Annotated in this window: 60 protein-coding genes, 2 pseudogenes and 1 riboswitch (1 of these 63 only partly in view); of the genes and pseudogenes, 35 read left to right on the top strand and 27 right to left on the bottom strand. The window is 75.9% G+C overall.

Features of this window, described 5'->3' with window-relative positions:
* On the top strand, window positions 1-131 hold the 3' portion of the coding sequence (locus tag LY71_RS23415) for a hypothetical protein (protein WP_170121296.1). It extends 19 nt beyond the left edge of the window; the window shows 131 of its 150 coding nt (coding positions 20-150); the start codon falls outside the window, past its left edge; it ends in the stop codon at window positions 129-131.
* A gap of 241 nt (window positions 132-372) precedes the next feature.
* Here LY71_RS23415 and LY71_RS09955 read toward each other — a convergent pair whose 3' ends face one another.
* Entirely contained in the window at window positions 373-1,266 is an 894-nt protein-coding gene (locus LY71_RS09955; protein WP_106276882.1) for an alpha/beta fold hydrolase, read from the bottom strand.
* Between the two features lie 739 nt (window positions 1,267-2,005).
* Between LY71_RS09955 and LY71_RS23715 the strand changes: the two are divergent.
* From LY71_RS23715 to LY71_RS24070, 3 genes and pseudogenes are all read left to right on the top strand, one after another.
* A pseudogene (locus LY71_RS23715) lies at window positions 2,006-2,189 on the top strand (IS5/IS1182 family transposase); the annotation flags it as partial.
* A gap of 368 nt (window positions 2,190-2,557) precedes the next feature.
* Window positions 2,558-2,743 (top strand): hypothetical protein, encoded by a 186-nt coding sequence (locus tag LY71_RS09940; protein WP_146146095.1) that lies wholly within the window; start codon window positions 2,558-2,560, stop codon window positions 2,741-2,743.
* Window positions 2,740-3,123, top strand: coding sequence for a type II toxin-antitoxin system VapC family toxin (locus tag LY71_RS24070; protein ID WP_106276876.1), 384 nt, complete (start codon window positions 2,740-2,742; stop codon window positions 3,121-3,123). The genes LY71_RS09940 and LY71_RS24070 overlap by 4 nt, the downstream gene beginning before the upstream one ends.
* Here the strand turns inward: LY71_RS24070 and LY71_RS24065 are convergent.
* Together LY71_RS24065 and LY71_RS09925 are read right to left on the bottom strand one after the other, a co-directional pair.
* The gene (locus LY71_RS24065) at window positions 3,113-3,475 is read right to left on the bottom strand and encodes an arsenate reductase/protein-tyrosine-phosphatase family protein (protein ID WP_245887805.1); all 363 of its coding nucleotides are present in this window, start codon (window positions 3,473-3,475) and stop codon (window positions 3,113-3,115) included. The genes LY71_RS24070 and LY71_RS24065 overlap by 11 nt on opposite strands.
* A gap of 534 nt (window positions 3,476-4,009) precedes the next feature.
* A complete protein-coding gene (locus tag LY71_RS09925; protein ID WP_106276874.1) occupies window positions 4,010-4,672 on the bottom strand; it encodes a DNA alkylation repair protein in 663 nt (220 codons plus the stop codon).
* A 123-nt stretch (window positions 4,673-4,795) separates the two neighbouring features.
* On the opposite strand from LY71_RS09925, the gene LY71_RS09920 reads away from it, so the two are divergent.
* Window positions 4,796-5,245, top strand: coding sequence for a PGPGW domain-containing protein (locus LY71_RS09920; protein ID WP_106277177.1), 450 nt, complete (start codon window positions 4,796-4,798; stop codon window positions 5,243-5,245).
* 13 nt (window positions 5,246-5,258) lie between these two features.
* Here the strand turns inward: LY71_RS09920 and map are convergent, their stop codons facing one another.
* Together map and LY71_RS24435 are read right to left on the bottom strand one after the other, a co-directional pair.
* Window positions 5,259-6,029 carry a type I methionyl aminopeptidase gene (gene map, locus LY71_RS09915; protein WP_106276872.1) on the bottom strand — a complete coding sequence of 257 codons (771 nt, stop codon included), beginning with the start codon at window positions 6,027-6,029 and terminating at the stop codon, window positions 5,259-5,261.
* A gap of 7 nt (window positions 6,030-6,036) precedes the next feature.
* On the bottom strand, window positions 6,037-6,555 hold the full coding sequence (locus LY71_RS24435; RefSeq protein WP_211297241.1) for a MarR family winged helix-turn-helix transcriptional regulator: 519 nt from the start codon (window positions 6,553-6,555) through the stop codon (window positions 6,037-6,039).
* A gap of 88 nt (window positions 6,556-6,643) precedes the next feature.
* Between LY71_RS24435 and LY71_RS09905 the strand changes: the two genes are divergently transcribed.
* From LY71_RS09905 to LY71_RS09890, 4 genes are all read left to right on the top strand, one after another.
* Complete coding sequence (locus LY71_RS09905) at window positions 6,644-7,546, top strand: EamA family transporter (protein WP_245887804.1); 903 nt, start codon at window positions 6,644-6,646, stop codon at window positions 7,544-7,546.
* 160 nt (window positions 7,547-7,706) lie between these two features.
* Window positions 7,707-8,027: a GNAT family N-acetyltransferase gene (locus tag LY71_RS09900; protein WP_106276865.1), complete on the top strand. Its 321-nt coding sequence runs from the start codon at window positions 7,707-7,709 to the stop codon at window positions 8,025-8,027.
* Between the two features lie 75 nt (window positions 8,028-8,102).
* Window positions 8,103-9,476, top strand: coding sequence for a cryptochrome/photolyase family protein (locus LY71_RS09895; protein ID WP_106277175.1), 1,374 nt, complete (start codon window positions 8,103-8,105; stop codon window positions 9,474-9,476).
* Window positions 9,469-10,278: an Fpg/Nei family DNA glycosylase gene (locus LY71_RS09890; RefSeq protein WP_106276863.1), complete on the top strand. Its 810-nt coding sequence runs from the start codon at window positions 9,469-9,471 to the stop codon at window positions 10,276-10,278. The genes LY71_RS09895 and LY71_RS09890 overlap by 8 nt, the downstream gene beginning before the upstream one ends.
* Window positions 10,279-10,352: 74 nt before the next feature.
* Here LY71_RS09890 and LY71_RS09885 read toward each other — a convergent pair whose 3' ends face one another.
* On the bottom strand, window positions 10,353-10,664 hold the full coding sequence (locus LY71_RS09885; protein ID WP_106276861.1) for a putative quinol monooxygenase: 312 nt from the start codon (window positions 10,662-10,664) through the stop codon (window positions 10,353-10,355).
* 81 nt (window positions 10,665-10,745) lie between these two features.
* On the opposite strand from LY71_RS09885, the gene LY71_RS09880 reads away from it, so the two are divergent.
* On the top strand, window positions 10,746-12,134 hold the full coding sequence (locus LY71_RS09880; protein ID WP_106276859.1) for an FAD-dependent oxidoreductase: 1,389 nt from the start codon (window positions 10,746-10,748) through the stop codon (window positions 12,132-12,134).
* Here the strand turns inward: LY71_RS09880 and LY71_RS09875 are convergent.
* A complete protein-coding gene (locus tag LY71_RS09875) occupies window positions 12,131-13,210 on the bottom strand; it encodes an inositol monophosphatase family protein (protein WP_245887803.1) in 1,080 nt (359 codons plus the stop codon). The two genes, LY71_RS09880 and LY71_RS09875, sit on opposite strands and share 4 nt — an antisense overlap.
* A gap of 60 nt (window positions 13,211-13,270) precedes the next feature.
* Between LY71_RS09875 and LY71_RS09870 the strand changes: the two genes are divergently transcribed.
* The gene (locus tag LY71_RS09870) at window positions 13,271-14,218 is read left to right on the top strand and encodes a glycosyltransferase (protein ID WP_106276857.1); all 948 of its coding nucleotides are present in this window, start codon (window positions 13,271-13,273) and stop codon (window positions 14,216-14,218) included.
* On the opposite strand, the gene ppc is transcribed toward LY71_RS09870, so the two are convergent.
* On the bottom strand, window positions 14,181-16,988 hold the full coding sequence (ppc, locus tag LY71_RS09865) for a phosphoenolpyruvate carboxylase (RefSeq protein ID WP_106276855.1): 2,808 nt from the start codon (window positions 16,986-16,988) through the stop codon (window positions 14,181-14,183). The two genes, LY71_RS09870 and ppc, sit on opposite strands and share 38 nt — an antisense overlap.
* 56 nt (window positions 16,989-17,044) lie before the next feature.
* Here ppc and LY71_RS09860 point away from each other — a divergent pair, with 56 nt between their 5' ends.
* Window positions 17,045-17,947 (top strand): SMP-30/gluconolactonase/LRE family protein, encoded by a 903-nt coding sequence (locus LY71_RS09860; RefSeq protein ID WP_106276852.1) that lies wholly within the window; start codon window positions 17,045-17,047, stop codon window positions 17,945-17,947.
* Here the strand turns inward: LY71_RS09860 and LY71_RS09855 are convergent.
* The 3 genes from LY71_RS09855 to LY71_RS09845 form a co-directional block, all read right to left on the bottom strand.
* Window positions 17,944-18,804, bottom strand: coding sequence for a tetratricopeptide repeat protein (locus LY71_RS09855; protein WP_106277171.1), 861 nt, complete (start codon window positions 18,802-18,804; stop codon window positions 17,944-17,946). The two genes, LY71_RS09860 and LY71_RS09855, sit on opposite strands and share 4 nt — an antisense overlap.
* Window positions 18,805-18,901: 97 nt before the next feature.
* Window positions 18,902-20,113, bottom strand: coding sequence for an ABC transporter permease (locus LY71_RS09850; RefSeq protein WP_106276850.1), 1,212 nt, complete (start codon window positions 20,111-20,113; stop codon window positions 18,902-18,904).
* Complete coding sequence (locus LY71_RS09845; protein WP_106276848.1) at window positions 20,110-21,036, bottom strand: ABC transporter ATP-binding protein; 927 nt, start codon at window positions 21,034-21,036, stop codon at window positions 20,110-20,112. The genes LY71_RS09850 and LY71_RS09845 overlap by 4 nt, the downstream gene beginning before the upstream one ends.
* 169 nt (window positions 21,037-21,205) lie before the next feature.
* Here LY71_RS09845 and LY71_RS09840 point away from each other — a divergent pair, with 169 nt between their 5' ends.
* Window positions 21,206-21,883 (top strand): UdgX family uracil-DNA binding protein, encoded by a 678-nt coding sequence (locus LY71_RS09840; RefSeq protein ID WP_106276846.1) that lies wholly within the window; start codon window positions 21,206-21,208, stop codon window positions 21,881-21,883.
* 10 nt (window positions 21,884-21,893) lie between these two features.
* Window positions 21,894-22,328, top strand: coding sequence for an organic hydroperoxide resistance protein (locus tag LY71_RS09835; protein ID WP_106276844.1), 435 nt, complete (start codon window positions 21,894-21,896; stop codon window positions 22,326-22,328).
* Here the strand turns inward: LY71_RS09835 and LY71_RS09830 are convergent.
* Window positions 22,321-23,649 (bottom strand): MFS transporter, encoded by a 1,329-nt coding sequence (locus tag LY71_RS09830; protein ID WP_211297240.1) that lies wholly within the window; start codon window positions 23,647-23,649, stop codon window positions 22,321-22,323. The genes LY71_RS09835 and LY71_RS09830 overlap by 8 nt on opposite strands.
* A complete protein-coding gene (gene pdxH, locus LY71_RS09825) occupies window positions 23,646-24,293 on the bottom strand; it encodes a pyridoxamine 5'-phosphate oxidase (RefSeq protein ID WP_106276842.1) in 648 nt (215 codons plus the stop codon). The genes LY71_RS09830 and pdxH overlap by 4 nt, the downstream gene beginning before the upstream one ends.
* 160 nt (window positions 24,294-24,453) lie before the next feature.
* Here pdxH and LY71_RS09820 point away from each other — a divergent pair, with 160 nt between their 5' ends.
* The gene (locus LY71_RS09820) at window positions 24,454-25,590 is read left to right on the top strand and encodes a citrate synthase 2 (RefSeq protein ID WP_106276840.1); all 1,137 of its coding nucleotides are present in this window, start codon (window positions 24,454-24,456) and stop codon (window positions 25,588-25,590) included.
* A gap of 143 nt (window positions 25,591-25,733) precedes the next feature.
* The gene (gene serC / locus LY71_RS09815) at window positions 25,734-26,849 is read left to right on the top strand and encodes a phosphoserine transaminase (protein ID WP_106276838.1); all 1,116 of its coding nucleotides are present in this window, start codon (window positions 25,734-25,736) and stop codon (window positions 26,847-26,849) included.
* 18 nt (window positions 26,850-26,867) lie between these two features.
* Here the strand turns inward: serC and LY71_RS09810 are convergent, their stop codons facing one another.
* Window positions 26,868-28,118, bottom strand: a complete 1,251-nt coding sequence (locus LY71_RS09810) for an osmoprotectant NAGGN system M42 family peptidase (RefSeq protein WP_106276836.1) — start codon at window positions 28,116-28,118, stop codon at window positions 26,868-26,870.
* 172 nt (window positions 28,119-28,290) lie between these two features.
* On the opposite strand from LY71_RS09810, the gene sepH reads away from it, so the two are divergent.
* Together sepH and LY71_RS09800 are read left to right on the top strand one after the other, a co-directional pair.
* Window positions 28,291-29,175: a septation protein SepH gene (sepH, locus tag LY71_RS09805; RefSeq protein ID WP_106276834.1), complete on the top strand. Its 885-nt coding sequence runs from the start codon at window positions 28,291-28,293 to the stop codon at window positions 29,173-29,175.
* A 93-nt stretch (window positions 29,176-29,268) separates the two neighbouring features.
* Window positions 29,269-29,742: a YflT domain-containing protein gene (locus LY71_RS09800; RefSeq protein ID WP_106276832.1), complete on the top strand. Its 474-nt coding sequence runs from the start codon at window positions 29,269-29,271 to the stop codon at window positions 29,740-29,742.
* Here LY71_RS09800 and LY71_RS09795 read toward each other — a convergent pair.
* Window positions 29,739-30,548: a TrmH family RNA methyltransferase gene (locus LY71_RS09795; protein ID WP_106276831.1), complete on the bottom strand. Its 810-nt coding sequence runs from the start codon at window positions 30,546-30,548 to the stop codon at window positions 29,739-29,741. The genes LY71_RS09800 and LY71_RS09795 overlap by 4 nt on opposite strands.
* Before the next feature lie 50 nt (window positions 30,549-30,598).
* Between LY71_RS09795 and LY71_RS09790 the strand changes: the two genes are divergently transcribed.
* From LY71_RS09790 to LY71_RS09770, 5 genes are all read left to right on the top strand, one after another.
* Window positions 30,599-31,564 carry an NAD(P)/FAD-dependent oxidoreductase gene (locus LY71_RS09790; protein ID WP_106277166.1) on the top strand — a complete coding sequence of 322 codons (966 nt, stop codon included), beginning with the start codon at window positions 30,599-30,601 and terminating at the stop codon, window positions 31,562-31,564.
* Entirely contained in the window at window positions 31,564-32,595 is a 1,032-nt protein-coding gene (locus tag LY71_RS09785; RefSeq protein ID WP_106276829.1) for an ABC-2 transporter permease, read from the top strand. The genes LY71_RS09790 and LY71_RS09785 overlap by 1 nt, the downstream gene beginning before the upstream one ends.
* 99 nt (window positions 32,596-32,694) lie before the next feature.
* Entirely contained in the window at window positions 32,695-33,420 is a 726-nt protein-coding gene (locus LY71_RS09780; RefSeq protein WP_106276827.1) for an ABC transporter ATP-binding protein, read from the top strand.
* On the top strand, window positions 33,417-34,193 hold the full coding sequence (locus tag LY71_RS09775; RefSeq protein WP_245887802.1) for an ABC transporter permease: 777 nt from the start codon (window positions 33,417-33,419) through the stop codon (window positions 34,191-34,193). The genes LY71_RS09780 and LY71_RS09775 overlap by 4 nt, the downstream gene beginning before the upstream one ends.
* Before the next feature lie 53 nt (window positions 34,194-34,246).
* Window positions 34,247-34,807, top strand: a complete 561-nt coding sequence (locus LY71_RS09770) for a TetR/AcrR family transcriptional regulator (RefSeq protein ID WP_106276825.1) — start codon at window positions 34,247-34,249, stop codon at window positions 34,805-34,807.
* Here LY71_RS09770 and LY71_RS09765 read toward each other — a convergent pair.
* A complete protein-coding gene (locus LY71_RS09765; protein WP_245887801.1) occupies window positions 34,765-35,616 on the bottom strand; it encodes a thioesterase family protein in 852 nt (283 codons plus the stop codon). The genes LY71_RS09770 and LY71_RS09765 overlap by 43 nt on opposite strands.
* Window positions 35,617-35,644: 28 nt before the next feature.
* Between LY71_RS09765 and LY71_RS09760 the strand changes: the two genes are divergently transcribed.
* Both LY71_RS09760 and LY71_RS09755 read left to right on the top strand, forming a co-directional pair.
* Window positions 35,645-36,613: an aldo/keto reductase gene (locus LY71_RS09760; RefSeq protein ID WP_106277159.1), complete on the top strand. Its 969-nt coding sequence runs from the start codon at window positions 35,645-35,647 to the stop codon at window positions 36,611-36,613.
* A 179-nt stretch (window positions 36,614-36,792) separates the two neighbouring features.
* A complete protein-coding gene (locus LY71_RS09755) occupies window positions 36,793-38,487 on the top strand; it encodes a peroxidase family protein (RefSeq protein ID WP_106276823.1) in 1,695 nt (564 codons plus the stop codon).
* Window positions 38,488-38,506: 19 nt separating this feature from the next.
* Here the strand turns inward: LY71_RS09755 and thpR are convergent, their stop codons facing one another.
* The 5 genes from thpR to LY71_RS09730 form a co-directional block, all read right to left on the bottom strand.
* The gene (thpR, locus tag LY71_RS09750; RefSeq protein WP_245887800.1) at window positions 38,507-39,034 is read right to left on the bottom strand and encodes an RNA 2',3'-cyclic phosphodiesterase; all 528 of its coding nucleotides are present in this window, start codon (window positions 39,032-39,034) and stop codon (window positions 38,507-38,509) included.
* Window positions 39,035-39,060: 26 nt separating this feature from the next.
* Window positions 39,061-39,468: a hypothetical protein gene (locus LY71_RS09745; RefSeq protein WP_106276819.1), complete on the bottom strand. Its 408-nt coding sequence runs from the start codon at window positions 39,466-39,468 to the stop codon at window positions 39,061-39,063.
* A 74-nt stretch (window positions 39,469-39,542) separates the two neighbouring features.
* Window positions 39,543-40,817 carry an MFS transporter gene (locus tag LY71_RS09740; RefSeq protein WP_106276817.1) on the bottom strand — a complete coding sequence of 425 codons (1,275 nt, stop codon included), beginning with the start codon at window positions 40,815-40,817 and terminating at the stop codon, window positions 39,543-39,545.
* On the bottom strand, window positions 40,814-41,248 hold the full coding sequence (locus tag LY71_RS09735) for a MarR family winged helix-turn-helix transcriptional regulator (protein WP_106276815.1): 435 nt from the start codon (window positions 41,246-41,248) through the stop codon (window positions 40,814-40,816). Before LY71_RS09735 ends, LY71_RS09740 begins: the two co-directional genes overlap by 4 nt.
* Window positions 41,249-41,280: 32 nt before the next feature.
* Window positions 41,281-42,801 (bottom strand): NCS2 family permease, encoded by a 1,521-nt coding sequence (locus tag LY71_RS09730; RefSeq protein WP_106276813.1) that lies wholly within the window; start codon window positions 42,799-42,801, stop codon window positions 41,281-41,283.
* Window positions 42,802-42,908: 107 nt separating this feature from the next.
* On the opposite strand from LY71_RS09730, the gene LY71_RS09725 reads away from it, so the two are divergent.
* A complete protein-coding gene (locus LY71_RS09725) occupies window positions 42,909-43,130 on the top strand; it encodes a DUF2530 domain-containing protein (protein WP_106276811.1) in 222 nt (73 codons plus the stop codon).
* 24 nt (window positions 43,131-43,154) lie between these two features.
* On the opposite strand, the gene LY71_RS09720 is transcribed toward LY71_RS09725, so the two are convergent.
* The gene (locus LY71_RS09720) at window positions 43,155-43,949 is read right to left on the bottom strand and encodes a DUF3027 domain-containing protein (protein WP_106277156.1); all 795 of its coding nucleotides are present in this window, start codon (window positions 43,947-43,949) and stop codon (window positions 43,155-43,157) included.
* 80 nt (window positions 43,950-44,029) lie between these two features.
* Here LY71_RS09720 and LY71_RS09715 point away from each other — a divergent pair, with 80 nt between their 5' ends.
* Window positions 44,030-45,574 (top strand): MFS transporter, encoded by a 1,545-nt coding sequence (locus tag LY71_RS09715; protein WP_106276809.1) that lies wholly within the window; start codon window positions 44,030-44,032, stop codon window positions 45,572-45,574.
* Window positions 45,571-46,077, top strand: a complete 507-nt coding sequence (locus LY71_RS09710; protein ID WP_106276806.1) for a DUF2771 family protein — start codon at window positions 45,571-45,573, stop codon at window positions 46,075-46,077. Before LY71_RS09715 ends, LY71_RS09710 begins: the two co-directional genes overlap by 4 nt.
* Before the next feature lie 9 nt (window positions 46,078-46,086).
* On the opposite strand, the gene LY71_RS24655 is transcribed toward LY71_RS09710, so the two are convergent.
* The gene (locus LY71_RS24655) at window positions 46,087-46,482 is read right to left on the bottom strand and encodes a cold-shock protein (RefSeq protein WP_106276803.1); all 396 of its coding nucleotides are present in this window, start codon (window positions 46,480-46,482) and stop codon (window positions 46,087-46,089) included.
* 139 nt (window positions 46,483-46,621) lie between these two features.
* On the opposite strand from LY71_RS24655, the pseudogene LY71_RS24045 reads away from it, so the two are divergent.
* The 3 genes and pseudogenes from LY71_RS24045 to LY71_RS09695 all read left to right on the top strand — a co-directional run.
* Window positions 46,622-46,843, top strand: a pseudogene (locus LY71_RS24045) (YidH family protein); the annotation flags it as partial.
* Between the two features lie 85 nt (window positions 46,844-46,928).
* Entirely contained in the window at window positions 46,929-47,108 is a 180-nt protein-coding gene (locus tag LY71_RS23090; protein WP_146146094.1) for a hypothetical protein, read from the top strand.
* On the top strand, window positions 47,105-47,404 hold the full coding sequence (locus LY71_RS09695) for a DUF202 domain-containing protein (protein ID WP_106277153.1): 300 nt from the start codon (window positions 47,105-47,107) through the stop codon (window positions 47,402-47,404). The genes LY71_RS23090 and LY71_RS09695 overlap by 4 nt, the downstream gene beginning before the upstream one ends.
* Here LY71_RS09695 and LY71_RS09690 read toward each other — a convergent pair.
* Complete coding sequence (locus tag LY71_RS09690; RefSeq protein ID WP_106276801.1) at window positions 47,394-47,960, bottom strand: nucleotidyltransferase family protein; 567 nt, start codon at window positions 47,958-47,960, stop codon at window positions 47,394-47,396. The genes LY71_RS09695 and LY71_RS09690 overlap by 11 nt on opposite strands.
* Window positions 47,961-48,032: 72 nt before the next feature.
* Here LY71_RS09690 and LY71_RS09685 point away from each other — a divergent pair, with 72 nt between their 5' ends.
* Window positions 48,033-48,800, top strand: coding sequence for an endonuclease/exonuclease/phosphatase family protein (locus LY71_RS09685; RefSeq protein ID WP_106276799.1), 768 nt, complete (start codon window positions 48,033-48,035; stop codon window positions 48,798-48,800).
* Window positions 48,801-48,851: 51 nt separating this feature from the next.
* Here LY71_RS09685 and LY71_RS09680 read toward each other — a convergent pair whose 3' ends face one another.
* Together LY71_RS09680 and LY71_RS09675 are read right to left on the bottom strand one after the other, a co-directional pair.
* Window positions 48,852-49,079, bottom strand: a complete 228-nt coding sequence (locus tag LY71_RS09680) for a hypothetical protein (protein WP_106276797.1) — start codon at window positions 49,077-49,079, stop codon at window positions 48,852-48,854.
* A gap of 96 nt (window positions 49,080-49,175) precedes the next feature.
* A complete protein-coding gene (locus tag LY71_RS09675; RefSeq protein WP_106276794.1) occupies window positions 49,176-49,706 on the bottom strand; it encodes a hypothetical protein in 531 nt (176 codons plus the stop codon).
* Between the two features lie 69 nt (window positions 49,707-49,775).
* Here LY71_RS09675 and LY71_RS09670 point away from each other — a divergent pair, with 69 nt between their 5' ends.
* The 3 genes from LY71_RS09670 to LY71_RS09660 all read left to right on the top strand — a co-directional run bounded on the left by LY71_RS09670 (window position 49,776) and on the right by LY71_RS09660 (window position 54,271).
* Window positions 49,776-52,028 carry a helicase C-terminal domain-containing protein gene (locus LY71_RS09670; RefSeq protein WP_106276792.1) on the top strand — a complete coding sequence of 751 codons (2,253 nt, stop codon included), beginning with the start codon at window positions 49,776-49,778 and terminating at the stop codon, window positions 52,026-52,028.
* 106 nt (window positions 52,029-52,134) lie between these two features.
* Window positions 52,135-53,820 carry a DNA repair helicase XPB gene (locus LY71_RS09665; protein WP_106276789.1) on the top strand — a complete coding sequence of 562 codons (1,686 nt, stop codon included), beginning with the start codon at window positions 52,135-52,137 and terminating at the stop codon, window positions 53,818-53,820.
* 58 nt (window positions 53,821-53,878) lie between these two features.
* A riboswitch (guanidine-III (ykkC-III) riboswitch) is annotated at window positions 53,879-53,945 on the top strand.
* 11 nt (window positions 53,946-53,956) lie between these two features.
* Complete coding sequence (locus LY71_RS09660) at window positions 53,957-54,271, top strand: DMT family transporter (RefSeq protein WP_106276786.1); 315 nt, start codon at window positions 53,957-53,959, stop codon at window positions 54,269-54,271.
* A 23-nt stretch (window positions 54,272-54,294) separates the two neighbouring features.
* Here the strand turns inward: LY71_RS09660 and LY71_RS23410 are convergent.
* On the bottom strand, window positions 54,295-55,299 hold a 1,005-nt coding region (locus LY71_RS23410; RefSeq protein ID WP_170121295.1), incomplete at its 5' end, for an HNH endonuclease signature motif containing protein.

The raw sequence follows: 55,299 nt of genomic DNA, 5'->3' as shown, positions 1-55,299 counted from the left end.
TCATCCTGCTCCTCATCGGTCTGGCCCTGCAGGTCGGCATCATCGCACTCGCGGTTCAACTTGGAACCGGAAAGGTCCGTGGTGAGCTGATTGCGTTGCGAAAGGCGGTCGAAGTCAACCGCACCCTCTGACGAGGGAAGAGGGTCGTAGCTCAACGGCAGAGGATCGAGCCATACGTTCCGGTTCTACTCCGGACGACCCGCTTTCGGCGAAGCGCCGGTAGGAGCCAGCAGGTGTGGCGCCTGCCAGAGCAGCTGGCGGCGAGCCGCGGCCGGTGACCCATAGGCCCCCTTCAGGGCCATGTGTTGACGAGGACCATCCCTCCCGGGCGGGCGTCTTGTGGGAGCGCGTGGGACCTCTGCTCGGGGGCGGTCAGGACCGCTCTCCGGTGGGGGCTGGCGGGGGGAAGGCGAGGACGCGGTCGATCACCTGGTCCTCGGCATCCATGACCAGGGTGTGACCGGCACCGGGGATGACTTCGACCCGCCAGCCCGGCACCGCGGCGCGCAGCCGGTCGACGCCGACGGGACGCAGCGGGCTGCGGCTACCGAAGAGCGCCTGCACCGGCACGTGAACGCCGGCCAGCTCCTGATCGGTGAAGACCACCGTCTGGTTGTCCGGGCGCCGGTACCTCAGCGAGGCGCGCAGCACCGTGAGGAGCTCATCCTCGGCCAGGGTGGCGTTGGGCAGCCGGCGGGCTGCCCACCGGCGCAGCGGAGCCGGTAGCAGCAGGGCGGCCAGGCCGCTGGGGACCAGCCACAGCCAGAACCGCCACGGCAGTGTTCTCAGCCCGGCCGGCTCGATGAGGGTGATTGCCGCGACCCGGCCGGGGTGGCGCAACTCGTGCTCGACGGCGAGGTAGCCACCCCAGGACGCCCCCACCAGGTGCGCCCGCTGGGCGCCGATGCCGGCGAGCAGCTCCTCGACCCACCCGGCCTGCCCGTCGCGGCTGGTCACCGGCCGGGTCTGCACCGAGTGACCGGGTTCGCCGAACGGGTCCACCGCGATGCCCGAACGGTCACCGAAGCGCCCCATCCACCGGTGCCAGGCCAGCGCGTTCCAACCGAGCATCGGCAGCAGGACGTACGGATCCTCCCCGTGGGGGCCGGCCCGGTAGATGCGGACGGTGCCCGCGCTGGTCGCGATGTCCTCGGCCTGCACCGGTACCGGCCAGAGCCGTTGCAGGACCCGGTCGTACACCGCCAGGAACCGGGCGCGGGCGGCATCGCTGGAGAACCCAGGGATGCGCGGGGACGATCTGGCCATCCCGTCAGTCTCACGGCGCGCGGCCCCGGTGTCTGCCCATGACAAGCGGGATCATGGCCGGGACCGGGCTCCTTGCGAGCCGTAACGGCGGCTCGGGCAGCACCTCGGATCCCGTCACCATCATTGTGGGCATTGCAGTCGTCATCGCCATCGTCGTGGCCGTTCCGTTCATAAAGCCACGGCGCTGGCTGTCCCTAGAGCCGCCTTCAGGGACAGCTCGGAGACCTCGGTCCGCCGTCACCGGAGAGGGATGGCTGTACGGCCTCGGCGCCGGTGAGATGCCATGCTCTGGTCAGCGAGGTGTCACTCCAGTAGCTCGGAGCAGTCTCCGGTGTACTGAGCAGCGGAGGACACGAATGCGCCGACGCCCTCAGCTTCAGTCTCAGGTGCCTGAGCCTCACTCGACACCAACTGGCCGAACTCTCTGCCGTCCTGAGCGAGGGAGGAAGAGATCTGCCCGATACACGAGGCGCTGTCAGGAGCGGCCATCGCGGGAGTGGCCAATAAGGCGATGAACGCTGCGCCAACTGCAACAGCCGCGAGACGACGGATCATGATGCCAACCTCCGAACCGTGACGCGGACGAACACTGTCTCGGGTAAGGGTGCGACCTCGACCCACCCGGCAGAAGGGACGAAGGCCACCGAACGTGATCCCTCCAGGCATGACTCACAAGACGTTGCGCACGTAGGTCGTCGGGCTCTGTAGGCATCCGAGCCATGAGCGCAGGGGGCCGGGCATGTCTCCGTCGGCGTCTTCCCCGCCGCCGCGGCTGATTAGTGACGGGCTCTGGGCGCTGGTCAAGCCGCTGATCCCACCCCGCAAGCCGGCCGTGCTGGCCGCGCCAGACGGCCCGCACCTCCGACCGGGACGTGCTCGAGGGCATCGCCCTCGTGCTGTCCACCAGCGTTGACTGGACCAAGCAAGCCCTTCATCCGTGAGGTGTCCCATAGGCCGCCTTCAGGGACAGGTACAAGGCCTTGGGCCTCCGTCACCGACGGGGATCCCTTGCGGGACGTCGTCATTGCGCCGCCGGGGACGGGATCCGCGCAGGTCGCAGAGCACTTCGGCTGGGAGAGGCGGTCAGGCCGCGTGCGCGGCGTCCAGTACTTCAAGACGGACGTGTGTGCAAGGGGTTGAGGCCGGCCGGTAGTGCCTTGGCGCAGACCCCAACGAGCAGATCATCATGGCGCGGAGGGGAGTAACGGGCTGCGGTGCATCAGACCCTGCGGCCGCCGATCCTTCGACAGGTGAAGGCACACCTCCTTCACCTGCCATTACGCTGGTGATCGTGAGCGAGAGCACCACGGTCGAGGACCCCCTGCGCGGGTGGGACCCTCGCCGTCGAGCTGCCCTCGAACGCCTCCAGAGCCGCTTCGGGCAGGCCGGCGGCGACCGCGTGAGCCTGGCCGATGACCTCGTCGCTGAGCGGCGCCTCGAGGCAGCAGCCGAGGATTCTCAGTCGAGCGGCGAGTGATCGTCCTCGATGCCTCTGCCCTACTGGCCCTGATCAACACCGAACCCGGCTGGGACGTCGTCGCTCGCGAAGCGGCCAGCAACGACGCGACCATCAGCTCGGTCAACTACGCCGAAGTCCTCCAGAAGGCAGCACGCCTGGGTGTGCCAGCCGAAGACGTCGACGGCGAACTCGACGCGCTGGGGATCACGGTGAGCCACTTCGGGCGCCTCGATGCGCGCCTGGCGGCGTCCTTCTACCGGCACCGCTCCGGGCTGAGCCTCGCGGATCGCGTCTGCCTGGCCCTCGCGCGCAGCCTGTCGAGCCCGGCATTCACCACCGACCGCATCTGGCGGGACTGGGCCGATGACCTGGCCGTCGAGGTCCGCGTCATCCGCTGAGCTGCCGAACGGGCACCACTCGGCGGCCAGACCGCGAATCCCGCGCTCGAGGTCGTCGCCGATGGGCGCACGGCCTCGACCTCTCTGCCGGCAGGGTCCTCGAGGGGCTCAGTTGGGGTGGCGATCGTCCGGAAACTCCTAGGCAGGCGTCGCCGCAGCGCATGGTGATGACGACATCGAAGGTCTCGGCGGCTTCAGCGGTGAGCATCTTGGGACACTGGTCGGCGTTGTCGATACCGACGTCGGCCGTGGCCTTGAGAGCAGCGGAAGTGACCCCGTCGGCAGGCATGAAGCCGGCTGAGCGGGCCTCGACGGCGTCTTCGGCGAGGTGGCGCAGCCGACCGGCGGCCATCTGGGCCGGCCGGCGCTGTGCACGCAGACGAGTAGGACGCTGGGCTCGTCAGACGAGGGCTGATGCTCGGGTCGGGACGGAGCGCCCGCACAGGACGGCCCGGTTCCGCTGCGGGACCAGGCAGCCCCACCTACAGCCATCAGGACCTCGACGGGCCGCAGGGGCTCGACCTACTGGAGCGGACCGGTCCCGTGGGCCGGCACTCCCCTTCGATCCCCACAACCGGCCCCCTCCGGCTGCAGCGGGCCGGGGGAAGGGTGGGCCGAAGGCCCATCCCGCAGGGACGCGGAGCCCTCCGGCGGCTTCCTGTCAGCAGTCAGTCAGTCAGCAGAACGTCCGCTGAGCGCCGATGGCAACCGTCACTTGTCGAACATCTTCGCAGCTCAGAGACGCAATCGGGCTGAGGAGCGCACGCTCGGCAAGGCCCTGATACGGATTCCTGAAGCGTGTGTCGCAGGTTCGAATCCTGCCGGGGGCACCCGTGGCACTGCCTGTCCCCGCGCACCCGCAGACCGGACGTGAGCGTCAGACCGCCTACCGGCGGCGCACGATCTCGGTGATCCAGACGGGTGCGAACGGGGACGTGCAGTGGGGCGGGGTCGGGTGGTCCTTCAGGACCTCGAGGCGTTCGCCGATGGCGATGGCCCGTGCACGGTGCTCGGCGTGCTCGATCCCGATCTGGGCCAGGCAGTGGTTCATCGCCCACTGCAGGCGCTCCGGGGCGTCCTTCATCTCCGCCTCGATGACGTCGAGCAGTCCTGCGAGGTCGAGGCCCTCGGGCCTCCTCGCCACCCGGTCGGTGGTCAACGCCCAGCCGGCACTGGCGACCACGGGATCCGGGTCGGCGGACCACAGCAGGCGGAGCGCCTCGGCGTGCGGGTTCTTCCTCACCACGTAGTTCACGAGCCAGTCGTGCACCTTGGGTGCCCGCGCCTCGCGCAGCATGGCGTCCAGCTCCTCGCGCTCGAACTGCTTCGGGCGGCAGACCAGCAGCGCCAGCAGCCTCGCCGCGGTGTCGCCCGTCGCCCACAGCTGCCGAGCGAGCCCCTGCTGGGCCGTGAGCCGCTTCGCGAGCCCGCGGAGCTGGCCGAGGTTCACCCCGTGGTCGTCGCCGTGCCGCTCGTTCACCGCGCGCATCCGCGGGTCCTCGAGCGCGGCCAGTTCGGCCACCACCTCGGCCAGGGGCGTCTCGCCCACCTCGACCTCCTGTCCGCCGCGTCGGGTCACCGGCGCAGCCTCGCAGCACCCGGGGACAGCGGCACCGTCCGCCCGCACGGCACCTGCGGCATGCCGCCCCCACCGGGTGGGCACCACCCCACGGTGAAGACCGTTGCCGTCGCCGTCCTCGGCGGCCTGCTGACCCTCGCCGGCATCGCGCTGCTCGTGCTGCCCGGCCCCGGCTTCGTGCTGGTCGCCGCCGGCCTGGCGGTCCTGGCGACCCGGTTCTCCTGGGCGAGGAAACCGCTCGACTACGCCAAGGACAAGGCGCAGGAGGGGGTGCAGGAGGTCGCCAAGAGCCCGTGGCGCGCGGCCGGGGCGGTCCTGGCCGCCCTGGTGCTGATCGCGCTCGGCGTGCTGGCCCTGCTCGGGGTGGACCTGCCGTTCGTAAACGCGTTCACCGCCGTCGTGCTCATCCTCTCCGGACTCTTCCTCGTGGGCACGGTCCTCTTCGCGCGCCGCCAGGAGAAGCTCGAGCAGGCGCGCGCCCACCGCCCGGCGGGTTGGCGGGGGACGGCAGGCGCCTACCGGGCCGCACCCCGCGGCGACTGACCGCCTCGCAGCGTCAGCGCGGGGCGGTCAGGACGCGCGGGCCGTCCTCGGTGACGGCGACCGTGTGCTCGACGTGCGCGGCCCGGCTCCCGTCGGCGCTGCGCAGGGTCCACCCGTCGGCGTCGACCCGGTAGTCGTCGGAGCCGCCGGCGAGGAACCACGGCTCGATCGCGATCACCAGCCCGGCCCGCAGCGGCACCCCGCGCCCGGCGCGCCCCTCGTTGGGCACGCTCGGCGGCTCGTGCATCGACCGGCCGACGCCGTGCCCGCCCTGGTCGGTGTTGATGCCGCACCCGCCGGCCCGGCCGACCGCCGCGATCGCGGCCGACACGTCGCCCACCCGGTTGCCGACGACGGCCGCGGCGATCCCCGCCTCCAGCGCCCGCTGCGTGGTGTCCACCAGCCGCAGGTCCTCCGGGCTCGGGGTGCCCACGGCGAAGGTGGTCGCCGAGTCGCCCACCCAGCCGTCGAGGGTCGCGCCGGCGTCCACGCTGAGCAGGTCGCCGTCCTCGAGCACCTGCGGGGTGGGGATGCCGTGCAGCGCGACGTCGTTGACCGACAGGCAGACCACGCCGGGGAACGGCGGGGTGGTCGGCAGCGGGGCGTAGCCGAGGAACGGGGACGTCGCCCCCGCGGCCGCCAGCACGTCCCGGGCCACCCCGTCGAGCTGGCTGAGCCGCACACCCGGGGCGGCCGCGGCCCGGACGGCGGCGAGCACGTCGGCCACCACCGCCCCGGCCGCGCGCATGGCGTCGAGCTCCCCCGGTGTGCGCAGTTCGATCACGGTGGCCTCAGTCCTCCCGGCTCTCGGTCGCGTGCCGCTCGACCGAGGCGAGCAGGTCGCGCAGGTCGTCGTCCAGCCGGCGCAGGCGGGCGGCAGGCAGGCCCGCGAGCATCCGCTGCTGCTCGGCGAGCCCGGCGGTGACCGCCTCGTCGACGAGCGCCCGTCCGCTGTCGGTCAGCCGGACCAGCAGCGCCCGCCGGTCGGCCGGATCGGGGACGCGGACGAGGTGCCCGGCCCGCTCCAGCCGGTCGAGCCGGCTGGTCGTCCCGCCGGTGCTGAGCATCAGTGCCGCCGTCAGCCGCCCCGGGGAGAGCCCGTCGGGCCCGGCCGCGCGCCGCAGGGTCGCCAGGACGTCGAAGTCGGCGCGGGTGATGCCGAAGCGGGCGTAGCAGCGCTCCTGCACGTCGCCGGCCAGCCGCGCCGCCCGGTAGATCCGCCCGAACACCGCCATGGCCTCCGTGTCGAGGTCGGGCCGCTGCACGGCCCACTGCTCGCGGATCTCGTCGACGCCGTCCCGCTCGGTCACGGCCCCAGCCTGCCACATCGAACGGCCGCGAGATGCACGGCACCAAGCATCTTGACATCGAGATACTTGACGGCGAACGATGACGGTCGTGACCCTCACCCTCCCCGCACCCGGCACCGCCTCTCCGGCCCCCCGCCGACTGGGGCTGCTGACGCTCGCCACCGCCGTCGCGCCCGCGACGTGGGGCACCACCTACGTGGTCACCACCGAGTGGCTGCCGCCCGACCGCCCGCTGCTGGCCGCCACGGTGCGGGCCCTGCCCGCCGGGCTGCTCCTCGTCGCCGTCGGCCGGCGCCTGCCGCACGGCGCGTGGTGGGGGAAGGCGGCCGTCCTCGGCGTCCTCAACATCGGGGCGTTCTTCGCCCTGCTCTTCGTCGCCGCCTACCGCCTGCCCGGCGGCGTCGCGGCCGTGCTCGGGGCGGCCCAGCCGCTGCTCGTCGCGGTGCTCGCCGTGCCGCTGCTGGGCGAGCGGTTGCGCGGCCGGACCCTGCTGCTGGGCCTGCTCGGGGTGGCCGGGGTGGCGCTCATCGTCGTCACCGGGCCCGTCGCGCTCGACCCCGTCGGGCTCCTCGCCGGGCTGGCCGGGACCGCCTGCATGGGCACCGGCGTCGTCCTCACCAAGCGGTGGGGCCGGCCGGTCCCGGTGCTCGCGTTCACCGGCTGGCAGCTGGCCGCCGGCGGCCTGGTGCTCCTCCCGCTCGCCCTGGCCCTCGAGGGCCTGCCGGCCACGCCGACCGCCGGCCAGGTCGGCGGACTGCTCTACCTCGCCACGGTCAACACGGCCCTGGCCTACGTGCTGTGGCTGCGCGGGGTCGGCCTGCTGCCCACCGGCCGGGTCACCTTCCTCGGGCTGCTCTCCCCCGTGGTCGCCGCGACCGCCGGCTGGGTGCTGCTGGGCGAGTCCCTCACGCCCCTGCAGCTGGCCGGCACCGCCCTGGCGCTGGGCACGGTCCTCCTCGCCCAGCGCACTCCGCCCCGGGTGTCGGCGTGACCCCTTGCGCGACCGTCCGCGACGCCTGGGCGACCGCGACCTCCGGGTGACATCCCCGGCGCGTGGGAAACCCCTGGCGCCGCGAGGCGTTACCGTCTGAGGAGCACGTCGTACCCCGCGGCAACGGCGCCGCGGGACCTGCGGAGGTGGGAACGCAACGATGGAGACCACGGTGGTCGACGTCCCCGAACGGGGGCGCTTCGAGATCCGGGTCGGCGACCGTGTCGTCGGCCTGGCGAGCTACCACGTCGAGGGCGGCACCATGGCGCTGCCGCACACCGAGGTCGACCCGAGCCTGGGCGGCCGCGGCATCGGCAAGGCCCTGGTGAGCGGCGTCCTCGACGCCGCCCGCGAGCGCGGCCTGACCGTCCTCCCCTACTGCTCCTTCGTGCGCCACTACATCCAGCAGCACCCCGAGACGCTGGACCTGGTCGCCGACGACGACAAGCCGCACTTCGGCCTGGCCACCGCCGACCGCTGACCGGCTGCTGACCCGGCGCCGGGTGCCGGGTGCGCTGACCTGCGGGGCCGCGCGGCGTTGCCTACCGTGGCGCTGGTGCCGACCGCCCTCCTCTGGTTCCGCCGGGACCTCCGGCTCAGCGACCACCCGGCGCTGCTGGCCGCCGTCGAGGCCGCCGGCGACGGTGGCGCGGTGCTGCCGGTCTTCGTCGTCGACCCGCGGCTGTGGGAGCCCTCCGGCCGACCGCGCCGCCAGTTCCTGCGCGAGTGCCTGGCCGACCTGCGGGAGCAGACCGGCGGCGCGCTGGTGATCCGCTCCGGCGACCCCGCGCGCGTGCTCCCCGACCTGGTCCGCGAGACCGGGGCGGGGAGCGTGCACGTCTCGGCCGACGCCGGCGTCTACGGCCGCGAGCGCGACGCCGCCGTCGAGCGGGCGCTCGGTGGGGTGCCGCTCGTGCGGACGGGCTCGCCCTACGGCGTCACGCCCGGACGGCTGCTCAAGGACGACGGGACGCCGTTCCGCGTCTACTCCCCCTTCGCCCGGGCCTGGCGGGCGCGGGGCGTGCACGCGCCCGCCGAGCGGCCCGGCGACGTCCGGTGGGCCGAGGGCCTGCCCGCCGGGGACCTGCCCCCGGCGCAGGACCTCGGCGGCACGGTGCTGCCGCCGGCCGGCGAACGGGCGGGGCTCGACGCCTGGGCGCAGTTCCGCGACCAGCGGCTGCTCGGCTACGCGACCTCGCGCAACACCCCGGGCACCGACGGGACCAGCCGGCTGTCGGCGCACCTGAAGTACGGCACCGTGCACCCGCGCACGCTTTACGCCGAGGCCGAGCAGCTGGCCGGGGACCACGCCGACGCGGTCGACAAGTTCGTCGGCGAGCTGGTGTGGCGCGACTTCTACGCCGACGTCCTCTGGCACCGCCCCGAGACCGCCCGGGAGCCGTTCACGCCGCAGATGCGGGCCATGCGGTACGACACCGGGCCGGAGGCCGACGAGCACTTCGCCGCCTGGGCCGAGGGCCGCACCGGCTACCCGATCGTCGACGCCGGGATGCGGCAGCTGCACGGCGAGGCCTACGTGCACAACCGGGTGCGGATGATCGTGGCGTCGTTCCTGGTCAAGGACCTGCACATCGACTGGCGGCGCGGCGCCCGCTACTTCTTCGACCACCTCGTCGACGGCGACCTGGCCAGCAACCAGCACGGCTGGCAGTGGGTGGCCGGCACCGGCACCGACCCCTCGCCGTACTACCGGGTGTTCAACCCGACGCGGCAGGGCCAGCAGTTCGACCCCGACGGCGCCTACGTGCGGCGCTGGGTGCCCGAGCTGCGCGACGTCCCCGACCGCTCCGTGCACGAGCCGTGGACCCTGCCCGGCGGCCCTCCGGAGGGCTATCCCGCGCCGGTCGTGGACCACGCCGAGGAGCGCCAGGTGGCGCTGGCCCGCTACCAGGAGGTGCGGGGTGCCTGAGGGCCACACCCTCTACCGGCTGGCCCGGGAGCAGAGCGGGCTGTTCGCCGGCCGGCCGGTGCACGTCACCAGTCCGCAGGGCCGCTTCGCCGCCGGTGCCGCGCTGCTCGACGGCCGGGTGCTCGAGGAGGTCACCAGCTACGGCAAGCACCTGTTCGCTGACTTCGGCGGCGACGTGCTGCACGTGCACCTGGGTCTCTACGGCACGTACACGACCGGCGTCGGCGACCCGCCGACCCCGCGCGGCGCGCTGCGCATGCGGTGGGTCGCCGACGGGCCGAAGGGCGAGGGCGTGTGGGCCGACCTGCGCGGGGCCACCGCCTGCGACGTCCTGACCCAGCCCGAGGTCGACGCGATCCTCGACCGGCTCGGCCCCGACCCGCTGCGCACCCGCCGCGGCGGCCCGCTGTCCCACGCGCGGGTGGGCCGCAGCCGAACGGCGGTCGGCGCGCTGCTCATGGACCAGTCGGTGCTGGCCGGCGTCGGCAACGTCTACCGCGCCGAGATCCTCTTCCGGCAGCGGGTGTCGCCGTTCCGGCCCGGCCGCGACGTCGGCGCGGCCGAGTGGCAGGCGCTGTGGGACGACCTGGTGGTGCTCATGCGCGCCGGCGTCCGGATGGGCCGGATCGTGACGACGCACCCGGCCGACCGGTCCCGCCGCTCGGGCGCGGTGCGCCGCGAGGACGCGCACTACGTCTACCGACGCACCGGCCTGCCCTGCCGGATATGCGGCACCGAGGTGCGCACCGAGGAGATGGTCGGCCGCAACCTCTACTGGTGCCCCGTCTGCCAGGCGGTCTGACGACGCCGCGAGATCTGCGGTCTCGTGGCCATCAGCCGCCGATGGCCACGAGACCGCAGATCTCGCGGGGGTGCCTACAGCGCGCCCTTGCCCGCGTCGCCGGCGGGCAGCGCGTCGAGCACGGTGACCGTCGGGGCCCCGGTGAGCTTGCCCTCGAGGCGGCCCGACAGCGAGCTCAGCGCGTCGGCCTTGCCGTGGGTGGCCAGCGCCTCGGGGCTCTCCCACTTCTCCACCATCACCAGCGCACCGTCGCGCCCCTGGTGCAGCGAGTAGCGCTCGCACCCGGGCTCCTCGTGCACCCGGGGCACCGTGTCGAGCACCGCCTGGCGGACCTCCTCGGCGTGCTCGGGCTGCGGGCTGATGGTGGCGATGACGACGACGGACACGGGCGGTCCCCTCTGCTGCGGTGGTCCGGTTGTGGGCGGTGATCTGGCGCACCACTACCCCGCGGGGCCAGGATCCCAGTCGTGCCCGACGACAGTCCCTCCGCCGCGGACGGCGGCCGGCCACTGCGGGTCGCCGTCGTCGGCGCCGGCCCGGCCGGCATCTACACCGCCGAGGCGCTCACCCGGCGCGCGCCGGTGCCGGTGACCGTCGACCTGATCGACCGGCTGCCCACCCCGTTCGGCCTGGTCCGGCACGGCATCGCCCCCGACCACCTCAAGATGCGGGCCATCCGCGAGACGCTGCACCGGGCCCTGGACGACCCGGGCGTGCGGTTCGTCGGCAACGTCGAGGTGGGCACCGACATCACCCTCGAGGACCTGCGCGCCCACGTCGACGCCGTCGTCTACACCTACGGCGCGGCGCTGGACCGGCCGCTGTCGATCGACGGGGAGGACCTGACCGGCAGCCTGGCGGCCACCGACCTGGTCGCCTGGTACTGCGGCCACCCCGACGCCGACCGCGCCCGCGTGGAGGCGGCGCTGGCCGGGGTCCGGCGGGCGGTCGTCGTCGGCGTCGGCAACGTCGCCCTCGACGTCGCCCGGGTGCTGGCCCGCACCCCGGAGGAGCTCGAGCCCACCGACATGCCGCAGCACGTCCTCGACGGCCTGGCCGCCAAGCGGGTCGAGGAGGTGACCGTGCTCGGCCGGCGCGGCCCGGCGCAGGCGTCGTTCACCACCAAGGAGCTCGACGAGCTCGCCGAGCTGGCCGACGCCACCGTGCTGGTCGACCCCGCCGACCTGCCCGGGGAGGACGAGCCCCCGCCGGCCGACCGGCTGGTCGCCCGCAACGTCGACGTGCTGCGGGAGTACGCGACGCACACCGCCGAGCCCGGCCGCACCCGCGTGCGGCTGCGCTTCTACCGGCGGCCGGTGCGGCTGCTCGGCGCCGACCGGGTCACCGGCCTGGAGGTGGAGCGGACGACGGTCGACGCCGAGGGCCGCGCCGTGGGCACCGGCGAGTACGAGGTGCTGCCCACCGACCTCGTCGTCCGCTCGGTCGGCTACCGCGGGCAGGGCCTGCCCGGGCTGCCGGTCGACCAGCGCAGCGGCACCGTGCCCAACGAGGACGGCCGGGTGCTGCGCGACGGCGCCCCGTCGGCCGGCGAGTACGTGGCCGGGTGGATCAAGCGCGGGCCCACCGGCGTCGTCGGCACCAACAAGCACGACGCCCGGGAGACCGTCGCCGCCCTGCTCGCCGACGCCGAGGCCGGCGTCATCGCCCCCCACGGCGACCGCGACGACCTGGTGCAGACGCTGCGCGCCCGTGGCGCCGAGCCGGTGCTGCTGGAGGACTGGCGGGCCATCGACGCCGCCGAGGTCGCGCTGGGCGCCACCCGCGGCCGGGCGCGCACGACGATGCACGAGCGGGAGTCGCTGCTCGCCGCGGTCCGGGCGGCGGCCGGCCGCTAGACCGGCACCGCGGCGATCAGCTCGCGGGCGGCGTCCGGGGTGGCGGCCGCGGCGAACCGGATGAGCACCTCGGTGTCGGGCACCAGCCGCAGCGGCGCGCCGTCGCGGGTGAGCGCCACCCCGCCGGCGCCGGCCAGCACGGCCAGGCCACCGGCGACGTCGTGCACGTGGGTGCCGCCGCGGTCGAGGTTGTGCCACGCGCCGGCCGACCCGTCGGCGACCAGGCAGACGTCGACGGCGGTGCAGCCGGTCACCCGCACCCGCCGCGCCGTCGCGGGCACCAGCACCCCGTGCCCGGTGGGCGCGGTGGGGGCGACCAGCGTGGTCCCCGGCCGCACGTGCGCCGGGACGCCGTCCCGCCAGGCACCGGCGCCCTCGGTCCCCGCCCACCGCCGTCCGGACGACAGGTCGACCACCAGCCCGGCCACCGCCCGGCCGTGCTCCACCAGCGCCGCGGAGAACGCCCAGGGCGGGAGGCCCGCGCGGAAGTTGCCGGTGCCGTCGAGCGGGTCGAGCACCACCCACGGCTCGTCGTCGGGGACGGCGGCGTCGGCGCGCTCCTCCGACAGCACGGTGACCCCGAGCGGGGCCATGCACTCGGCCGCGGCGGCGTGCGCGGCCTCGTCGGCGGCCAGCGACCAACTGCCGTCGGCCTTGAGCCGGTCGCGGCCGCTGTCGCGGGCCAGCGCCACGGCCACCTCGACCCGGGTCGCGGCCAGCGCGGCGAGGTGGGCGAACCGCTCGGTCAGCGGCGCGCCGGCCGGCGGCGGCGCCACCTCGAGGACGCGGCCGGTGCCGGCGTCGCGCACCTGCGAGCAGCCCCAGGCCGAGGCGACGGCGAGCAGCCCGTCGCGGCCGGTGACGTGGGTGGAGCGGTGCAGCACGACCGCCTCGGTGGTGCCCTCGGGGGTCCAGCGCCGCCGCAGGTGCGCCGCCGCGCCGCCGCCGACCAGCAGCCGGGCGCCCGGGTCGAGCAGCTCGGGGGCCAGCGCCGCCGGGCTGACGCCGAGCAGCTCGACGGCGGCCCGCAGGTCCTCCCCGGACGCGGCGACCCGCATCGTGCCCGTCTCGCCCACGGTCCCGCCTCCCGCCGTCCTCCCCGCAAGGTAGGGCACCGGCCGGGGTAGGGCGCCGCGGTGCCCGAACCCCGCGCCGGCCTCGACGACGTCGACGTCGTCCTCCTCGTCCACCGCGAGCCGCCCGCCCTGCTGGCCCGCCACCACGCCGCGGTCGCGGCGACGACCGGACCGGGCTGGCGCGGCCGGGCGTTGCTGGTGGAGAACGCCGCCGCGCCGGCGACCTCCGCGGCCGCCCGCACCGAGCTGGCCGCCTGCTACCCGGACGCCGGGAAGCGGGTGCTGCGCTCGTCGCGCAACCTCGGCTTCGCCCGCGCCATGGACCTGGCGCTGGCCGCCTGCACCGGCCGGTACGCGCTCCTGGTCAACTCCGACGGCGAGCCGGAGCCCGGGATGCTGCGCCGGCTGGCAGAGGTCCTCGACGACGAGCCGCGCGCCATGTGGGCGGCCCCGGCCGTGCACGGCCCCGGGGAGGACGACGACCCGCCCGGCCCGCCGTTCCCGGCCGAGGAGCTCGGCGGCACCGCGCTGCTGGTGCGGCGGGCGGAGTTCCTGGCCGCGGGCGGCTTCGACCCCCTCTACTTCTTCTACAACGAGGACCGCGACGCCTCCCGCCGGCTGCGCGCCGCCGGGCACCTGCTGCTGCGCGTGCCCGACGTCCGCTTCCGGCACGGCAAGGGCGGCCGCACGGCGCGCGGGGTGTTCCTGCGCGAGTGGCACTACGCCCGCACCGTGCAGGTGCTGGTGCCGCAGCACGCGCCCCGGCCGGTCCGCGCGACGGCGGCCCTCCTCGCCGGGCGCCCGCGGGCCGTCCTGGCCCACCTGCGCGACGGCGACCTGCCCGGGGCGGCCGGCATCGCGCTGGCCGCCCTCGAGCTGCCGCGCGGGCTGCTGCTCGCCGCCGCCCGCCGGCGCCGGCCCTGGGACGGCGCTCGCCTGGCCGCCTGGCTGCAGCGGCACGGGGCGGTCCTCAGCCCGAGTTGCGCAGCGCCGTCGCGACTCCGTTGATCGTCAGCTGGATGTTGCGCCGGACCAGCTCGTCGTCGTCCCCGGTGCGGCGGCGGCGCAGCATCTCCACCTGCAGGTGGTGCAGCGGCTCGAGGTAGGGGAACCGGTTGCGGATCGACCGTGCCAGCGACGGGTTGTCGGCCAGCAGGTGGTCGTCGCCGGTGACCGCGAGCAGCACCCGGCAGGTGCGCTCGTGCTCCTCCCGGATCCGGTCGAACACCCGCGCCCGCAGCTCGGGGTCGGGCACCAGCTCGGCGTAGCGGGCGGCCAGGTCGAGGTCGGTCTTGGCCAGCACCATGCCCATGTTGGACAGCACCGTGCGCAGGAACGGCCAGCGCCGGTGCAGCTCCCGCAGCCGGGCCAGGCGGGCGGGGTCGTCGCCGAGCCAGGACTCCAGCGCCGTGCCGGTGCCGTACCAGCCGGGCAGCATGATCCGCGCCTGCGACCAGCTGAACACCCACGGGATGGCGCGCAGGTCGGCGATCCGGTCGCCGGCCTTGCGCGACGGCGGCCGGCTGCCGATGTTGAGCTCGGCCAGCTCGCGGATCGGCGTCGCGGCGCGGAACCAGTCGACGAAGCCCGGTGTCTCGTGCACCAGCTCCCGGTAGGCGGCCTGCGCCCGGCCGGCGAGGTCGTCGAGCAGCGCGTAGGCCTCCTCGGCGTCGTCCCCGAGGCCCTCGACGTCGAGCAGGGTGGCCTCCAGCGTGGCCGCGACGAGCGCCTCGAGGTTGCGGCGGGCCAGGCCGGGCTCGCCGTACTTGGCCGCGATCACCTCGCCCTGCTCGGTGATCCGCAGCGCGCCCGCGACCGCGCCGGGCGGCTGGGCTCGGATCGCCTCGTAGCTGGGCCCGCCGCCGCGGCCCACCGTGCCGCCGCGGCCGTGGAACAGCCGCAGCCGCACGCCCTCCCGCCGGGCGACCTCCACCAGCGCGAGCTCGGCGCGATACAGCGCCCAGTTGGCCGCGAGGTAGCCGCCGTCCTTGTTGCTGTCGGAGTAGCCGAGCATGACCTCCTGCTGGTCACCGCGGTCGGCGACCAGCGCCCGGTACACCGGCTGCGCCAGGACGGCGGTCATCGTGTCGCCGGCGGCCTGCAGGTCGCCGATGGTCTCGAACAGCGGCGAGATGCCCACCGGGCAGGTCGGGCCGTCCTCGCCGTCGGGGTCGAGCAGGCCGACCTCCTTGAGCAGGACGGCGACCTCGAGGACGTCGCTGACCGACTCGCACATGCTGATCACGTAGTTGGGCACCGCCCGCGGCCCGAGCAGCGCGACCTGCCCGGCGGCGGCCTCCAGCAGGTCGAGCTCCCCGCGGGCCAGCTCCGACAGCTCCGCGCCCGGGCGGACCAGCGGCCGGCGCACCCGCAGCTCCCCGGCGAGCAGCTCGACGCGGTCGGCCTCGCCGAGGGCGGCGTAGTCGGCGCACACCCCGGCCCAGGCCAGCAGCTCGCCGACGACCTCCTCGTGGACGGCCGAGTTCTGCCGCATGTCGAGCCCGGCGAGGTGGAAGCCGAACACGTCGACGGCGTCGCGCAGCCGGGCCAGCCGGTCGTCGGCGAGGGCGCCCGCGCCGTGGCTGCGCAACGAGGTGTCGACGACGGCGAGGTCGGCGAGCAGCTCGCCGGGGGCGCCGTAGGGCTCGAGCTCGGCGTGCGGCGGGGTGCCCGGCACGTGCCCCAGGACCCGCCGGGCGGTGGCCGCCAGCCGCGCGTGCACCCCGAGCAGCGCCCGGCGGTAGGGCTCGTCGGCGCGGAACGGCGAGTCGTCGCGGGAGGCCTCGGCCAGCGCGCGCAGCGGCGGCGTCGGCGTCACCAGCCGGTCGGACATCGACAGCTCGCGGTAGAGCCCGGTCAGCTCGGCGAGGTGGTGGCCCAGCGCGGTCTCGGCCTGCCGGCTGCTGGCCCGACGGACGGCGTCGGCGGTGACGAACGGGTTGCCGTCGCGGTCCCCGCCGATCCAGGAGCCCGGCTGCAGGACCGGCTGGGTGGGCAGCCCGCTGCCGGGCCAGCGCTGCTGCAACGACCGGCGCAGCTCGGCGTTGATCGCCGGCACCACCCGGAACAGCGACAGGTCGTAGTAGCGCAGCGCCTCGTCGATCTCGTCGGCCAGCCGCAGCCGCCGCAGCCGCAGGAGCGCCGTCTGCCACAGCGTGAGCACCGACCGGTGCAGCGCGGCCTCCCACGCGGCCTCGTCCACCTCTCCCGGCGCCGACCGGTCGCGCTCGCGGATCAGGTCGGTCACCTGCCGCTGCACCTGCGAGACCGTCGTGCGCCGCACCTCGGTGGGGTGCGCGGTGACCACCGGGACCACGAGCGCCCCGGCCAGCTCCCCGGCCACGGCGTCGGGGTCGAGGCCGGCCCGGTCGAGCAGCGCGAAGGTCGCCGCCAGGCTCCCCGGCTGGGGCGGGGACCCGGCGCGGCGGTGGTGCCGGCGGCGGCGCTCGTGGTGCAGGTCCTCGGCGAGGTTGGCCAGCAGCGAGAAGTGGCTGAACGCGCGGATGACGTGGTTGGCCGCGCGCACGTCGAGGTCGGCCAGCCGCGCGGCCAGCCCGGCGCGGTCGGACTCCGACCGGCGGACGGCGAAGGCCTGCACGCGGGTGGCCTCGACCAGGTCCAGGACGTCGGCCCCGCTCTGCTCGGCGATCACCTCGCCCAGCACCCGGCCCAGCAGCCGGATGTCCTCGCGCAGCGGGGCGTCGTCGGCACGACCGTCCCGCTCGGGGTCGCGCCCGGGCAGGCGCAGGTCGGCGACGTCGACGGTGGCTTCGGACACGGCCGCAGTATCGACCGCTCGTGTGACGCGCAGGTGACACGGGCACAGCCCTCCGCGTGCTGACGCTGCGCGCCACCCCCGCCGCCCCCGAGCCCGCCGGCCACGGCGAGGGCCCCACCTGGGACGCCGGGCGTGCCGAGCTGCTGTGGGTCGACATCGGCGCCGGCCTGGTCCGGCGGGCCGCGCTCGACGGCGACCGGCTGACCGAGACCGGCGCCGCGCGGGCCGGGGACACCGTGGGCGTCGTCGTCCCGGCCGCGGCCGGCGGCTGGCTGACCGGCGCGGGCGGCGGGTTCACCCACCTCGCCGCCGACGGGACCGCCCGCGTGCTGGTGGACCTGGCCGGTGAGGGCGGCAGCGAGGCCGACGGCGGCACCCGGATGAACGACGGCGCCTGCGACCGCGCGGGCCGCTTCTTCGCCGGCACCATGGCCTTCGACGAGCGCCCCGGCGCCGGCACCCTCTACCGGCTGGACACCGACGGCACCGTGACCACCGTGCTCGACGGGCTCACCGTCTCCAACGGCATCGGCTGGTCGCCCGACGAGCGCACCGTCTACCTGGCCGACTCCGGCCCCGGGCTGGTGCACGCCTTCGCCTACGACCCGGCCGCCGGCACCTTCACCGAGGGGCGGGTGCTGCTGGAGACCGGCGGCCCCGACGGCGTCGCCGACGGGCTCACCGTCGACGACGAGGGCTGCCTCTGGACGGCGATGTGGGGCGGCGGGCAGGTGCGCCGCTGGTCACCCGAGGGCGAGCTGCTGGCCGTCGTCGAGGTGCCGGTGGCGCACACGTCGAGCTGCGCCTTCGCCGGCGACCTGCTCGTCGTCAGCACCGCCCGCGGGGGCGGCGACGACGAACCCGACGCCGGACGGCTGTTCACCGTGCGGCCGGGCGTCTCCGGCCCACCGGCCAACCCCTACCGTGGCCCGCTCACCGGGGTCCGGCAGCGGGGCTAGCGCTCCTGGAGCAGCTCCAGCGCGGCGGCGGCGAGCTGGTCGCCGGCCGCCGCGCCCCGCTCGAACTCCTCGGCGGCACCGGTGAGGTCACCGCGGTCGGCGAGCAGCACGCCGAGGTTGTGGTGGCAGTAGACGTCGCCGGCCTGGATGCCGGCCCGGTAGGCCTCCTCGGCGGCCTCGTCGTCGCCGAGCTGCTCGCGGTAGAGGTTGCCCAGCGGCAGCCAGGCCACCTGCTCGCCCAGCTTGGCGCCGCGCTCGAGCACCGCGCGGGCCTCCCTCTCCCGGCCGGTCTGCAGCAGCAGCGCGGCGAGGTCGGCGCGGGCGGCGGGGAAGTGGCCGGCACCGGTCCGCAGCCGCGGCTCCAGCGCGGGGTCGAGCGTGGCGCACCACTGCCAGCAGGCGGCCACGGCGTCGGCCTCGGCGTCCCCGGCGGCGGCCAGCTCCTCGGCGACGGCCAGCGCCTCCTCCCGCTCCCCCTGCTCGCGCAGCAGGAACGCCAGCTGCAGCCCGCCCTCGGTGTCGCCGACCTCGGCGGCGCCGCGGTAGGCGGCCATGGCCCCGGCCAGGTCGCCGAGCTGCTCGAGCACCAGCCCGAGGTTGCGCCAGGCGTCGGGTTCGCCGCCGGCCAGCGCGACCTCGTAGGCCTCGGCGGCCTCGGTCCAGCGCTGCTGCGCGGCCAGGCTGTTGCCCAGGTCGTAGTAGCCGGTGGCGTCACCGAGCGCGGCGGCCCGGCGGAAGCACCACTCGGCGTCGGTCTGCCGGCCGGCGTCGGCCAGGTCGCAGCCCAGCTCGATGAGCTCGTCGGCGTCCTCGGAGGCCTGCAGCCGCCAGAGGCGCGCGTCCAGGTCCTCCGTCATGGCGCCGATGATGTCGGCCCTGACCTGCACGCACGCCCTCCGTCGGGGTGAGGTCACCCCAACGTGTCCGGTGCTGCTCCGCGCGGGTGTCCCCCGCTCAGGCGCGCCCCGCCCGCAGCGCCTCCCTGATCTTCGTCCTGCCGCTGGTGCGCAGCAGCGCGCCGGAGTAGACCCGCCCGCCGAGCCGCACCACCAGCGCGGTGGCCACGAGCATCAGGACGACGGCGAGGCCCACCTCCCAGGCCGCCACCTCGCCGGCCGCCTGCCGCACCGGCATGACCATCGGCGAGAGCCCCGGCACGAAGGACGTGACCACGGCCAGCGTCCCCGACGGGTTCGTCGCCGCCTGGATCGCGATGAAGAAGCCGACGAAGAGCACCAGCGACGCGGGGGTGACCACGCTGGCGAGGTCCTCCTGCCGGCTCACCAGCGAGGCGGCGACGGCGAACAGCGAGGCGAAGAGGGCGTAGCCGAGGAGGTACCAGAACAGCACCCAGCCGACCGTGCCGATCAGGTCGCCGGGGACGTCGACGACGTCGAAGGCCAGCGCCCCGCCCACGCCGATCACCGCGATGAGCGCGATCTGCGCCAGGCCGAGCGCCCCGAGGCCGAAGATCTTGCCGGCCAACAGCTGCCAGGGCCGCACGGTGGCCAGCAGCAGCTCCACCACGCGGCTGGACTTCTCCTCGACCACACCCTGGGCGACGAACTGGCCGAACAGGATGATCAGGCTGTACAGCAGCACCACGCCGACGATGGCGACGACGGTGCGCTGCTGGTCGGCCGCCGAGGTCTGGTCCAGCGCGGTGACGGTCACCTGCGGCAGGTCGCCGGGGGCGACGCCGGCCTCGGCCAGCACCCGGCCCAGCGCCAGCGACGAGACCGCGCCGGAGACGAGCGCCTCCAGCGTCGAGTCGGACTCGCGCACCACGAGCTCGGGGTCGGGTCCGGTGCCGTCGAGCACCGCGGCGTCGACGTCCTCGGTCTCGACGGCGGTGCGGGCGGCGTCGTCGTCGGCCAGGTCGACGACGGTGACGTCGAGACCGAGGACGTCGCCCTGCGCCTCCAGCGCCGGGCCCAGCGCGGCGGAGCCGCCGGTCACGCCGATGCGGCGCTCGTCGCTGCCGGAGCCGAGGACGACCTGGAAGACCAGGACGCCGAGGATGATCAGCAGCATCACCGCGGAGCTGATGAGGAAGGTCTTGTCGCGCAGCCGGGTGGAGACCTCCCGGGCGGCGACCAGGCGGATCAGCGCACCGCTGCCCGGGGAGCCGCTGGGCGCGCTCCGTGACCTCGCGAGCCCGGTCACGCGGCCACCTCCTCGCGGGCGGGCCGCTGCGCCGGGTCGGCGACGACCTCGCGGAACAGCTCCACCAGCGTGGCCTCGCGCCAGGCGAAGTGGGTGACCCGGCCGGTGCGCAGCGCCGCGGCGAGCACCGCCTGGTCGTCGGCGCCGTCGGTGAGCTCCAGCAGCGTGTCGCCGGCCCGCTCGGACACCACCCGCACGCCGGGGACGGCGCCGGCCCAGCCCGGGGCGGCGTCGGGGGCGACCACCCGCAGCAGGCGGCCGGCCTCGCGGCGGCGCAGCTCCTCGACCGTGCCGCTGGCGACCATCCGGCCGCGGGCGAGGATGCCGACGGAGTCGCACAGCCGCTCGACGAGGTCCAGCTGGTGGCTGGAGAAGACGACCGGCACCCCGCCGCGGCACTGCTCGAGCAGCGCCTCGGCGAGCGCGTCGACGCCGACGGGGTCCAGCCCGGAGAACGGCTCATCGAGGATGAGCACCTCGGGGCGGCTGACCAGGGCGGCGGCCAGCTGCACCCGCTGCTGGTTGCCCAGGGACAGCTCCTCGACGCGGGAGCGGCGGCGCTCGCCCAGGCCGAGCCGGCCGGCCCACTCCTCGGCGGCGCGCGCGGCGGCCGCGGCGTCCAGGCCGTGCAGGCGGGCGAAGTAAGTCAGCTGCTCGCCGACCCGCATCTTCGGGTAGAGCCCGCGCTCCTCCGGCATGTAGCCGATCCGGCGGCGTCCCTCCTCGTCCAGCGGCCGGCCGCGCCAGCGGACCTCGCCGGCGTCGGGGCGGGCCAGGCCCATCGCGATGCGCATGGTCGTCGTCTTCCCGGCGCCGTTCGCGCCGCAGAAGCCGAACATCGAGCCGGGGGCGACGGTGAAGCCGACGCCCTCCAGCACGTGGTGGTCGCCGTAGCTCTTGTGGAGCCCGTCGAACTCGAGCACTGCTCCTCCGTCCGGATGTCCCCGTGCGCGCCCGACGCTATCGGCGCGGGCGGTGGGACCGACAGGATCCGAGCCGGAACGGGACCGGAACGAGACGTGGATCTCCGGGTACCGGGTCCGCTCACGGCCCCGCCTCGCGCACCCGGCCGAGCTGCGGTGTCATCGGGACATGAGCCAGGAGAACTCCCCCGCCGACCCGCCCTCGGGCGTGGGGCTCGAGGGGCTGCGCGCCGCCGCGGCCGGGTGCCGGGCCTGCGAGCTGTGGGAGCCGGCCACCCAGACGGTGTTCGGCGAGGGCCCGGAGACGGCGCGGATCGTGTTCGTCGGCGAGCAGCCCGGCGACCAGGAGGACCGCAGGGGCGAGCCGTTCGTCGGCCCCGCCGGGCGGCTGCTGGACCGGGCGCTGGCCGACGCGGGCATCGAGCGCCGCGACGCGTACGTGACCAACGCCGTCAAGCACTTCCGCTTCACCCCGACGCCCAAGCGGCGCATCCACCAGTCGCCGGGCGCAGAGCACATCCGCGCCTGCCGGCCGTGGCTGGAGGCGGAGTTCGAGGTGCTCAAGCCCGAGGTGGTCGTCTGCCTGGGGGCGACGGCGGCCAAGGCGCTCATCTCCCCGTCGTTCCGGATCACCAAGGAGCGCGGCACGCTCATGCCGTGGACACCGCCGGGCGTGGCCCGCGCCGCGGTCGGCGTCGACGAGCCGGAGGAGGACGAGCCGGCGCAGACCTGGATGCTCGCCACCGCGCACCCCTCGGCGGTGCTGCGGGTACCCGACGAGGACCGCCCGAAGGCCTACGACGCGCTGGTCGCCGACCTGCGCGTGGTCGCCGGCGCCCTGGCCTGAGGGGACGACCGTGGACCGTCTCTACACCGCCGAGGCCACCGCCACCGGCGCCCGCACCGGACACGTCGCCTCCTCCGACGGGCGGCTGGACGTGCAGCTGTCCCGCCCCGCCGAGATGGCCGGCGACGGCGGCCCGGGCACCAACCCCGAGCAGCTGTTCGCCGCCGGGTTCGCGGCCTGCTTCCACAGCGCCATGCGCTTCTCGCTCGAGCCCCTGGGCCTGTCCCGGTCGGCGCTGGAGGGCTCGTCGGTCACCGCCCAGGTGCACTTCCTGCGCGGCGAGCCCGGCGACTTCGGCCTCGCCGTCGACCTCACGGGCCACCTGCCGCAGCTCGACGAGGAGCAGGCGCGGGCGCTGATGGAGCGCACGCACACCGTCTGCCCCTACTCCCGGGCCACGATGGGCAACGTGGAGGTGGGCCTGCACGTCGCCCCGGCTACCTGAGGGCGCGCGACGCCCGGAAGTGCAGGAAGGACGGCACGGCCAGCGCGACGACCCCCATCGCGACCACCACCACGACACCGCCGGACACCATCGCCGCGCTGACGCCGGCGGCGCTGGCCACCGCACCGGCGCGCAGGTCGCCCAGCCGCGGGCCCCCGGCGACGACGACGAGGAACACCCCCTGCATCCGCCCGCGCATCTCGTCGGGCGCGGCGGTCTGCAGCATCGACGAGCGCAGCACCGCACTGACCATGTCGCCGGCCCCGGCCACCGCCAGGCAGGCGACGGCCAGCCACAGGTTCGGCGCCAGCCCGAAGCCGATGATCGCCACCCCCCAGACGACGATCGCGGCCAGCACGACCGCGCCCTGCCGGTCGACCCGCGACACCCAGCCCGAGGTCAGGCCCATGAGCAGCGCGCCGATGGAGATGCCGGCGTAGAGCCAGCCCAGGCTGTTCGCCGACTCCGCGTACCGCCCCTCGGCGAGCTCGGGGAAGACCGCCTGCGGCCAGGCGAACAGCATCGCGACGACGTCGACGACGAAGGTCATCAGCAGCACCGGCTGGGTGCGCAGGAAGGCGAAGCCCTCCCCCACCCCGTGCAGCGCCGCCCCCAGCCGCAGCGGCCCGGTGCGCCCGCCGGGCGGCAGCGGCGGCAGCCCGACCACCACGTACGCGGCGAAGGCGAGGGTGACCGCGTCGACGGCGTAGGCGAGGAACAGGTCACCCGCGCCGATGAGCACGCCGGCCAGCAGCGGACCGACGATGACGCCGGCCTGCCGCACGGTCATGGCCAGCGCGTTGGCCGCCGGCACCCCCTCGATCCCCACCAGCGCGGGGATCACCGCGCTGCGGGCGGGCTGGTTGACCGCGGTGAGCCCCGAGACGGCGGCGGTCAGCAGCCACAGCAGCCACAGGTTGCCGCCCCCGGGCAGCAGCGCCTGCAGCGCCAGCAGCCCGCTGGTCACCGCCGACCCGACGCCGGTGACCAGCATCAGCCGCCGCCGGTCCATGGCGTCGGCGATGGCGCCGCCGAGCAGGCCGAAGACCACCAGGGGCACCAGCGCCACGACGGAGGTGACGCCGACCAGCAGCGAGTCGCGGGTGAGCGCGTACACCTGGAACGGAACGGCGACCAGCGTCATCTGCTGGCCGATCATCGTGGCCGTCAGGCCCCAGAACAGCCGCCGGTAGCCCGGGTTGCGCAGCGGGCTGGTGTCGAGGGCCCAGGCGCGGCGGCGCACCGGTGCCGGCTCGGCGGTCTTCCCGGCACCCTCGACCGGGTCGGCCGGCAGCGGTTCGCCGGGCGGGTCCGCCGTCACGGGGCCAGCCGCTGCAGCACCCAGCCGCCGCCCTCCTCGTCGTCGCGGACGAACCGCAGGCGGTCGTGCAGCCGGCCCGGGCCGCCCTGCCAGAACTCGACGCTCGCGGGCACGACCCGGTAGCCGCCCCAGGTCGGCGGCCGCGGCACCTTCTCCGTCGTCGTCGCCTCGTCGAGCAGCCGCACCCGGTCGGTCAGCTCCTCGCGGGAGTCGACGACGGTCGACTGCACCGAGGCGACCGCGGCGAGCTGGGCCTCGCGCGGGCGGGGGTCCCACAGGCCGTCGGAGGCGCCGTCGCCGATGCGCTCGACCCGGCCGGTGACCCGCACCTGGCGCTGCAGCGCGTGCCACGGGAAGACCAGTGCCGCCCGCGGGTTCGCCGCCAGCTGGGCACCCTTGGTCGAGGCGTAGCTGGTGCCGAAGACGAAGCCCGCCTCGTCGTAGCCCTTGAGCAGCACGATGCGCGCGTCGGGGGCGCCGTCGGCGTCGGCGGTGGCGACCACGACCGCGTTGGGGTCGGGCAGGTCGGCGGCGACGACGTCGCGGAACCAGCGGTCGAACTGCTCGAGCCAGGTCGGGGCGAGGTCCTCCTCGCGCAGGCCCGGTCGGTCGTAGTCCCTGCGCATGCGGGAGAGGTCGGGCACCCGACCATGCTGCACCACCGCCGGCGAGGGGCCCCGGGACGGCTCCCGCCGGCCGGGAGCCCCGCCTGTCCCGGGGGGGCCGCCACGGCCTAGTGTCGCCCTGCAGTCGTGCGCCGTGGCCCGAGCGCGCACGAGGATCGCGCCCAGAGGAGCATGCGAGATGGCCGACGACTTCGTACCCGGCCTGGAGGGCGTCATCGCCTTCGAGACCACGATCGCCGAGCCCGACAAGGACGGCGGCGCGCTGCGCTACCGCGGGGTCGACATCGAGGACCTGGTCGGCAAGATCACCTTCGGCAACGTGTGGGCGCTGCTGGTCGACGGCAAGTTCGGGCCCGGCCTGCCGCCGGCCGAGCCGTTCCCCATCCCGGTGCACAGCGGCGACGTCCGCGTCGACGTGCAGGCCGCGCTGGCGATGCTGGCGCCGTTCTGGGGCTACCGGCCGCTGCTGGACATCAGCGACGACGAGGCCCGCGAGCAACTGGCCCGGGCCGCGGTGATGGCGCTGTCCTACGTCGCCCAGTCCGCGCGCGGCATCGGCACCCCGGCGGTGCCCCAGAGCCGCATCGACGAGGCCGCGACCATCGTCGAGCGCTTCATGGTCCGCTGGCGCGGCGAGCCCGACCCCCGTCACGTGGCCGCCGTCGACGCCTACTGGACGTCGGCGGCCGAGCACGGCATGAACGCCTCGACGTTCACCGCCCGCGTCATCGCCTCCACCGGCGCCGACGTGGCCGCCGCGATGTCGGGCGCCATCGGCGCCATGTCGGGCCCTCTGCACGGCGGCGCGCCCTCCCGGGTCCTGCACATGCTCGACGGCGTCGAGCAGGCCGAGAACGCGGACACCTACGTCAAGGGCCTGCTCGACCGCGGCGAGCGGCTGATGGGCTTCGGCCACCGCGTCTACCGCGCCGAGGACCCGCGCGCCCGCGTGCTGCGCAAGGCCGCCAAGGAGCTCGGCGCGCCGCGCTTCGAGGCCGCACTGGCCCTGGAGCAGGCCGCGCTCAAGGAGCTGCGCGAGCGGCGCCCGGACCGGCCGATCGAGACCAACGTCGAGTTCTGGGCGGCGATCGTGCTCGACTTCGCCGAGGTGCCCAGCCACATGTTCACCTCGATGTTCACCTGCGCCCGCACCGCCGGCTGGTGCGCGCACATCCTGGAGCAGAAGCAGACCGGCCGCCTCGTGCGCCCCTCGGCCCGCTACGTCGGCCCCGAGGCGCGCCGGCCCGAGGACGTCGACGGCTTCGACACCATCACCGTCAAGGCCATCGACGAGGCCGCCCCCAGCCCCGCCTGACGAAGGACCACCCTTCCCCCACGCCTCGCTCCGCTCGGCGCGGGCCCCTGAAGGGTGGCCGTTCCAGTCCGTCACCGGCCCGGGCCCGCGACCGCGGACCCGGGCCGTCGCCGTCCGACCCCGCACCGAGAGGCACCCCGCACATGAGCATCCAGATCCCCGCCGAGCTCCTGCCCGCCGACGGCCGGTTCGGGTGCGGCCCGTCGAAGGTGCGCCCCGAGGCGCTGCGGGCGCTGGCCTCCGACGGCGCCGCGGTCATGGGCACCTCGCACCGCCAGGCACCGGTCAAGGGACTGGTCCGGCAGGTGCGCGAGGGGCTGGCCCAGCTGTTCGACCTGCCCGAGGGGTACGAGGTCGTGCTCGGCAACGGCGGCAGCACCGCCTTCTGGGACGCCGCGGCGTTCGGCCTCATCCGGCGGCGCAGCGCGCACGGCACCTACGGGGAGTTCTCCGCCAAGTTCGCCTCCGGGGTGGCCGAGGTGCCCTTCCTGGAGGAGCCGGTGGTGGCGAAGGCCGCACCCGGCTCCCTCGCGCTGCCGAAGGGCGAGCCCGGCGTCGACGCCTACGCCTGGGCGCACAACGAGACCTCGACCGGCGTCATGGCGCCCGTCGTCCGTCCCCGACACGCCGACGACGACGCGCTGGTGCTCGTCGACGCCACCAGCGGCGCCGGCGGCCTGCCGGTCGACGTCGCCCAGACCGACGCCTACTACTTCGCGCCGCAGAAGTCCTTCGCCGCCGACGGCGGCCTGTGGATCGCGCTGATGAGCCCGGCCGCACTGGAGCGGGTGGCCGAGATCAAGGCCGCCGGGCGCTGGATCCCCGGCTTCCTCGACCTGTCGATCGCCATCGACAACTCCACCAAGGACCAGACCTACAACACCCCGGCCGTCGCCACGCTGTTCCTGCTCGCCGACCAGGTCCGCTGGATGCTGGGCCTCGGCGGCCTGTCGGGCACGGTGGCGCGCAGCCAGGAGTCGGCGCACCGGCTCTACGGCTGGGCGGAGAAGTCCTCCTACGCGACGCCGTTCGTCCCCGACCGCGACCAGCGCAGCCTCGTCGTCGGGACCGTCGACTTCGACGCGTCGGTCGACGCCGCGGCGCTGGCGAGGACGCTGCGGGCCAACGGCGTCGTCGACGTCGAGCCCTACCGCAAGCTCGGCCGCAACCAGCTGCGGGTGGGCATGTTCCCCGCCGTCGACCCCGACGACGTCAGCGCGCTGACCGCCTGCATCGACTTCGTCGTCGAGCGCCTCTGAGCGAGCGGGCCCGCTCGCTCAGCGGGCCTGCTCGCCGTCGGCGGGCTGCACCGCGGTGCTCGGGAAGTCGCTCAGGTCGCCGGTGGGACGGCGGTCCCAGCTGCGGAACGTGAGGTCGGTCTGCAGGTAGAGCGCCACCAGCTCCGCGGTGCTGCGGATGCCGTCGAGGTGGGTGCGCTCGTTGCCGTGGCTGCCGTCGATGCCGAAGCCGATCAGCGCGGCGCGGGTGTTGGCCCCGGCCTCGAGCGCCGACGCCGCGTCGGAGCGGTAGTACTTGTAGACGTCCCGGCGGTGCGGCACCTCGTGCACCCGGCACAGGTCGATCAGGTGCCGGGTCAGGTGGTAGTCGAAGGGCCCGGTCGAGTCCTGCATCGCGATGTTGACGCACTGCTCGGAGGACGCCTGGCCCGGCGCGACCACCGAGGTGTCGATCGAGACGAGCTCGGCGACGTCGGCGTCCAGGCCGTGGCTGGCCCCCAGGCCCACCTCCTCGGCGATGGTCACCAGCAGGTGCGCGGTCACCGGCACCTCGACGCCGTGGTCGACGATCGCCTTGAACGCGCCCAGCGCGGCCGCGATGCCGGCCTTGTCGTCGAGGTGCCGCGAGTTGACGAACCCGCTGCCGGTGATCACCGGCTGGGCGTCGATCGCGACGAAGTCGCCCACCTGGATGCCGCGGCGCTCCAGGTCGGCCCGGCTGTGCACCACCTCGTCGACGCGGACCTCCACGAAGTCCCAGCCCACGCCCTGCTCGTCGACCTCGTCGCCGTAGCGGTGCCCGCTGGCCTTGATCGGCAGGATCGTGCCGGTGTGCCAGTAGTCGCCGGAGACGTCGTCGCTGAAGATCGTCACCCGCGCGCCCTCGGCGAAGCGGGCGCTGTGCGTGCCCACCGGCACGATGGCCAGCCGGCCGTTGTCCTTGAGCTGGCTGACCATGCAGCCGATCGTGTCGGCGTGCACGACCACGGTGCGGTCGGCGCCCGGCGAGCGGCTGGGCAGCTCGGCGATCAGCGCCCCGCGGCGGGTCACCTCGAAGTCCAGGCCCAGGTCGCGCAGCTCGCCGCCGATGAGCTGCATGACGTGGTCGGTGCGGCCCGAGGGGCTGGGGATGGTGAGCAGCTCCATCATCACGCGCTGGACGTAGTCCATGTCGATGGGCAGGCGCTTCTGGCCCGCGTCGACCGGGGAGGGCAGGAAGCGCTCGTTGCGCTCGACGTCGTCGAGGGTGTCGTCGCGGACGAGGCCGTCGTCCCGGGGACCGGTCAGCATGGACGCCGAGTCTAGGAGCGCCCGCCGCGGTTCCCGGGCTGCCCCCGGGGGCCCCTTCCCGGCCGCCACGCCGCACGACGTGCAGCGCGCCCCCCGTGCGCGCGGATAGCCTCGCGCGTGGCCCGGTGTCCCCGCGGCCGGTCCCGTCCCGCCGCCGTCCGAGGAGGTCGCCGTGCGCACCCTGCGCCTCGTGGGCCTGTCCGACGACGGCCGGAGCCTGCTGCTCGCCCTCGAGAACGCCGACGGCGAGGAGGAGCGCTTCGCGCTGCCGGTCGACGACCGGCTCCGCGCGGCCGCCCGCGGCGACACCCGCCGGCTGGGCCAGATCGAGGTCGACAGCGCGCTGTCGCCCCGCACCATCCAGCAGCGCATCCGCGCCGGCGAGACGCCCGAGCAGGTGGCCGCGGCCTCGGGCACCCGGGTCGAGCGGATCATGCGCTTCGCCCACCCGGTGCTGCAGGAGCGCTCGCGCATCGCCGAGCAGGCGCGCGAGGCCCGGGTGCGGCTGTCGGAGGGCACGCCCGGCGTCGCCCTGCAGCAGTTCCTCGCCGAGCGGCTGCGGCTGCTCGGCGCCGACCTCGACGCCGTCCGCTGGGACGCCGCCCGGGCCGACGACGGCACCTGGGTGGTCAGCGCCGCCTGGCGGGCCGGCGCCAAGGAGGGCACCACCTCCTGGGCCTACGACCTGCCGGCCCGCACGGTCAGCCCGCTCGACGCGGCGACCCGGGACTTCGCCGAGGGCACCCGCCTGGTGCGCGTGGTCCCCGGCGTGCCGGCGGAGCGCCCGGCCCTGCCGCTGCACCGCAGCGCCGCCGTCCCGGAACGGGCCGCGGCGCCCGAGCGCCCCGTCCCCGAGCGGGCACCCGCCCCCGAGCGGGCCGCGCCGCCCGCCGGGCCGGCCGCCGCCCGGGGCGCCGGCGTCCCCGACGACGAGGACGTCTCCGAGCACGACACCGTCGTGCTGCGGCCCGGGGAGACCGACCGCGAGGACGAGGACCCGCGCGCCCGGGTCCCGGCGTGGGAGGACATCGTCTTCGGGGTGCGCCGCAACCACTGACCGACGGCGGTGTGACCGACCGGACGTGTCCGACCGGATTGCGCGGGTAGCTCCTTCTTGCACGCACGAGCACGCGCGGGAGTGGAGCGAGTCATGTCGATGTCGGTGTCGATGCCGCTGGGCGGCGTCCAGGTGGGGACCTACCAGAGCTACCAGCAGGCCCAGGCCGCGGTGGACCACCTCTCCGACGAGAAGTTCCCGGTCGAGAACGTCACGATCATCGGGTCGGACCTGCGGATGGTCGAGCGGGTGACCGGCCGGCTGACCTGGGGCCGGGCGATCGGCGCCGGCGCGGCCAGCGGCGCCTGGTGGGGTCTGTTCGTCGGCCTGCTGCTCGGCATCTTCGCGCCGAGCGGCACGAGCTGGGTCAGCTCGGTCCTGACCGGTCTCCTGATCGGTCTGCTCTTCGGCGCGCTGTTCGGCGCGATGGGCTACGCGGCCACCCGCGGCCAGCGCGACTTCACCAGCGTCTCGCAGGTCGTCGCCAGCCGGTACGAGGTCATGTGCGCTCCCCCGCAGGCCGAGCAGGCCCGGGAGATCCTGGCGCGCTGGTCGCTGCGCAACTAGCGCAGGGCCGCGAAGGCCACCGCCGCCGCGGCGGCGACCCCGAGCGAGTCGACGCCGGCCCGCATCGGGATCCGGGCGCGCACCCGCGCCGCCGCCTGCGCCTCCGGCGTGAGGCCCGGCCCCTCGGCGCCCAGCAGCACCGCCGTGCGCGGGTGCGCGCGCGGGTCGACGTCGGCCAGGTCGACCGCGTCCGGGGCCGGGGTGAGCGCGACGGTGAGGTAGCCGGCGTCGTGCAGCCGCGCCAGCCCGCCGGGCCAGTCGGCCAGGACGGCGAACGGCAGCGCCAGCACGTGGCCCATCGACACCCGCACCGCCCGCCGGTAGAGGGGGTCGGCGCAGCGCGGGTCGAGCAGCAGCCCGTCGACGCCGAGGGCCACCGCGGAGCGGGCGATCGAGCCCAGGTTCTCGGCGTCGTTGAGCGCCTCGAGCACCGCCAGCCGCCGCGGCGCGGCCGGGTCGGGGCCGGCCAGCAGCGCGTCGACGTCGTCCGCCGGACGGCGGTCGGCGGAGGCCAGCACCCCGCGGGTGAGCCGGAACCCGATGAGCTCCGAGAGCACCCACTTGTCCATCTCGTAGGCGGCCACACCCTCCGGCAGGTCCAGCTCGGCCAGCCGCCCCGGGACGCCGAGCACCGAACGCACCCGGTACGGCGAGGCCAGCAGCCGCTGCACCGCCGGCACGCCCTCGACGATCACCGGGCCGGTGCCCCGCTCGCGCCCGGCCGGCCGGTCGCCGGCGTGCAGGTCGCGGAAGTCGGCGACCCGCGGGTCGGCGGGGTCGTCGATCGGCACGGGGACGGCGGGCACGACCCGATCCTCCCCGAGCGCCACCGCCGCGCTGCCCGCAGGATCCAGTGGTGCCCAACTCAGTCGTCGTCGGGGCCGGCATCGCCGGTGCCGCCTGCGCCCGCGCGCTCGCCGCGGCCGGCGTCCCCGTGCAGGTCCTCGACCGCGGCCGCCGCCCCGGTGGGCGGATGGCCTCCCGCACCCTCTCCGGCCGGGTCACCGACCTCGGTGCCTCCTACCTGACCGCCGCCGACGGCTCGCCGTTCGCCGCCGTGGTCGCCGACTGGGTGTCCCGCGGCCTGGCCCGCCCCTGGACCGACACCTTCGCCGTCGCCGGCCCCGACGGCGTCGAGCGCACCACCAGCGGGCCCGTGCGCTACGCCGCCCCCGGCGGGCTGCGCTCGCTGGTCGCCGACCTCGCCGAGGGCCTCGACGTCGTCCAGGAGCGGACGGTCGGCCGGGTGGAGCCCGGCCCGCGGGTGGACGGCGAGGACGCGACCGCCGTCGTCCTGGCCCTGCCCGACCCGCAGGCGCGGCGGCTGCTGCCCGCCGACCTCGCCGGCCGGCTGCTCGGCGAGCGCGAGTGGCGGCCGAGCCTCTCCGTCGCCCTGGGCTGGGACGAGCGGCGCTGGCCGGCCGACCTGCACGGCGCCTTCGTGCACGACGACCCGGTGCTGGAGTGGGTGGCCGACGACGGCGACCGGCGGGGCGACGGCGCGCCCGTCCTGGTGGCCCACACGACGGGGGACGCGGCCGCGGCGCACCTCGAGGACCCCGACGCCGCCGCGCCCGCGGTCGCCGAGGCCGTGCGGCGGGTGCTCGGCATCGACGCGCCGCCGTCCTGGACGCACGTGCACCGCTGGTCGTTCGCCCGGCCGGCGGACCCGCGGGAGGAACCCTTCGGCCGCGTCGACGGGATCGCCGCGTGCGGCGACGGCTGGCGGGCGCCGTCGAAGGTGGAGAGCGCCTGGACCTCCGGTCACCTGCTCGGCACCGAGCTCGGCACCGAGCTCGGCGCCGAGCCGGGGAGCCGCTGATGCCGGGCGGGCTCGCGCCTCCCCCGGGCCCGGCCGACCAGACGGCCGAGGAGGAGCGCTCCGCGGGCTCGCCGGCGAAGGCGGGCCTGCGCGGCATTGTCCTGCCCGCCGTGGTCGCGGTGCTGGTCGGCTGCCTGTACCTGGCCGTCCAGCTGTCCGTCTCGACCACCTCGACACCGCGCGACCTGCCGGTCGGCGTGGTCGGCAGCGCCGAGCAGGTCGACCGGGTCCGGGCCCAGGTGGAGCAGGCCCAGCCCGGTGCCCTGCGGCTGGTCGCGCTGCCGGACGCCGCCGCGGCCGAGCAGGCGGTGCGCCGCGACGAGGTCCGCGGCGCCCTGGTGCTCGACGGGCCCGCACCGCAGCTGCTGACCGCCGGCGCCCACGGCCAGGGGGTCACCGAGACGCTCACCGGCGCCTTCACCCCGGTCGCCCAGCAGGCCGGGCAGCAGCTCGCGGTCACCGACGTGGCCCCCCTGGTGGCGCAGGACGCCCGTGGGCGGGCCCTCGACCACACCGCCTTCGCCGTGGTGCTCGGCGGCTTCCTGTTCGGGATCACCAGCTACCAGGTGGCGCCCCAGCTCGCGCTGCGGCTGCGCCTGGCCAGCTCCGGGCTGTTCGCGGTCGCCGCCGGTGCCACCGGGGCCCTGCTCAGCCGGGCGGTCTTCGACGCGGTGCCGGGGTCGGCCTGGACCATCGGCGGGCTGGTGGCCCTGCTGGCGCTGGCGTCCGGCGCCTTCGCGGCGCTGACCCTGCGGCTGCTCGGCGGCGTGGGCACCTTCGCGGCCACCGCGGTGCTGCTCATCCTCGGCGCGGCGACCAGCACCGGGAGCGACCCGGCGGAGTACCTGCCGGGGTGGGCGGCGCCACTGGCCTCGGTCCTGCCCTCGGGCGTGGCCGTCCAGGGGCTGCGCGACGCCGTCTACTTCACCGGCGGCGGAGCGCTGCGCGCCGTCGTCGTCCTGGCGCTCTGGGCGGGGGTGCCCTTCCTCGTCATCGCCGTCCTCGACGCCGTCACCCGCCGCCGCGGCTGACCGCGGGCAGGGCCCACCGGCAGGGACCAAGGGCTCCGTTGACAACTCATCTACCGTTGAGTTCATCAGGCGTTGAGTTCTCGTCCTCGGGAGGCCACCATGACCGACGCCGTCACCGTCACCGACCTGGTCGTCGACCGGGGGCACCGCCGGGTGATCCCCGGGTTGTCCTGCGCCGTGCCGGCGGGCCGGGTCACCGGCCTGCTCGGGCCCAGCGGCAGCGGGAAGACGACCCTGATGCGCGCGCTGGTGGGCGTGCAGCAGGTCCGCTCGGGCACGGTCACCGTGCTCGGCGAGCCGGCGGGCAGCCCCGGGCTGCGCTCGCGCGTGGGCTACGTGACCCAGGCGCCGAGCGTCTACCCCGACCTCACCGTGCGGGAGAACGCCCGCCACTTCGCCGCGCTGTACGGCCGCGGCGCCCGGGCGGCCGACGACGCCCTGGAGGCCGTGGGCCTGACCGACGCCGCCGGGCAGCTGGTCGCCGACCTCTCCGGCGGCCAGCGCGGCCGGGCCTCGCTGGCCTGCGCGCTGGTGGGCGAGCCCGAGCTGCTCGTCCTCGACGAGCCGACGGTGGGCCTGGACCCGGTGCTGCGGGTGGAGCTGTGGGAGCGCTTCCACGCGCTGGCCGTGGCCGGCACCACGCTGGTGGTGTCCAGCCACGTCATGGACGAGGCCGGCCGCTGCGACCGGCTGCTGCTGCTGCGGGAGGGCCGGCTGCTGGCCGACTCCACCCCCGCACAGCTGCGCGCCGACTCCGGCACCGACGACCTCGAGGAGTCCTTCCTCCGCCTGGTGCGGGCCCAGCAGCAGGAGGTGGCGGCGTGAGCACCGCGACCACCGTGCTGAGCCCCCGGCTCACCGGCGCCACCACCGCCCGGGTGCTGCGGCAGCTGCGCCACGACCACCGGACCATCGCGATGATGGTGCTGCTGCCGAGCCTGTTGCTCGGGCTGCTGTACCTGCTGTGGAAGGACGTGCCGAGCCTGCCCGGGCAGCCGAGCACCTTCGACCGGGTCGGGCTGACGATGCTGGGCATCTTCCCGTTCGTGGTGATGTTCCTGGTCACCAGCATCGCGATGCTGCGGGAGCGCACCTCCGGCACGCTCGAGCGGCTGCTCACCACCCCGCTGTCCCGGCTGGACCTGCTGCTCGGCTACGGCGCCGCCTTCGGCCTGGCCGCGGCGGCGCAGGCGGTGGTGACGGTGACCGTGGCGACGACGGTCTACGACCTGCAGATCGCCGGGTCGGTCTGGCTGGTCGTCCTCATCGCGGTCGCCAACGCCGTCCTCGGCGTGGCCCTGGGGCTGCTGGCCAGCGCGTTCGCCCGCAGCGAGTTCCAGGCGGTGCAGTTCATGCCGGTGATCGTGCTGCCGCAGTTCTTCCTCTGCGGGCTGCTGGTGCCGCGCGAGCAGATGGCCGGCTGGCTGCAGGCGATCAGCGACGTGCTGCCGCTGACCTACGCCGTGGAGGCCCTGCAGGAGGTCGGGCGGTCGGCCGCGGAGACCGGCACGATGTGGACCGACGTCGGCATCGTGGCCGGCGCGGCCGTGCTCGCCCTCGCCCTGGCGGCGGCGACCCTGCGGAGGAGGACCAGCTGACGGCAGCCCGGCGCCCGGGACGGCGCCCCGGCAACCCCGACACCCGGGAGGCGGTGCTGGCTGCGGCCCGCACCGCCTTCGCCGACCGCGGGTACGACGGCGCCTCGATCCGGGGGATCGCCACCGCCGCGGGGGTGGACCCCGCGCTCGTGCACCACTACTTCGGCACGAAGGACGCCCTGTTCGTGGCGGCGGTGCAGGCGCCGGTCGACCCGGACGACTTCCTGCCCGAGGTGCTCGCCGCGCCGCCGGAGGAGCGCGGCACCGCGGTCGTGCGCATGGTGCTGCACGTGTGGGACGGCCCCGGCCGGCCGGCCGTGCTGGCCCTGGTCCGCTCCGCGGTCAACCACGAGTGGTCGGCGAGGCTCCTGCGCGAGTTCGTCCTGGCGAAGATCGTCCGGCGGGTCGTGGGCTCGGTGGAGATGCCCCGCGAGGAGCGGGAGGCACGCGGCGCGCTGGTGGCCTCGCAGGTCGCCGGGCTGGTCATGATGCGCTACGTGCTGCGGCTGGAACCGCTGGCGTCGGCCTCCCCCGACGAGGTGGCGGCAGCGGTGGGCCCGACCGTGCAGCGCTACCTCACCGGCGACGTCGCCCTGCCGGGCCGGCGCGACTGACGGGCGACCCGGGCCAGCTGGCGGGCCTGGGCGACCAGCCGGCCGGCGGAGTCCCAGATCCGGCACTCCTCGTCCGACCAGCCGCCGGTCACCTCGGTCGACCGCGACTCGACCAGGCACCAGCCCCGCGCGGGCAGCGCGCGCACCAGTACCTGCAGCTGCACGGTGGGCGCCCAGCCGGGCTCGCCGACCGCGAACGCGGTGGGCGGCAGCGCGTCGGCGAACAGCAGCAGCGCGAGCGGGTCGGGGTCGCGGCCGTCGGCCAGCCGGATCCACGCGCGCAGCAGCCGCCGGTCCGAGGGCCGGCCGGCCACCCAGCCCGCGGTCGCGGGGTCCAGCCGGGTGTCGAGCTGACGGGCCAGGCCGACGGCCGGACCGCCCTCGGCGGTGCGGGTGGCCACGCACGCGTCGGGGGCGGGCAGCGGCGGCGCGGGGTTGACCGTGTAGTCGGCCGGGTCGCTGCCCAGCGTCGCCGTCGTCACCTGGACCGACAGCGTGGGGCCGGCCGCGCCGGCGAGCAGGACCGAGGAGTGCGCGAGCGTCCGCCCCGCCGGACCCGCCGTGACCGCCAGGTCGGCCGGCCCGCCCGGGGTGGCGCGCAGGTAGCTGGCCGACAGCGCCACCGGGTGCGGGTGGGGGCTGTCGGCCAGCGCCGCCCGCGCGACGACGGCGAGCAGGTAGCCGCCGTTGAGCACGCCGTTGCCGACGTCCCAGCCCGGGTCCAGGTCGGCCCGGAGGCCGCCACCCTCGGTCCGGGTGACGGCGGTGGCGCGGTCGAAGGCGGACCGTCCGGTGTCGTTCTGCGGCACGGCGGCCAGGGTGCCAGGGTGGCCGGACGTGGAGTACACACACCTCGGACGCAGCGGCCTGTCGGTCTCCCGGCTGTGCCTCGGGACCATGAACTTCGGCTGGCGGACCGCGGAGGCCGACGCCCACGCGGTCATGGACCGGGCGCACGAAGCGGGCGTCACCTTCTTCGACACCGCCAACGTCTACGGCTTCGAGGCCGGCAAGGGCCGCACCGAGGAGGTGCTCGGCACCTGGTTCGCCCAGGGCGGTGAGCGCCGGGAGCGGACCGTGCTGGCCACCAAGGTCTACGGCTCGATGAGCGACTGGCCCAACGACACGTTCCTGTCCGCCCGCAACCTGGTCCGCTCGGCCGACGCGTCGCTGCGCCGCCTGCAGACCGACTGGATCGACCTCTACCAGTTCCACCACGTCGACCTCGCCACACCCTGGGACGAGGTCTGGCAGGCCTGCGAGACGCTGGTCGCCCAGGGCAAGGTGCTCTACGTCGGGTCCTCCAACCACGCCGCCTGGCACCTGGTCGCCGCCAACGAGGCCGCCGCCCGCCGGGGGTTCCTCGGCCTGGTCAGCGAGCAGTCGCACTACAACCTGCTCACCCGGCACGTGGAGCTCGAGGTGCTGCCCGCGGCGCGGCGCTACGGCATCGGGGTGATCCCGTGGAGCCCGCTGGCGCAGGGCCTGCTCGCCGGCGTGCTCGGCGACCAGGAGGGCGACCGCCGGCACGCCGACCGCAACCGGGAGCGCATCGAGCGGCACCGCCCGGCGCTGCAGGCCTTCGAGGACGCCTGCCGCGACTGGGGCCTGGCACCGGCCGACGTCGCCCTGGCCTGGCTGCTGCACCAGGACGGCGTGACCGCGCCGATCGTCGGCCCGCGCACGCTCGAGCAGTTCGAGGGGTCGCTGTCGGCGCTGGACGTGCGTCTGGAGCAGGCGCAGCTCGACCGGCTCGACGAGGTCTTCCCCGGCTACCGCACCGCGCCGGAGGAGTACGCGTGGTGAGGCGGTAGACAACGGGTGACGCCTCCACCACCCAGCGCGACGCGCCGTCGTCCGGCCCCCAGAACTGGGGGTGGGGGACCCCCTCGGCCGTGGATGTGCCGCCCGCCGCGGCGCTGTGACCCTCGCCGGGACGCGAGCGGCCGACGGGGAGCCCGCTCGCCAGGACCGGGGGCGGTGCCGTGCGGGGTCACGAGGAGCAGGCCGGGTGTCCGTTCAGCGGGGCGGCGGCGCCGGGTCCCGCCCGGGTGTCGCGGCGCTCGGTCCTGGCCGGGCTGGCCGCGCTGACCGTGCTGCCCGTCCTGGGCGGCACGGCGCAGGCCGCACCCCCGGCCCCCGCGCCCTCGCGGCCGGCCGCGCCGCCGCGCCGGGCCCCGCGGGCGTCGCACGCGGTCGGTGACCCGCGCGGCAGCGACGTCGCGGTGCGCAGCGGCCGGGGCAGCGAGGCCCGCTTCGGGCTGATGTTCAAGCAGCTGCCGGCCTTCGAACCCCCGGACGCGCTGCTCACCGCGCTGGCGGTGTCGATGAACGACGGCAAGCGGCCGCTGTCCGACGTCGCCGACTCCGACGTCGCCTTCGACAACCCGGGGATGCCGGCGGGCTACATCTACCTCGGCCAGTTCATCGACCACGACATGACGCTGGACCGGACGCCGCTGACCCTGCAGCAGCAGGACCCCAAGGGGACGGTCAACTACGACTCGCCCCGCTTCGACCTGGCGAGCGTCTACGGCCGCGGGCCGGCCGGCAGTCCCGAGCTCTACGACCCGGCCCGCCCGGGCTACCTGCTGTGCAACGACCACGACGGCGTCCGCGACCTGCCGCGCGACGAGGACGGCGCGGCCTGGCTCGGCGACCCGCGCAACGACGAGAACCTGATCGTCGCCCAGCTGCACGCGGTCTTCCTGCGCCTGCACAACCGGCTGCGCGACGAGGGCAGCAGCTTCGAGCAGGCGCAGCAGCAGGTCCGCTGGCACTACCAGTGGCTGATCGTCAACGACTACCTGCCGCGCATCGTCGGCCGCGACGTCGTCGACCGCCTCCTGCGCCGCCGCCGCGGCAGGCCGATCGAGTTCCTCGGCCGGTTCTACAAGCCCCGCAACCCGCGCAAGCCGTACATGCCCGTCGAGTTCTCCGGCGCGGCCTACCGCTTCGGGCACAGCACGATCCGCGCCGAGTACGAGGTGCACGACCAGCTCACCGTGCCGATCTTCGGCGCCGACGGCCACCCCGACCTGCGCGGCAACCGCCCGGTCCCCGGCGACCTGTGGATCGACTGGAACTACTTCTTCGAGATCCCCGGGATGAGCACGCCCGACGACCGCAACACGGCCCGCACGATCGACACCCAGCTGTCGCTGCCGCTGTCCCGGCTGCCGTCGACCGTCGTCGCGCCGATCGCCGGGGCCATCGTGTCCCTGGCCGAGCGCAACCTGCTGCGCGGCAAGCGGCTGGGGCTGCCGGCCGGCCAGGACGTCGCGGTCGCCATGGGGCTGACCCCGCTGACCAACGCGCAGCTGGGCCTGACCGACCCGCGCTGGCAGGGCAAGGCGCCCCTGTGGTTCTACGTGCTCAAGGAGGCCGAGCTGCTCGGCGGCACCCGGCTGGGGCCGGTCGGCGGCACGATCGTCGCCGAGGTGCTCCTCGGGCTGATGGCCTGCGATCCCACCTCGTACTTCACGGCGAACCCGGACCTCGACCCCGGGGCGGGCTACGGCTTCGGGTCCTTCCTGCTCTGGGCCGACGCCATCGACCCGCGGGCGACCGAGCAGCCCGAGGAGGAGCTCCCCGAGGACGAGCTGCCCGAGGACGAGCTGCCGGAGGAGGACCTGCCCGAGCCCGACGACGAGGCCGAGCCGGAGCCGGCCGTCCCCTGAGCCCGCGGCCGGACGGGGCTCAGCCCACCGGCCACGTGCCGAGGGGGTCGTGGCGGCCGGCGGAGCTGCGCACGAGGGACACCTCGCGCAGCGGCCACGCCGGCCCCCGGTAGCCGGCCAGCCGGTCGGGCAGGTCGCCGTCGGCCGGCCGGCGGGGCAGCCAGCGGCCCAGCGTGAGGTGCGCCCGGAACGGACGGTCCTCCACCGGCAGGCCCAGCGCCCGGGCGGCGGCGGCCAGCCGGTCGGCCAGCGCGGCGAGGACGGCGACGTCGCCGTCGAGCCCGGCCCAGCACACCTGCGGACGCCGCCGGGAGCCGAACCGCCCGGCCCCGGCCAGCCGCAGCACCGCCGGCGGCGTCCGGCCGGCCGCCTCCCCCACCGCCGCGGTGAGGTCGGGCAGCAGCCCCGGCGGGACGGCGCCGAGGAACAGCAGCGTCAGGTGCCAGCGGGCCGGATCGCCCCAGCGGGGCGCACCCGCGGCGTCCCGGAGCGGGGCCAGGGCGGCGGCGAGGTGAGCGCGCGCCTCCCCGGGCGGCACCACCGACACGAACAGCCGCAGTGCCGCGGGCTCGCTCAGCGCACCACCAGGCCGGCCTCGACCAGGGCGGTCTCCACCCGCAGCCGTTCGACGTCGCGCGCCGGGCCCGGCGGCAGGCCGGCCAGCGCGTGCGGGACGGCGAGCTGGCCGGCCGCCTCGGTGAGCACGTCGTCGTAGGCGGCCTGGAACCCGCGCCGGCGCACCGCGGGCGAGCCGGCCGGGACCCGGTCGAGCTCGCGGGCCAGGCGGCGCAGGTCGGCGGCGACCTGCTCGACGGGGCGGTGCACCGGCTCGGGCGGCTGGTCGAGCCCGCGCGCCCGCCGGCGGGCGCGCAGGTCCATCCGCAGCTGGCCGGAGAACAGCCGGAAGGCCGCGCCCATCGCGGCGAAGCTGCCCACGAGCATGGCGGTGATCGCGAGCAGGTGCAGCAGTGCCTCGGTCATGGCGCTCCGTCGAGCCATGGGGGACGGTGGCCGCGACGGTACGTCGGGCAGGCGCCGTCCGCCAGGTGCCCGGGTCAGGACCGGGCGGGGACCCGCCGGCGGGCCAGCACCAGCCCGGCGGCGAGCGCGGCCAGCACGACGACCAGCCCGCCCAGGATGAGCCCCCACGGGGCGCCCAGGTGCTCGGACACCCAGCCGATCAGCGGCGCGCCCAGCGGGGTGCCGCCCATGAAGCAGGTGAAGTAGAGCGCCATCACCCGCCCGCGCACCTGCGGGTCGGTGCCCAGCTGCACGAAGCTGTTGTTGGCCACGCTGAACACGAGCGCGGCCGCGCCCGCGGGCACCAACAGGACGGCGAAGGCGGCGTACCCGGGCGCCAGCCCGCAGGCGATCGTGAGCAGGCCGAAGACCACCGCCGAGCCGACGAGGAAGCGCTGCCGCGGCCGGACGCTGCGCCGGGTGGACAGGAACGCGCCGGTGAGCGAGCCGATGGCGAACGCCGTCGACAGCAGGCCGAAGGCCTCCGCGCCCAGGTCGAACACCTCGCGGGCCATGAGCGCGATGGTCACCTGGTAGTTGAAGCCGAAGGTGCCGATGACGAAGGCGAGCACCATCGCCAGCACCAGGTCGGGGTGCGCCCAGGTGTAGGCCAGGCCCGCCCGCAGCTGACCGCGCCCGCGGGCCACCGGGGTGCTGCGGTCGAGCTCGCCGGGCCGCATGAGCAGCAGCGCGCCGATGGTGAAGGCGAAGCTGGCGGCGTTGACGAAGAAGGCCGGGGCGGTGTCCCCGCCGGAGGCGCCGATGAGCAGCCCGGCCAGCGACGGCCCGACCAGCCGGGCGCCGTTGAAGATCGTCGAGTTCAGCCCGACGGCGTTGGGCAGCAGGTCACCGCCGACCATCTCCGAGACGAACACCTGCCGCACGGGGGCGTCGATCGCCGACACCGAGCCCAGCCCCGCGGCCAGGAGGAAGACGTGCCACAGCGCGACGCCGCCGGTGGCCACCAGGACGCCGAGCACCACGGCCAGCAGCCCCATGAGCACCTGGGTGGCCACGAGCAGGCGGCGCTTGTCGTACCGGTCGGCGAGCACCCCGCCGTACATGCCGAGCAGCAGCGTCGGGCCGAACTGCAGCGCGGTGGTCACGCCGAGGGCGACCCCGCTGTCGCCGGAGAGCTGCAGCACCAGCCAGTCCTGGCCGATGCGCTGCATCCAGGTGCCGGTGAGGCTGACCAGGTTGGCCGAGGCGTAGAGCCGGAAGTTGTGCACCCGCAGCGACCGGAACGGCCCGCGGTCCGCCGGGGCCGGCGCGGTGGCGGCGGGGGTGGTCTCAGCGGCCGTGGCCGTCACCCACCGGCGAGCTCCTCCATGATCTCCGCGGCCTCGCGGAGGGTGGCCCGCTGCTCGGGCGTGAGCCGCTGCAGCTGGCCGGACAGCCACGCCTCGCGCGCCCGGGCCTCCTCGGCGAGCAGGTCCTCGGCCGCGGCGGTCAGCTCGATGACCACCTGCCGGCCGTCTGTCGGGTGCGGGCTGCGGGTGACCAGGCCCATCCCCTCGAGCGCGACGACGACGCGGGTCATCGACGGCGGCTGCACCCGCTCGTGGGCGGCCAGCTCCCCCGGGCTCATCGCGCCGTGCCGCCGGAGCGTGGACAGCGCGGCCAGGTGGGTGAGCGTGACCGAGGTGTCGACCCGCTGGTTGCGCAGCCGCCGGGAGAACCGCATGACCGCCAGCCGGAGGTCGTGCGCCAGCGCCGCGGTGTCCAGCGTCGAGCGGGTCACGGCGGGGAGCGTACCCGGACCGTTAGCCGTCCTCAGAACAGTTGCTGGAGCGGCTCCAGGGCGAAGTAGACGACGAAGGCAGCCGCGATGACCCACATCAGCGGGTGCACCTCGCGGACCCGGCCGACCGCCGTCCGCAGCAGGACGTAGCTGACGACGCCGGCGCCGATGCCGTTGGTGATCGAGTAGGTGAACGGCATCAGCGCGATCGTCAGGAAGGCCGGGATGACCAGGGACATGTCGTCCCACTCCAGCGTGCGGATCTGGCTGATCATCAGCGCGCCGACGATCACCAGCGCGGGCGCGGCGGCCTCCGACGGCACGATCTGCACGAGCGGGGTGAAGAACATCGCCAGCAGGAACAGCACGCCGGTGACCACGCTGGCCAGCCCGGTGCGGGCGCCGTCGGCCACGCCCGAGGCCGACTCGATGTAGGTGGTGTTCGACGAGACGCTGGCCGCGCCGCCGGCGGCCGCGGCCACCGAGTCGACCAGCAGCACCGGCTGCGAGCCGGGCAGGTTGCGCTTCTCGTCGAGCAGGTCGCCCTCGGCGCCGACGGCGGTGACCGTGCCGATCGTGTCGAAGAAGTCGGCGATCATGATCGAGAAGACGATCAGCAGCGCGGCGACCACGCCGATCCGCTCGAACCCGCCGAACAGCGAGAACTGTCCGATGATCGACAGGTCGGGGGCGCTGACCACCTCGTCCGGCCAGCGGGGCAGCTGCAGCGCCCAGCCGCGCGGGTTGTCCTCGCCGACGCGGACGCCGACGTCGGCGATCTCCTCGACCACGATCGCCAGCACCGTGGTCACCACGATGCCGATCAGCAGCGCGCCGCGGACCCGGCGGACGACGAGGACGGCGGTCAGCAGCAGCCCGACGACGAACACCAGCAGCGGCCACCCGGCGAGCTGGCCGTTGACGCCGAAGCTGATCAGCGGCACACCCGGGCGGACGACCCCTGCGTCGGCCAGGCCGATGATGGTGAGGAAGAAGCCGATGCCGACGGCGATCGCCGTCTTCAGCTGCGGCGGGATGGCCTCGAACACCGCGCGCCGGAAGCCGGTGAGCACCAGCACGGTGATCAGCAGGCCCTCGAGCACGACCAGGCCCATGATCTCGGGCCAGGACAGCTGGGTGGCCGCGAAGACGGCGACGATCGCGTTGATGCCCAGCCCGGTGGCCAGCGCGAACGGGTAGCGGCCCACCACGCCCATGAGGACGGTCAGCGCGCCGGCCACCAGGGCGGTCACGGCGGCGACGCCGGCGAAGGGCAGCGTGGCCCCGGTGATGTCGGCGCCCGACAGGATGATCGGGTTGAGCACCACGATGTAGGCCATCGTGAAGAAGGTGGTCAGGCCACCGCGCACCTCGCGGCCGACGGTGCTGCGGCGCGCCGAGATCGAGAAGTAGCGGTCCAGGCCGTTGCGCGGCTTGACCCGCGGGCCCTCGCTGCGCCGCGGCGGGGCGGACGCCGCGGCGACGTCGGCGGGCGTGTCGCCGGCGCGGGCGGCGGCGCGCGCACCGCCGGAGGGACGGGACTTCTCGGGCATGGGGGCTCCTGCGGACTGCTGCAACCGGGCGACGAGCGGCGACAGCGTGCCACACCCGCGTGTCGGCCCCGTGCCGTTCGTGCGACAGGTGCGCCTAGGGTCGGCCCGTGCCCGCCCCGCTCAAGCAGGCCCCGCCCCCGCTGCGGGTCGACACCGTGCGCGTGGTCCTGGCCGGCACCGCGCTGTGGGTGCTGGCGCTGGTCGTCGTCCTGCTGCTCGGCGACCGGGTGGACCGGGTGTGGACCTGGACCTGCGTCGCCGGCGTCCTCCTGCCCTTCGTCGGGCTCGGCATCATGCGCGCGCAGGGCCAGCTCGGCCGGCGGGACTAGAGGACCGGGACTAGAGGACCGGAACTAGAGGACGTCGAAGTCCGCGGTGTCGTAGCGGGCCGACGTCACGACCTCGGCCGGCTCCCCGGCGGCGAGGGTGGCCTGGCTGTGCGCCCCGCAGCCGTAGTCGACGGCGACGACGCGGCCGTCGGCCGGGGAGTACTCGTTGCCGCAGGCGCCGAGCAGGCTGCGCAGCGACCCGGCCAGCGGCAGGAAGAAGCCGCAGGTGCCGCACGGGCCGGGTGCCTGGCGGGCCATGGCCGAGCGCGGCCCGTGGTCGCCGGCCAGCCAGCGCGCGGCCGCGGCGGCGCGGCCCTCCGAGGACATCACCCGCTCGCGGCCCAGCCCCAGCTCGGTGGCCAGGGCCTGCGCCTCCGGGTCGGCCGCGGCGTCGTCCTCGGTGGTGTAGGCCGGCACCAGCCGCGGGTCGTCCTCGGTGGCGGGCAGGACGTCGCCGACCGAGAGGTCGCCGGGCCGCAGCCGCTCGTGCCACGGCACCCAGGCCGGGGCCAGCAGCGCGGCGTCCCCGGGCAGCAGCACGACCTCGTCGACGGTGACCTCGTCGGAGCCGGGGACGCGGGCGACGGTCACCGCCCAGTACCAGCCGACGTAGCCGGGCAGCCGGCTGGCGAAGGAGTGGGTGAGCACCTGACCGAGCGCCTCGGCCGGCACGTCCCCGGCGGCGGCGCCGAGCGGCTCGGCGGTGGCACCGAGGTGCTCGCCGACCAGGGTGGGGTCGCCCGCGGTCTCCTCGGCCGCGGCGCGGGCGAGGTCGACCGCGGCGGGCAGCACGTCGCCGTCGGCGGAGTCGGGGTGCACGCGGCCATTGTCGCCGATGCCCGCGGCGGCCGGGACCGCGGGCGGCACCCGCGCCCAGGGCGGTGCGGCACGATGGGTGCGTGCCGTCCTCGCGTCCCCCCGGGTCCCGCCGGGGACCGCTGCGCCGGGGACCCGTCACCGCGCCGCCGGGCGCGGGCACCCCCGACCGCGCGGACACCACCCCCCTCGACCGGCCCGGCGACCCGGCGCAGCCCGGCACCCGGCCGGTGACCGCCGCACCGCCGCCCCCGCGCAAGGTGACCGTCACCCGGGTCGCCGTCGCGCGCAGCCGCGAGCTGACCGGCGCCACGGTCGCCCGGATCCGCGCCGCGAGCCGGGCCGACGGCGCCGGGGAGAGCGGGTTGACCCACCTGCTGTGGGTCAACGCCCTGCACATGGCCGGCGACGCGATGATCGCCGTCTCGCTGGCCGGCACCCTCTTCTTCGCCGCCACCACCGACGCCCAGCGCGGCAACGTGGCGCTCTACCTGCTGGTCACCATGGCGCCGTTCGCGGTGGTGGCGCCGGTCGTCGGCCCGCTGCTCGACCGGCTGCAGCGCGGCCGCCGCTGGGCGCTGGGCGCGGCGTCGTTCGGCCGCGCCGGCCTGGCGCTGGTCATGGCCGCGCACGTCGACGACCTGTGGCTCTACCCGGCGGCCCTCGGCGTGCTGGTGCTGTCCAAGGCACACAACGTGCTGCGCGCGGCGGTGGTCCCCCGGGTGCTGCCGGGCGCCATGTCGCTGACCTCGGCCAACGCCCGGCTGTCGGTCTTCGGCCTGGTCACCGCGGGTGTCTTCGGCGCCCTCGCCGCCGGCGTCGCCTGGGCGTCCGGCTTCCGCGGGCTGCTGTGGGCCACGGCCGCCGTCTTCGTCGTCACCGGGGTGTGCGCGGTGCGGCTGCCCCGCCACGTCGACGTCCCCACCGGTGAGCAGCCGGCCGACGTCCTCGGCACCGGACCGCTCCCCCGGGCCGGCCGCCGGCGCCGGCCGGTCAACCCGCACGTCGTGCTCGCGCTGCGGGCCAACGCCGCGCTGCGCGGGCTCGGCGGGTTCCTCACCATCTTCTCCGCGTTCCTCGTGCAGGCGACCGTCACCGGGTGGGAGGCCACGCTGGCCCTCGGCGCGATCGCGGGGGCCGCCGGGGCCGGCAGCGTGCTGGGCACCGGCATCGGCTCGCGGCTGCACGCGGCCGACCCCGACCGGGTCGTCGTCTGGTCGGCCGGCGCCGCCGCGGCGGTCACCGTGCTGGCGGCGGTCTTCTTCGGCCTGGCGACGGCCGCCGCGGTGGCCGGCGTGGCCGCGGTCGCCAACGCGCTGGGCAAGTCCGCGCTCGACGCGATCATCCAGCGGGAGGTGCCCGAGAGCCTGCGCGCCTCGGCGTTCGCCCGCTCCGAGACGGTGCTGCAGCTGGCCTGGGTGCTCGGCGGTGCCGTCGGCATCGCGCTGCCGCCGATCGGCTGGCTGGGCTTCACCGTCGCCGCCTCGCTGCTGGTCCTCGCCGTCGGCCTGGTGCTGTGGACGCCGCGCCGCCGCGCCTGGGTGCCGGTGGACCCGGCCGCGCCGACGGTGCCCGACGCCGTCCCGTTTCCCGAGGCCCCGACCGTGCCGGAGGTCCGCCGCCCGTGAGGACGACGAGGACCGCCGGCGCGCTGCTGGCCGGGGTGCTGACGGCCGCGCTGGCCGGGTGCGGGGACGCCGCGTCGGCCGAGCCGCCGGAGGTGACGGTGACCGCCGGGCCGCAGGAGGTCACCGCCCGCCCCACCCAGTACTGCGGCGAGGGCCAGGGGCAGCGCTACTCGGTCACCCCGCCGGTCGTCGAGGTCTCCCCCGACACCCCGATCGCGCTGACCGTGCCCGAGGAGGTCGCGCAGCACGGCTGGGGCGTGCAGGTCTACGACGAGCGCCTCGAGCAGCGGATCGGCGAGGTCGACGTCGAGCGCGGCACGACCACGTTCGAGGGGATCAACAGCTCCGACGTCGTCCCGACCGCGTTCTACCTCGTCGTCGTCGAGGACCGGCACGGCGAGTGCCTGCTCACCGGCTCCTGGCCGATCGGCTTCCTGCGGGCCGGCGGCGACCTGGGCACCGAGCCCACGCCGACGTCGGCCCCCGCCGGCCCGGCCGGCTGAGCTACCGGCTCAGGCCTCGAGGTCGGCGGCGACCGCCCGCAGCACCGCCGCGACCTTGCGCGACTCGGCGCGGTCGGGGTGCCGGCCGCGGCGCAGGGAGGTGGAGACGTCGTCGAGCAGCTTGATGAGGTCCTCGATGATCGGGACCAGTTCGTCGGGCTTCTTGCGGTGCCGCTCGGCGACCTTGGCCGCCACCGAGGGCAGCGGGTCGAGCACGCGGACCTGCAGCGCCTGGTCGCCGCGGCGACCGGCGACGATGCCGAACTCGACCCGCTGGCCCGGCTTGAGCTCGGTGGTGCCCGACGGCAGCGCGTCCTTGTGCACGAAGACGTCGGGACCGTCCTCGCGCGAGAGGAAGCCGAAGCCCTTCTCGGGGTTGAACCACTTGACCTTGCCGGTGGGCACGTGTTGATCCCTCAGTCGTCGTCCGTGGGCGGCCCCGGCGCGCGGCCGGGGGACGGGTGCGGCAGCCGTCGGCCGCTGTCTCCCCCAGGTTAGTCACCGCCGTGATCCCCGCGGAGCGGTTTCCGGGAGGATCGGTCCCGTGGACGACCGGCCCGGGCACCCGGACTACCGGTTCACCCTGGCCAACGAGCGCACCCTGCTCGCGTGGCTGCGCACCGGCCTGGCACTGGTCGCCGGCGGGGTGGCGGTGGCCTCCTACGTGCCGCGGCTCGGCGTCCCCTGGGGCGGCGGCGCGGTGGGCCTGGCGCTGGTGGCGACCGGTCTGGGGACGGCGCTGGCCGGGCACGCCCGGTGGCGGCGCAACGAACGGGCCATCGCCGCCGACCGGCCGCTGCCCGCCGCCCGTCGGCGTCCCCTGGGGCGGCGGCGCGGTGGGCCTGGCGCTGGTGGCGACCGGTCTGGGGACGGCGCTGGCCGGGCACGCCCGGTGGCGGCGCAACGAACGGGCCATCGCCGCCGACCGGCCGCTGCCCGCCGCCCGGACCGTGACCGGGCTCGTCGCGGCGCTCACCGTGGTCGTGCTGCTGGTCGCCGTGCTGCTCGTGCTCGAGGTGGCCGGCCGGTGAGCGGGGCGGAGACCCAGCCGGAGCGCACCGCGCTGTCCTGGCAGCGCACCGGCCTGGGGCTGCTCGGCGTGGCCGCGCTGCTGGCCCACCGGGCGGCGCTGTCGGGCCGGGTGCGGTCGCTCGCGCTGGCCGCCGTCGTGGCGCTGACCGGGCTGGCCGTCCTCGGCGTCCTGGCGCCGCGGCGGGCGCGCGCGCTGACGCGGGCGCCGGCGTCGGCACCGGCCGCGGCCGCCCTGGCCACCGGGGCCGTCGTGCTGACCGCGGTGGCGGCCGCGGTGGTGGTGGTCAGTCGCTGACCGGCGGCTCGACGATGCCCAGGCGGCCCAGCAGGTCGAGGAAGACGACGGCGAAGTCGTTCCCGGCGACCTCGCGCCGGACGGTGTCCCAGTCGACCTGCTCGCGCAGCGCCCGCGCCACCGGCAGCAGCCGGGAGAAGTCGCAGTAGTGCTCGTCGAGCGCCATGAGCTTGGTGGTCAGGATGTCGGTGGCCGCGAGCACGGGCATGTGCACCGAGAGCACCGGCTTGTCCTCGGCCCGCTCGATGAGGTCGCTCTCCACCGGGTGCCCGCAGGTGCGCCACAGGACGTCGACGAACGAGTTGCCCTGCACGACCTTGGTCAGCCAGTCCTCGGCGGGGTCCTCGACCGTCAGCCCGGCGTCGTGCAGCACCTTGACCGCCCGCTCGGACTCGGCGGCGGGGACGAGGAAGTCGGCGTCGTGGTCGGGCTCGGGCGCCCCGCGCACCCAGGCGGCGTACCCGCCGCACAGCGCGAACGGGACACCGCCCTCCTTGAGGGCCACGGCGGTGCGCTTGAGCAGGTCGCGGATCTCGTCGCGGTCGTCGGGCAGCACGGAGCGCCCCTACCCCGGCCCGTGCCGGTCACGCACGGGTGAACCGGCGGCCGGCGGGGCACGCAGGGCGTCGTGCGCATCGCGACCTTCAACATCCTGCACGGGCGCTCGCCGGAGGACGACCGGGTCGACGTCGACCGGCTGGCCACCGCGGTGAAGACGCTGGACGCCGACGTCCTGGCGCTGCAGGAGGTCGACCGCGACCAGCCCCGGTCGATGAACGCCGACCTCACCGCGGTGGCCGCCGAGGCGATGGGCGCCGTCGACTCCCAGTTCGTCGCCGCGCTGGCCGGCACCCCCGGCGGCACGTGGATGGCGGCCACCGGCGACGAGCAGCCGGGTTCGGCGAGCTACGGCATCGCCCTGCTGTCGCGCTTCCCGGTGGTGTCCTGGCGGGTGGTGCGGCTGCCGGCGCTGCGCGGGCGGGTGCCGGTGTGGTTCCGCGGTGCCCGGGCGCCGAAGCTGGTCGGCGACGAGCCGCGGGTCGCCGTCGCCGCGGTGCTCGACGGCCCCGACGGCCAGTTCACCGTGGCCTCCACGCACCTGTCGTTCGTGCCGGGCTGGAACTCGGTGCAGCTGCGCCGGCTGGTGCGCTCGCTGGCCGGCACTCGCGAGCCGCTGCTGGTGCTCGGCGACCTGAACATGGAGTCGCGGCAGGCGCAGCGGGTCAGCGGGCTGCGGTCACTGGCCTCGGGCGCGACCTTCCCGGCCGGCGAGCCCACGCGGCAGCTCGACCACGTGCTGGCGCGCGGGCAGGTGGTGGCCACCGGCGAGGCGGAGGCGGTGCGGCTGCCGCTGTCGGACCACCGGGCGCTCGTCGTCCCCTGCGGTCCCGCCTGAGCGGTCCGGGGTCCGCGCCGCCGTCCGGGTCCGGACGGCGGCGCGGTGTGCTCAGCGGCGCCGGTTCTCGGGGAGCTGCACCCCGGCCCGGTTGGGCTTGTCCGTGGGGTGCGCGTAGCGGATCCGGTCGGCCGGCAGCGGGAAGCTGTGGTCCTCGCCGAAGGGCGACAGCGGCCCGGCCACCTCGCCGAGGAACTCGGTCACCGGCGGCCCGGCGTCCTCCGACTGGCCCCAGGTGGGCTCCACCAGGTGGGCGTGCTTCTCCTTGCGCTTGGCCATCTCGCCTCCGTGCTCGGGCGCACCCCGGGGTGCGCGTCGGGTGCCATCCTCCCGCGCCGGGTGCCCTACCCGCACGAGGCCCCGTGCGACACGGCGTCAGCGGGGACGGCGGGCGGCGCGCGCGCCGTAGAGGGTGGGCAGGCCCTCGGCGGTGAGCACCCACCGGCCCGGGCCGACCGGCGCCGCGCGGACCTCGCCGCCGTCGAGCTCCTGCACCTGGCGGGTGCGCCACACGGAGGTGCTCACCAGGCGCAGCCGGACCGGCTCGTCGTCGGGGTCCCACTCGTCGTAGCCCTCGGGCTCGAAGGCGACGATCACCGGGCCGGCGATGCGCAGCAGGCCCCGCTGCCACGGGACGGCGGTCAGCGCCCGGTGCCAGCGCAGCGCCCGCAGCAGCGCGCCGAGCCCCGCGGCCGCGGCCACGACCCCGCCGACGACCAGCACGACGACGACCATCCCGGCCAGCGGCAGCGGGCGGCCGCGGTCCTCGGCGAGGCTGACGGCGACCGCGCCGAGCAGGACCGCGAGGACGACGGCGATGACCCCGCCGGCCAGCCACCGCACCGCGCCGGCCCGGTAGCCCTCGAGCGCGGTCCGGGTGTGCGGGTCGTCGGCGGCCGGGTGCACGCCTCCATGCTGGCAGGCCGCCGGGGACGGCGGCGGCGCGCGGAGCGGGGGCGACGTAGCGTTGACCGGATGCCTGCCGACCGCCCCGCCACGCTGGCCGCGTGGCTGCGCACCCGCAGCGACGCCCAGCTCGCGGCGCTGCTCGCGGCGCGCCCCGACGTCGCCCGGCCCGCGCCCTCGGACGTCGTCGCCCTCGCCGGGCGGCTGGCGGTGCCGGTGTCGGTGGACCGCGCGCTCGACGAGCTCGACGCGGCCACCCTGCAGGTGCTCGACGTCGTCCTGCTCTCGCCCGCCGACGGCGTCGAGGTCGGCGACCTCGCCGGCGAGCTGCCGGGCCTGCCCGACGACGTCCTCGACGCCGCGGTCGAGCGGCTGACCACCCGGGCGCTGCTGTGGGGCGACGACGTGCTGCACGCCCCCGACCAGGTGCGCCGCGCTGTCCGCCACCCGGCCGGGCTGGGCCGCCGCGCCGCCGACCTGCGGGTGACCCTGCCCGCCGACCTGCCGGCCGCCGTCGGGGCGCTCGCGCCGGCCGAGCGGGAGGTCCTCGAGCGGCTCTCCGGCGACCGGCCGGTGGGCCACCTGCCGGAGACCGGCGGCGGCGCGGCCTCCCCCGCCCGGCGGCTGCTGCAGGCCGGCCTGCTGGCCCGGATCGACGCGCTCAACGTGGAGCTGCCGCGCGAGATCGGACTGCTGCTGCGCGGCGACCTGCCCTACGGCCCGCCGCGGCTGCGGCCCGAGCCCGTCGTCGTGGAGCGCGACCCGGCCGTCGTCGACCGGCAGGCAGCCGGCGCGGCGCTGGAGGCGGTGGGCCGGGTGGGCGAGCTGCTCGCGGTGCTGGAGGAGGAGCCGGCCGGGCTGCTGCGCAGCGGCGGGGTCGCCGTCCGGGACCGCAAGCGGCTGGCACGGGCGCTGTCGGTGGCCGAGGACGGCGCCGGCTGGCTGCTGGAGCTGGCCTTCGCCGCCGGGTTGCTCGACGTCGGCGGCGCGCACCGCGACGAGTGGCTGCCCACCCGCGGCTACGACCTGTGGCGCGAACAGCCGCTGCCCGACCGGTGGGCGGCGCTGGCCGCCGGCTGGCTGGACAGCACCCGGCTGCCCTCGCTGGTGGGCCAGCGCGACGTCGCGGGCAAGGCGGTCAACGCGCTCTCCCCCGACCTGGTGCGGCACACCGCCCCGGCGATCCGGCGCTCGGCGCTGGCAGTGCTCGCCGACTCCCCGCCCGGCCGCGGGCTGGCGCCCGACGAGCTGGTCACCCTGCTGCGCTGGCGCACGCCGCGGCGGGGGGACCGGCTGGCGCCGGTGCCCGACATGCTGGCCGAGGCCGCGCGGATCGGCGTCCTGGTCGGCGGGGTGCTGTCCTCGGGCGGGCGCGGGCTACTCACCCGGGGCGAGGAGGGCGCGGCCGACGGGATGGCCGGCCTGCTGCCCGAGCCGGTCGACCACGTGCTCGCCCAGCCCGACCTGACGCTGGTGGCGCCGGGACCGCTGGTGGCCGGCCTGGCCGACACGCTCTCGGTGGTCGCCGACGTCGAGTCCTCGGGCGGCGCGACGGTGTTCCGGGTGTCGGAGTCCTCGGTGCGCCGCGCCCTGGACGCCGGCTGGTCGGCCACCGACCTGCACGACCTCTTCGCCCGCGCCTCGCGGACGCCGGTGCCGCAGGCGCTGGACTACCTCGTCGCCGACGTCGCCCGCCAGCACGGCCGGCTGCGGGTGGGCTCGATCGAGAGCTACGTCCGCTCCGACGACCACGGCCTGCTGTCCCAGGTGCTCGGCGACCGGCGGACGGCGTCGGCGGAGCTGCGCCGGCTGGCGCCGGGGGTGCTGGTCAGCGGGCTGGGCGCCGACGAGGTGCTCACCGTGCTGCGGTCCGCGGGGTACGCCCCGGCCGGCGAGTCGCCCGGCGGGGCGGTGCTCACCCGCCCGCCGGCGCGGCCCCGCGCCGCCGGCCGGCGTCCCGGCCCGCCGCCCTCGCCGGCCGGGCGGCCGCTCACCCCGGCCGAGACCGAGGCGACGGTGCGCGAGATCCGCGCCGGTGACGCCGCGCTGGCCGCCCGGCCGGCCGCGCCGGTGCGCCAGGTGCCCGGGGTGACCACCGCGGGCACGCTGGAGCTGCTGTCCCGCGCCATCCGCGAGGGCGTGCCGGTGTGGCTGGGGTACGTCGACGCGCAGGGCAGCGGCAGCCAGCGCGTGGTGCAGCCGGTGTCCCTGGCCGGCGGCTTCCTGCAGGGCTGGGACGAGCGACGCCAGGAGAACCGGACCTTCGCGGTGCACCGGATCACCTCGGTCGCGCTGGTCGACGCGGAGGACGTCGCCGGCTGAGCCCGTCAGGGTGGAAGGACCTGTCCCCGCCCGGCGTTACCTTCAGCGGACCGGGTGCCCCCGTGTGCCCCCGCACCTCCCAGCGACGGAGAGAGACACCATCCCCGTGAACGACGGACCCCTCATCGTCCAGTCGGACAAGACCCTGCTGCTCGAGGTCGACCACCCGCAGGCGCGGGACTGCCGGGCGGCCATCGCGCCGTTCGCCGAGCTCGAGCGCTCGCCCGAGCACGTGCACACCTACCGGGTCACCCCGCTGGCGCTGTGGAACGCGCGCGCCGCCGGGCACGACGCCGAGCAGGTCGTCGACGCGCTGGTGCGCTACTCGCGCTACCCGGTGCCGCACGCGCTGCTGGTCGACGTGGCCGACACCATGGACCGCTTCGGCCGGCTGACGCTGGTCAACCACCCGGTGCACGGGCTGGTGCTGTCCACGACCGACCGGGCGGTGCTCGAGGAGGTCATCCGCTCCAAGCGGGTGGCGCCGATGCTGGGCGCACGCATCGACCCCGACACCGTCGTCGTCCACCCCTCGGAGCGCGGCCGGCTCAAGCAGGCGCTGCTCAAGGTGGGCTGGCCGGCCGAGGACCTCGCCGGCTACGTCGACGGGCAGGCACACCCGATCGAGCTGGCCCAGGAGAACTGGCACCTGCGCGACTACCAGCAGGAGGCCGTCGACGGCTTCTGGGCGGGCGGGTCGGGCGTCGTCGTCCTGCCGTGCGGGGCGGGCAAGACGCTGGTCGGCGCCGCGGCGATGGCCGAGGCCAAGGCGACCACGCTGATCCTGGTGACCAACACCGTCTCGGGGCGGCAGTGGAAGCGCGAGCTGATCGCGCGCACGTCGCTCACCGAGGAGGAGATCGGCGAGTACTCGGGCGAGCGCAAGGAGATCCGCCCGGTCACCATCGCGACCTACCAGGTGATGACCACCCGCCGGAAGGGCGAGTACCGCCACCTGGACCTCTTCGACGCGCAGGACTGGGGCCTGATCGTCTACGACGAGGTGCATCTGCTGCCTGCGCCGATCTTCCGGCTCACCGCCGACCTGCAGTCGCGCCGCCGGCTGGGCCTCACCGCGACGCTGGTGCGGGAGGACGGGCGGGAGGACGACGTGTTCTCGCTCATCGGGCCCAAGCGCTACGACGCCCCGTGGAAGGACATCGAGTCGCAGGGCTACATCGCGCCGGCGGAGTGCACCGAGGTGCGGGTGGCCCTCGACGACGAGGAGCGGATGACCTACGCGGTCGCCGAGCCCGAGGAGCGCTACCGGATCGCGGCGACGGCGTCGTCGAAGCTGCCGGTCATCCGGCGGGTGCTCGAGCGGCACCCCGGCGAGCAGAAGCTGGTGATCGGCGCCTACCTCGACCAGCTCGAGGAGCTCGGGCAGGTGCTGGACGCCCCGGTCATCCAGGGCTCGACCACCAACCGCGAGCGGGAGAAGCTGTTCGACGCCTTCCGGCGCGGTGAGGTCGACACCCTCGTCGTCTCCAAGGTGGCCAACTTCTCCATCGACCTGCCCGAGGCCGCGGTCGCCGTGCAGGTGTCGGGGACGTTCGGCTCCCGGCAGGAGGAGGCGCAGCGGCTGGGCCGGGTGCTGCGGCCCAAGGCCGACGGCCGGCAGGCGCACTTCTACACGGTGGTCAGCCGTGACACCCTCGACGCCGAGTACGCCGCCCACCGGCAGCGCTTCCTCGCCGAGCAGGGCTACGCGTACACGATCGTCGACGCCGCCGACCTGGCCGGCCCCGGCGAGGTCAACGGCCCGGACTGGGTGGACGAGCCCGCCGACTGACGGAGGTCCCGTCCCGGGTGGCGCCCGGGACGGGACCGCTCCGGTGTGCGACCGTGGGAGTGGGTCCCGCGGTGGGGCCTCCGGACGAGCGGCGCCGTACCCGGACAGCGACAAGACGGCGACCTCGGGAGTCCTCGTGTCCTGGATCGTGCTCGTGTTCTCCGGTGTCCTCGAGGCCGTGTGGGCGACCGCCCTCGGCCGCACCGAGGGCTTCTCGCGCGTGACGCCGACGGTGGTGTTCCTGGTCGCGATCGTCGCCAGCATGCTCGGGCTCGCTTACGCCATGCGCAGCCTGCCGGTGGGCACCGCGTACGCGGTGTGGGTGGGCATCGGCGCCGCGCTGACCGCCGGCTACGCCATGTGGTCGGGCGACGAGCCGGTGTCGGCGGTGCGCATCTTCCTGCTGCTCGGCATCATCGGCTGCGTCATCGGGCTCAAGCTCACCCACTGACCCGACGACCGGCCCGGCGGCTCTCAGTAGGGCGGTGGGGTGGTCGTGGCGGTCAGCCCGGTGGGGGTGGTGACGGTCAGCGTGCCGTCGGGGGCAAACCGGTGGGTCCAGCCGGGCGCCTGGTGCTTGCCGCGGTGGTGGCGGGTGCAGAAGCCGGCCAGGTTGGCGGCCGACGTCTCCCCCTCGGGCCAGGGGACGGCGTGGTCGAGTTCGCCGCCGTGTGGGACGTGGCGGCGGCAGCCGGGGAAGCGGCAGCGGCGGTCGCGGGCGCGCACGTGCCGGTCGAGGGCGGCGGCCGGGCGGTAGCCGGCGGTCGTCGGTGGTGTCTGCAGGCCGGTGCCGGTGCGGGCGGTGCGGCGCAGCGCGGGCAGGTCGGTGAGGGCGAGCAGGGCGCCGGTGAGCGCGTCGGTGACGGCGACGCGGGGCCGGTCGACCAGTCCGCCGCCGCCGGTGCGGTCCAGCAGGGCGGCCAGTGCCGCGCGGTGCTCGCCGGTGGCGGCGGACAGTGCGGCGAGCGCGTCGGCGGCGGCGGTGGCCCGCCCGGCCGGGGTGTGCTGCCAGGTGGTCTCCTCGGCGGTGTCGGCGCGCTCGGCGGTGGCGACCAGCCGACCGGCGTGCCCGATCGCCTGCTGGGCGGCCAGCAGCGCGGTCCCGGCGTCGGCGACGGCGCGATCGGCCCGCGCCCACCAGCCCTCGTCGGCACCAGCCGATCCGTTGACGCGTGGCGGCGGGCTGTCATCGACGCCCGGGGTGCGGATCGGCGGCGGGTCGTCAAACCCCTCGTCGGGTGCCGGGCCGTCCACGGTGAACCACCGCAGCAGCTCCTCGTCGCTCACCAGGTCGGGGACCGGATCGGGATCGGGCTCGTGCTCCCCGGCCAGCAGGCGGCGTTCGCACTCCGCCCACCAGCGCTCCAGCTCTCGCTGCTCCCGCGCCTCCCAGCCGAGATCGGGTGCGCCCGGGTCGACGGCAGCACCCGGCTCCGGATCGGGAACGGCGGCACCGGTGAGGGCAGCGAGCAGCGCGCG

The sequence above is a fragment of the Geodermatophilus tzadiensis genome (assembly GCF_003002915.1).
Classification (GTDB): Bacteria; Actinomycetota; Actinomycetes; order Mycobacteriales; family Geodermatophilaceae; genus Geodermatophilus; species Geodermatophilus tzadiensis.
The sequence above is the reverse complement of the archived record's forward strand: the minus strand, read 5'-3'. Positions and strand labels throughout refer to the sequence as shown.

What these genes read in the sequence shown, in the direction of transcription:
- LY71_RS09670 (WP_106276792.1), top strand. Translation starts at nt 49,776, where the DNA reads ATGCCTGCCGACCGCCCCGCCACGCTGGCCGCGTGGCTGCGCACCCGC.
- LY71_RS09780 (WP_106276827.1), top strand. Translation starts at nt 32,695, where the DNA reads ATGACCGACGCCGTCACCGTCACCGACCTGGTCGTCGACCGGGGGCAC.
- LY71_RS09955 (WP_106276882.1), bottom strand. Translation starts at nt 1,266, where the DNA reads ATGGCCAGATCGTCCCCGCGCATCCCTGGGTTCTCCAGCGATGCCGCC.
- LY71_RS09730 (WP_106276813.1), bottom strand. Translation starts at nt 42,801, where the DNA reads ATGCCCGAGAAGTCCCGTCCCTCCGGCGGTGCGCGCGCCGCCGCCCGC.
- LY71_RS09745 (WP_106276819.1), bottom strand. Translation starts at nt 39,468, where the DNA reads ATGACCGAGGCACTGCTGCACCTGCTCGCGATCACCGCCATGCTCGTG.
- LY71_RS09680 (WP_106276797.1), bottom strand. Translation starts at nt 49,079, where the DNA reads ATGGCCAAGCGCAAGGAGAAGCACGCCCACCTGGTGGAGCCCACCTGG.
- LY71_RS09900 (WP_106276865.1), top strand. Translation starts at nt 7,707, where the DNA reads ATGGAGACCACGGTGGTCGACGTCCCCGAACGGGGGCGCTTCGAGATC.
- LY71_RS09855 (WP_106277171.1), bottom strand. Translation starts at nt 18,804, where the DNA reads ATGACGGAGGACCTGGACGCGCGCCTCTGGCGGCTGCAGGCCTCCGAG.
- serC (WP_106276838.1), top strand. Translation starts at nt 25,734, where the DNA reads ATGAGCATCCAGATCCCCGCCGAGCTCCTGCCCGCCGACGGCCGGTTC.
- LY71_RS09800 (WP_106276832.1), top strand. Translation starts at nt 29,269, where the DNA reads ATGTCGATGTCGGTGTCGATGCCGCTGGGCGGCGTCCAGGTGGGGACC.
- LY71_RS09840 (WP_106276846.1), top strand. Translation starts at nt 21,206, where the DNA reads ATGAGCCAGGAGAACTCCCCCGCCGACCCGCCCTCGGGCGTGGGGCTC.
- LY71_RS24065 (WP_245887805.1), bottom strand. Translation starts at nt 3,475, where the DNA reads ATGGCCGCCGGTCGGCTGCGCCACCTCGCCGAAGACGCCGTCGAGGCC.
- LY71_RS09820 (WP_106276840.1), top strand. Translation starts at nt 24,454, where the DNA reads ATGGCCGACGACTTCGTACCCGGCCTGGAGGGCGTCATCGCCTTCGAG.
- LY71_RS09785 (WP_106276829.1), top strand. Translation starts at nt 31,564, where the DNA reads ATGCCGGGCGGGCTCGCGCCTCCCCCGGGCCCGGCCGACCAGACGGCC.
- LY71_RS09810 (WP_106276836.1), bottom strand. Translation starts at nt 28,118, where the DNA reads ATGCTGACCGGTCCCCGGGACGACGGCCTCGTCCGCGACGACACCCTC.